This is a genomic window from Nodularia sp. LEGE 04288 (assembly GCF_963896525.1).
GTDB lineage: Bacteria > Cyanobacteriota > Cyanobacteriia > Cyanobacteriales > Nostocaceae > Nodularia.
The window spans coordinates 1-43224 of record NZ_CAWQOY010000123.1; the positions used below are offsets into that span (position 1 = coordinate 1).

39 protein-coding genes are annotated in these 43224 nt (G+C 42.9%); 23 read left to right on the top strand and 16 right to left on the bottom strand.

Annotated elements, in window-relative coordinates; genetic code table 11:
- Nucleotides 1–176 precede the first annotated feature (176 nt).
- From AACX33_RS15845 to AACX33_RS15855, 3 genes are all read right to left on the bottom strand, one after another.
- Nucleotides 177–1874 (bottom strand): alpha-keto acid decarboxylase family protein, encoded by a 1698-nt coding sequence (locus AACX33_RS15845; protein ID WP_339406803.1) that lies wholly within the window; start codon nt 1872–1874, stop codon nt 177–179.
- Nucleotides 1875–2088: 214 nt separating this feature from the next.
- The gene (locus AACX33_RS15850; protein WP_193998450.1) at nt 2089–2811 is read right to left on the bottom strand and encodes an SDR family NAD(P)-dependent oxidoreductase; all 723 of its coding nucleotides are present in this window, start codon (nt 2809–2811) and stop codon (nt 2089–2091) included.
- 58 nt (nt 2812–2869) lie between these two features.
- On the bottom strand, nt 2870–3625 hold the full coding sequence (locus AACX33_RS15855) for a glucose 1-dehydrogenase (protein WP_193998451.1): 756 nt from the start codon (nt 3623–3625) through the stop codon (nt 2870–2872).
- A gap of 90 nt (nt 3626–3715) precedes the next feature.
- On the opposite strand from AACX33_RS15855, the gene AACX33_RS15860 reads away from it, so the two are divergent.
- A complete protein-coding gene (locus AACX33_RS15860) occupies nt 3716–4087 on the top strand; it encodes a winged helix-turn-helix transcriptional regulator (RefSeq protein WP_193998452.1) in 372 nt (123 codons plus the stop codon).
- On the opposite strand, the gene AACX33_RS15865 is transcribed toward AACX33_RS15860, so the two are convergent.
- Nucleotides 4084–4527: a DUF2267 domain-containing protein gene (locus AACX33_RS15865; RefSeq protein WP_193998732.1), complete on the bottom strand. Its 444-nt coding sequence runs from the start codon at nt 4525–4527 to the stop codon at nt 4084–4086. The two genes, AACX33_RS15860 and AACX33_RS15865, sit on opposite strands and share 4 nt — an antisense overlap.
- A gap of 280 nt (nt 4528–4807) precedes the next feature.
- Between AACX33_RS15865 and thrC the strand changes: the two genes are divergently transcribed.
- Complete coding sequence (gene thrC, locus AACX33_RS15870; protein WP_193998733.1) at nt 4808–6112, top strand: threonine synthase; 1305 nt, start codon at nt 4808–4810, stop codon at nt 6110–6112.
- 91 nt (nt 6113–6203) lie between these two features.
- Nucleotides 6204–6479, top strand: coding sequence for a MoaD/ThiS family protein (locus tag AACX33_RS15875; protein ID WP_089093423.1), 276 nt, complete (start codon nt 6204–6206; stop codon nt 6477–6479).
- Nucleotides 6480–6524: 45 nt separating this feature from the next.
- Here the strand turns inward: AACX33_RS15875 and AACX33_RS15880 are convergent, their stop codons facing one another.
- Complete coding sequence (locus AACX33_RS15880; RefSeq protein ID WP_193998453.1) at nt 6525–6734, bottom strand: type II toxin-antitoxin system HicB family antitoxin; 210 nt, start codon at nt 6732–6734, stop codon at nt 6525–6527.
- Between the two features lie 110 nt (nt 6735–6844).
- Here AACX33_RS15880 and AACX33_RS15885 point away from each other — a divergent pair, with 110 nt between their 5' ends.
- The 4 genes from AACX33_RS15885 to AACX33_RS15900 all read left to right on the top strand — a co-directional run bounded on the left by AACX33_RS15885 (nt 6845) and on the right by AACX33_RS15900 (nt 10843).
- Nucleotides 6845–7474, top strand: a complete 630-nt coding sequence (locus AACX33_RS15885) for a DUF2996 domain-containing protein (RefSeq protein ID WP_193998454.1) — start codon at nt 6845–6847, stop codon at nt 7472–7474.
- 241 nt (nt 7475–7715) lie between these two features.
- Nucleotides 7716–8927, top strand: a complete 1212-nt coding sequence (gene tnpB, locus AACX33_RS15890) for an IS200/IS605 family element RNA-guided endonuclease TnpB (protein WP_193998455.1) — start codon at nt 7716–7718, stop codon at nt 8925–8927.
- Between the two features lie 294 nt (nt 8928–9221).
- Nucleotides 9222–10298, top strand: coding sequence for a magnesium-protoporphyrin IX monomethyl ester (oxidative) cyclase (gene acsF, locus AACX33_RS15895; protein WP_193998456.1), 1077 nt, complete (start codon nt 9222–9224; stop codon nt 10296–10298).
- 146 nt (nt 10299–10444) lie between these two features.
- Nucleotides 10445–10843, top strand: a complete 399-nt coding sequence (locus AACX33_RS15900; protein WP_193998457.1) for a hypothetical protein — start codon at nt 10445–10447, stop codon at nt 10841–10843.
- A gap of 93 nt (nt 10844–10936) precedes the next feature.
- On the opposite strand, the gene AACX33_RS15905 is transcribed toward AACX33_RS15900, so the two are convergent.
- Both AACX33_RS15905 and AACX33_RS15910 read right to left on the bottom strand, forming a co-directional pair.
- Nucleotides 10937–11512 carry an ABC transporter permease gene (locus tag AACX33_RS15905; protein ID WP_193998458.1) on the bottom strand — a complete coding sequence of 192 codons (576 nt, stop codon included), beginning with the start codon at nt 11510–11512 and terminating at the stop codon, nt 10937–10939.
- Nucleotides 11513–11762: 250 nt separating this feature from the next.
- Nucleotides 11763–12338, bottom strand: coding sequence for a TIGR04376 family protein (locus AACX33_RS15910; RefSeq protein ID WP_193998459.1), 576 nt, complete (start codon nt 12336–12338; stop codon nt 11763–11765).
- A gap of 232 nt (nt 12339–12570) precedes the next feature.
- On the opposite strand from AACX33_RS15910, the gene mnmG reads away from it, so the two are divergent.
- Nucleotides 12571–14493 carry a tRNA uridine-5-carboxymethylaminomethyl(34) synthesis enzyme MnmG gene (gene mnmG / locus AACX33_RS15915; RefSeq protein ID WP_193998460.1) on the top strand — a complete coding sequence of 641 codons (1923 nt, stop codon included), beginning with the start codon at nt 12571–12573 and terminating at the stop codon, nt 14491–14493.
- A gap of 232 nt (nt 14494–14725) precedes the next feature.
- Nucleotides 14726–15994, top strand: coding sequence for a hypothetical protein (locus AACX33_RS15920; RefSeq protein WP_193998461.1), 1269 nt, complete (start codon nt 14726–14728; stop codon nt 15992–15994).
- A 122-nt stretch (nt 15995–16116) separates the two neighbouring features.
- Here AACX33_RS15920 and AACX33_RS15925 read toward each other — a convergent pair whose 3' ends face one another.
- Together AACX33_RS15925 and AACX33_RS15930 are read right to left on the bottom strand one after the other, a co-directional pair.
- The gene (locus tag AACX33_RS15925; protein ID WP_193998462.1) at nt 16117–16926 is read right to left on the bottom strand and encodes a glucosaminidase domain-containing protein; all 810 of its coding nucleotides are present in this window, start codon (nt 16924–16926) and stop codon (nt 16117–16119) included.
- A 72-nt stretch (nt 16927–16998) separates the two neighbouring features.
- Nucleotides 16999–19113, bottom strand: coding sequence for a pentapeptide repeat-containing protein (locus AACX33_RS15930; RefSeq protein ID WP_193998463.1), 2115 nt, complete (start codon nt 19111–19113; stop codon nt 16999–17001).
- A 297-nt stretch (nt 19114–19410) separates the two neighbouring features.
- Between AACX33_RS15930 and pap the strand changes: the two genes are divergently transcribed.
- The 5 genes from pap (at nt 19411) to AACX33_RS15955 (ending at nt 24796) form a co-directional block, all read left to right on the top strand.
- The gene (gene pap, locus AACX33_RS15935; RefSeq protein ID WP_193998464.1) at nt 19411–20922 is read left to right on the top strand and encodes a polyphosphate:AMP phosphotransferase; all 1512 of its coding nucleotides are present in this window, start codon (nt 19411–19413) and stop codon (nt 20920–20922) included.
- A gap of 8 nt (nt 20923–20930) precedes the next feature.
- Nucleotides 20931–21875: a GNAT family N-acetyltransferase gene (locus tag AACX33_RS15940; RefSeq protein WP_227789146.1), complete on the top strand. Its 945-nt coding sequence runs from the start codon at nt 20931–20933 to the stop codon at nt 21873–21875.
- Between the two features lie 454 nt (nt 21876–22329).
- Nucleotides 22330–23067 carry a Crp/Fnr family transcriptional regulator gene (locus AACX33_RS15945; protein ID WP_193998465.1) on the top strand — a complete coding sequence of 246 codons (738 nt, stop codon included), beginning with the start codon at nt 22330–22332 and terminating at the stop codon, nt 23065–23067.
- Nucleotides 23068–23195: 128 nt separating this feature from the next.
- On the top strand, nt 23196–23639 hold the full coding sequence (locus AACX33_RS15950; protein WP_193998466.1) for a response regulator: 444 nt from the start codon (nt 23196–23198) through the stop codon (nt 23637–23639).
- Between the two features lie 920 nt (nt 23640–24559).
- On the top strand, nt 24560–24796 hold the full coding sequence (locus AACX33_RS15955; protein WP_193998735.1) for a hypothetical protein: 237 nt from the start codon (nt 24560–24562) through the stop codon (nt 24794–24796).
- Between the two features lie 76 nt (nt 24797–24872).
- Here the strand turns inward: AACX33_RS15955 and AACX33_RS15960 are convergent, their stop codons facing one another.
- Together AACX33_RS15960 and AACX33_RS15965 are read right to left on the bottom strand one after the other, a co-directional pair.
- A complete protein-coding gene (locus tag AACX33_RS15960; RefSeq protein ID WP_193998467.1) occupies nt 24873–25073 on the bottom strand; it encodes a hypothetical protein in 201 nt (66 codons plus the stop codon).
- Nucleotides 25074–25239: 166 nt separating this feature from the next.
- Nucleotides 25240–26049, bottom strand: a complete 810-nt coding sequence (locus AACX33_RS15965; RefSeq protein ID WP_193998468.1) for a creatininase family protein — start codon at nt 26047–26049, stop codon at nt 25240–25242.
- A gap of 206 nt (nt 26050–26255) precedes the next feature.
- Between AACX33_RS15965 and AACX33_RS15970 the strand changes: the two genes are divergently transcribed.
- From AACX33_RS15970 to purH, 5 genes are all read left to right on the top strand, one after another.
- A complete protein-coding gene (locus AACX33_RS15970) occupies nt 26256–27017 on the top strand; it encodes an ROK family protein (protein WP_193998469.1) in 762 nt (253 codons plus the stop codon).
- 170 nt (nt 27018–27187) lie between these two features.
- A complete protein-coding gene (locus AACX33_RS15975) occupies nt 27188–28207 on the top strand; it encodes an SDR family oxidoreductase (RefSeq protein ID WP_193998470.1) in 1020 nt (339 codons plus the stop codon).
- Between the two features lie 207 nt (nt 28208–28414).
- On the top strand, nt 28415–28732 hold the full coding sequence (locus AACX33_RS15980) for a type II toxin-antitoxin system MqsR family toxin (protein WP_193998471.1): 318 nt from the start codon (nt 28415–28417) through the stop codon (nt 28730–28732).
- Complete coding sequence (locus tag AACX33_RS15985) at nt 28725–29150, top strand: type II toxin-antitoxin system MqsA family antitoxin (protein WP_193998472.1); 426 nt, start codon at nt 28725–28727, stop codon at nt 29148–29150. Before AACX33_RS15980 ends, AACX33_RS15985 begins: the two co-directional genes overlap by 8 nt.
- 214 nt (nt 29151–29364) lie before the next feature.
- Nucleotides 29365–30888 carry a bifunctional phosphoribosylaminoimidazolecarboxamide formyltransferase/IMP cyclohydrolase gene (purH, locus tag AACX33_RS15990; protein ID WP_193998473.1) on the top strand — a complete coding sequence of 508 codons (1524 nt, stop codon included), beginning with the start codon at nt 29365–29367 and terminating at the stop codon, nt 30886–30888.
- A 269-nt stretch (nt 30889–31157) separates the two neighbouring features.
- Here purH and AACX33_RS15995 read toward each other — a convergent pair whose 3' ends face one another.
- The 3 genes from AACX33_RS15995 to hemN form a co-directional block, all read right to left on the bottom strand.
- Nucleotides 31158–31850 carry a manganese catalase family protein gene (locus tag AACX33_RS15995; RefSeq protein ID WP_193998474.1) on the bottom strand — a complete coding sequence of 231 codons (693 nt, stop codon included), beginning with the start codon at nt 31848–31850 and terminating at the stop codon, nt 31158–31160.
- Nucleotides 31851–32126: 276 nt separating this feature from the next.
- Nucleotides 32127–32399: a GlsB/YeaQ/YmgE family stress response membrane protein gene (locus AACX33_RS16000; protein ID WP_193998475.1), complete on the bottom strand. Its 273-nt coding sequence runs from the start codon at nt 32397–32399 to the stop codon at nt 32127–32129.
- Nucleotides 32400–32619: 220 nt separating this feature from the next.
- The gene (hemN, locus tag AACX33_RS16005) at nt 32620–34002 is read right to left on the bottom strand and encodes an oxygen-independent coproporphyrinogen III oxidase (RefSeq protein ID WP_193998476.1); all 1383 of its coding nucleotides are present in this window, start codon (nt 34000–34002) and stop codon (nt 32620–32622) included.
- A gap of 567 nt (nt 34003–34569) precedes the next feature.
- Between hemN and AACX33_RS16010 the strand changes: the two genes are divergently transcribed.
- The 3 genes from AACX33_RS16010 to AACX33_RS16020 all read left to right on the top strand — a co-directional run bounded on the left by AACX33_RS16010 (nt 34570) and on the right by AACX33_RS16020 (nt 40854).
- Nucleotides 34570–36924 (top strand): arylsulfatase, encoded by a 2355-nt coding sequence (locus AACX33_RS16010; protein ID WP_193998477.1) that lies wholly within the window; start codon nt 34570–34572, stop codon nt 36922–36924.
- A 419-nt stretch (nt 36925–37343) separates the two neighbouring features.
- Nucleotides 37344–38420 carry a magnesium-protoporphyrin IX monomethyl ester (oxidative) cyclase gene (gene acsF / locus AACX33_RS16015; RefSeq protein ID WP_193998478.1) on the top strand — a complete coding sequence of 359 codons (1077 nt, stop codon included), beginning with the start codon at nt 37344–37346 and terminating at the stop codon, nt 38418–38420.
- A gap of 160 nt (nt 38421–38580) precedes the next feature.
- Nucleotides 38581–40854, top strand: a complete 2274-nt coding sequence (locus tag AACX33_RS16020; protein WP_193998479.1) for a cation:proton antiporter domain-containing protein — start codon at nt 38581–38583, stop codon at nt 40852–40854.
- A gap of 7 nt (nt 40855–40861) precedes the next feature.
- Here the strand turns inward: AACX33_RS16020 and AACX33_RS16025 are convergent, their stop codons facing one another.
- Nucleotides 40862–41077 (bottom strand): Hfq-related RNA-binding protein, encoded by a 216-nt coding sequence (locus AACX33_RS16025; RefSeq protein ID WP_193998480.1) that lies wholly within the window; start codon nt 41075–41077, stop codon nt 40862–40864.
- A 138-nt stretch (nt 41078–41215) separates the two neighbouring features.
- Here AACX33_RS16025 and dapF point away from each other — a divergent pair, with 138 nt between their 5' ends.
- Entirely contained in the window at nt 41216–42055 is an 840-nt protein-coding gene (gene dapF / locus AACX33_RS16030; protein ID WP_193998481.1) for a diaminopimelate epimerase, read from the top strand.
- Here dapF and AACX33_RS16035 read toward each other — a convergent pair.
- On the bottom strand, nt 42039–42719 hold the full coding sequence (locus AACX33_RS16035) for a DNA-3-methyladenine glycosylase family protein (RefSeq protein WP_193998482.1): 681 nt from the start codon (nt 42717–42719) through the stop codon (nt 42039–42041). The two genes, dapF and AACX33_RS16035, sit on opposite strands and share 17 nt — an antisense overlap.
- Nucleotides 42720–43224: the final 505 nt, after the last annotated feature.

Genomic DNA, 43224 nt, shown 5'->3' on the forward strand with positions numbered 1-43224 from the left:
TCGTAATTCGTAATTCGTAATTCGTAATTCGTAATTCGTAATTCGTAATTCGTAATTCGTAATTCGTAATTCGTAATTCGTAATTCGTAATTCGTAATTCGTAATTCGTAATTCGTAATTCGTAATTAAGAAAGTCCAACTGCATCTGAGTTTCTCGTTTGGTTTATTGGTATAATCTAAGCCTTTTTACTTACAGCTTTACCTAGACGAGTTAAACCTTGAGAACAATCAAACCTATCAAGGTGAATTTCAATAAAAGAAACACAGTTAGTATTGGCTTTAGCTTGGGATAAAGCTGCTTCTAATTCGCCTTCTGTGGCCACTTCACAACTCCAACTTTCGCCGAAAATTTGCGGCATTTGGTGATATTTCCAAGGTTGGATATCATTATAAGGGCCATCTTGAATTACGCGCTCAATGGTATAACCATCATTATTAATCAGGAAAATAATCGGGTTGATTTGATATCTAATAATCGTGGATAATTCTTGAGCAGTCATTTGAAAAGCTCCATCTCCCACAAAAACCATCGGGCGGCGATGGGGGTCTGCCATAGCTGCACCCAAACAGGCGGGAATCGAATAACCAATGGATAAATAAAAGGCTTGTCCAATAAAATCTGTTTCTTGAGGCATTAATAAATCCATTGTCGAGATAATTGCATCTCCCGTATCAGCAATTACAATAAAACCATCTTCTAGAAAATGGTTCATGCGTTCATAAAAACGCCGATTTGTCAGTTTGTTTTCAGGTTGGGCAATAAAAGTTTTGAAAAGTACATCTGAAGCTGGCGTAATTTCCAAAGTTGCAGCGTCTTTTTTCTGAAGCTTGGCAATTAAACCATCAATGAAATCTCCTAAATAAACAGGTTGATAAAAATGATGTTTAATTTTGACTTTCTCTGAATTGGCATTAATTAACTTGCGCTCATCCAGGTTAGCAGTATATACTCCCAAATTCATATCAGACATAATCGCTCCCAGACACAATACACAGTCAGCCGTTTCGATACGTTGACTGACATCATCTCGACTCAAAGCCCCTACATAGTTACCAATAAATTGCGGGTGCATCTCGGAAATACAAGATTTACCCAGCATAGTTGTAGCTAGGGGATAACCAGTAGTTTCTAAAAGTTGCAGCAGTTTATTTTCTAAACGAAACCGATTAAATTCAACCCCGGCTAAAATGACGGGACGCTGTGCTTTTTCTAATAAGTCAACTGCCTCTTCTACGGCTTCTTCTAAGGCTTCTGGTAATGTTTCGGGATTTGTTAATTTGAATGGCGAAGGTAATTGAGTTTCAGGCAGAGTGCAAGGTTGATGAACTAAATCTAAGGGAATTTCAATATAAACAGGTCGTTTGTAATGAAGACAAGCCGCCAGAGTTTGATCAATTTGACTCGCTGCTTGACTGGCTTTCGTCAGGTTGACGGCAGCAACTGTGATTTTTTCCATAATAGAAAGCTGGAGGTTATAGTCTCCTGTGGTGTGGTGCAGCAGCAAGTTACTTTTTCTCACAGAACTGTTAGGCGCACCACTAATTACTACCAGGGGAACTCGTTCCGCATAAGCACCAACCACGGCATTAACTAAGCTAAAAGCACCAACACCGTAGGTAACACAAACTGCACCTAAACCTTTTACCCGTGCATAAGCATCTGCGGCATAGCCAGCATTCAATTCATTACAATTACAAATTAAATTAATGGGAGTTTGATTCAAGACATCCATTAAATCTAGTACATAGTCTCCGGGTACACCAAAGATATGTTGGACACCTAAGCTTTCTAATCGATGGAATAAATATTCGCTAACTGTAGTCATGACAGCAAGGGGTAAGTGGAGAAAATTTATCCATAATTTTAGCGACATTAAAAAGCAGTTGGTTCAATATGCCAACCGCTTTTTTTTACTAAGACCAATTCTGTATGAGGATGCGCTGAATTATAGGAGGAACGAACCACATTGGCGCTAGCCTCTCCCTTTGGGAGAAGGGCGCAAAGGACACAAAGAAAGAAAAAAAGAAAGGAAGAAATTCAGCGCAGCTTTACACAGAAATGGTATAACTTAGACATAAGTATTCAGCCTAAGTCGCAGGCTTTTCATACAAGCGTAGAAGACTACTATTCACCATAGATGCTGCGTCAGAAGCCAGCCAAGCTGTAAATTCGCCAATATCATCAGCACTAATCCAGGTAGGTTGACTGCGCTCTTTGCTGGTGCGAGTCGCTACCCAGCTATGAACAATAACTTCGTTAATCCGCACAGCTTGACCTTTGTTTTCCTCCATCAATACCTGAGCTAGCATCAGCTGTCCAGCCGCAGGAATGCTCACAGGGCTGACATTGGGAATCGGGACTTCGGCTGCGGCTCCTCCAATGAAGGTGTAGCTAGCTCCCTGATGTCCTTGAAGCATAGGCAGAAATGTTCGGGCGGCGATGAAGTGACTGGTTAAATTACTATCTAAATATTGTTGCCATTCTGTGATTGAGACTTCAGTGATGGGTTTGTTGCCAAACCACCAACCACCAAGGGAAGCAACTACAGCATCAATCTGTCCAAATTGTTTGAGGAGTTGGTCGCGAATGCTCTCGGCACTATCAATTTGTCCAATTTCTCCGACAATGGGAATAAAGCGATCGCCATCAGCCAGTTTACCTAAATAAGTGCGTAGTTCTTCTAGTTTTTCGGCTTGGCGCGACGGTACAGCTACTATGGCTCCTGCTTTGAGAAATGCCCTCACAATGCCTTCTCCCACATTGCCTGCACCACCAATAATTAATGCAACTTTGTTTTCTAGTTGATTCATGATTGCTCCCGGATTAATTTTTTGTTCGACAACCCACATTGAGAAAGTCAAGCCGTGATTACGCCGCTAGTACCCCACCATCCACAGCTAGGGTATGTCCGTTGACAAAATCGGTAGCATCAGAACACAACCAGATCACAGCATTAGCAATGTCCTCTGGTTTACCCAAACGTCCGGCGGGAACAAAATTTTCAAAAGCTTTGGTATTACCGCCAGTTGCTTGACTGAGCATTTCAGTTTCAATTGGCCCTGGTGCGATCGCATTTATCCGAATTTTTTGGGAAGCATATTCTAGTGCGGCGGCTTTTGTCAGCATCACTACAGCAGTTTTAGAGGCATCGTAAATCGATAAGCCGGGTGCTAAAGGACGAAAACCATTGATGGAAGATGTGTTGACAATTGCGCCTCCATTGCCTTGAGCTAACATCTGGGAAATTTCGTGCTTCATACAGAGAAAAACTCCCTTGACATTGACTCCAAAAACTCGGTCATAAGTTTGCTCTGTTTGCTCTGCCAGCAAGGCATTTTCACCCAGCAACCCGGCATTATTAAAGGCGATATCCAGCCTACCAAACTTATTGACAACGGCGGCAATGGTTGCTGCTATGTCTGCTTCTTGAGAGACATCGGCTTTCACAAATAAACCTTCACTTCCCACCTGGTGAATTAAGTTGACGGTTTCACTACCTTCTTCTTCCCTCCGTCCGACTACCACAACTTTGGCACCAGCATGAGCTAAAGCGATCGCAGTAGTACGCCCAATGCCAGAAGTACCACCAGTCACCAGGGCAACTTTGTTTTCTAACGGTTTCATCCAAATCGCTCCATTTTCAGTAACTACAGCAGTGTGCCTGATTTGGATTCTTCTTTACAAGAAGGAACTTCCAGGTGATATAGTTACCTCATGGTTCCTAACAATCGGCAAATACTCTTAAGCGCAGACTGCCCTGTGCGGCAAATGCTCGATTTAGTCGGAGATAAATGGACACCGCCAGTACTGTATCTCCTATCTTCTGGTACTAAGCGATATACTGAGTTTCAACGTCAAATTCCTAAGATATCCAAAAAAATGCTGACACAAACCCTGAGAAGGTTGGAGTCAGCTGGTGTTGTTAATCGCACCGTATACCCGATTGTGCCGCCCAAGGTGGAATATGACCTCACGCCCTTTGGGGAAAAATTGATTGAACCAATTGCTGGGTTGGCAGCATGGGCTTGGCAGCACCAAGAAGAATTAAAACTGGTATCCGAACGTCAGCAGAAATCAGAAGTTTAAGCTCGGACTTCTTCAGGCCAGAGTTCTCGCAACGCCGGCGGTAACATATTAATCACATCATCAATTTCTCCTCTGGTAACCCGTTCCGCCAGTAGTTGGAATACCGCACGCACTACCCGCTCGGCATCAACTTCGGGGTCAATGTTGCGAAAATAATCACGAATATGCTGTAAAAATGCTTCTTTATTCCTTTCTTTAGTGGGAGTTGCGCCAGGTCGCCAGTTTTCGTAATAAAACCCTCCTAAGAGAATGGGTAACTGCGCTCCTAAATGTGCCGCTTCTGCTACCGTCAGGCGATCGCGCAAGGCGTGTAATGTGGCGCGTAATGCCTGAAATACTTGATGCTTACTTTCCCAGCCCAGCTTATTACACAAGTCATTTACCCAAGGAATTGTCGTCTGAACTGTCGTATCAAAAATATCCAGTCCTGTCATTGTCATAGCGATCGCTCCTGTCTCTATGCTTTGAGTTGCCTGTTTTTCCAATCCTTTCATCTTCTCCAGTCCATCCTAAGAACTCAGAAGTCGCTTCTCCTCTGACGAATGGTGTGTGATACCTAATTTACTCCTCTGTCTCAGGGATTGAGTCACTGTTAAACCTGAATGTGAGATGAATTACACAGCAATACCCGATAAAAATAGTCGGGTATGTTTGACGGGTATTTTGACTCGTGTTAGTATCAGGCGACAGTTGAGCGACAAAACAGGGAAGGCTTCATTTATGACTCAAGCAATCACCAAAGATACCCAATCAACAACTTCGACTTTAAAAGCTTTAAAGTGTAAAGAATGTGGTGCGGAATACGAACTTAAAGCCAGTCATGTCTGTGAGTTATGCTTTGGTCCATTGGAAGTCAAGTATGATTTCAGTGAGTTACGTCTGACGATCACTCGTGAAAAAATTGCCGCCGGTCCAAATTCAATTTGGCGCTACCGTCCCTTTTTGCCCGTTGCAACTGACAATGTAATTGATGTGGGAACAGGAATGACTCCCCTGGTCCGTTCCCACCGCCTGGCTCGTCGCCTGGGTTTAAATAAGCTTTATATTAAAAATGATGCTGTGAATATGCCCACCTTGAGCTTTAAGGATCGGGTGGTGTCAGTGGCTCTCAGCCGAGCGCGTGAGTTGGGTTTCACTACCGTTTCCTGTGCTAGCACTGGTAACTTGGCTAATTCTACAGCTGCGATCGCAGCTCATGCTGGTTTAGATTGTTGTGTATTCATCCCCGCAGACTTAGAAGCTGGTAAAATCCTGGGTAGCTTAATCTACAGTCCCACGCTGATGGCAGTCAAGGGCAACTACGACCAGGTAAATCGTCTCTGCTCGGAAGTTGCAAATACACACGGCTGGGGTTTTGTCAATATTAATTTGCGCCCTTATTATTCTGAAGGTTCTAAAACTTTAGGTTTTGAAGTTGCAGAACAACTCGGTTGGGAACTACCAGATCATGTAGTTGCTCCCCTGGCCTCTGGTTCACTATTCACCAAAATTTATAAAGGTTTCCAAGAATTTGTGGAAGTCGGTTTAGTAGAAGCTAAAGATGTCCGCTTCAGTGGCGCTCAACCCGAAGGTTGTTCACCCATCGCCCAAGCATTTAAAGAAGGGCGCGACTTTATTAAACCAGTGAAACCGAATACAATTGCTAAATCACTAGCCATTGGTAATCCCGCAGATGGTATTTATGCTGTTGAACTGGCTAAGAAAACTGGCGGTAATATTGAATCAGTCAATGATGCCGAAATTATTGAAGGCATCAAGCTACTAGCAGAAACCGAAGGCATTTTCACAGAAACAGCAGGTGGTACAACCATTGCTGTGCTGAAAAAATTAGTCGAAGCCGGCAAGATTGACCCAGATGAAACTACAGTAGTTTACATCACTGGTAATGGTTTGAAAACTCAAGAAGCAGTCCAAGGCTACGTCGGCGAACCTTTGACAATTGATGCTAAACTAGATAGTTTTGAACGTGCCTTAGAGCGCTCTCGCACACTTGACCGCTTGGAATGGCAACAAGTCCTCGTTTAGTTACGAGTTGTGAGTTAAGAGTTTTCTTCCTAACTTTCAACTGCTAACTTGACTCTTAACTCTCCCCTTTCACTCTTAAATTTCTACTTCTATGGCTGTTAAAGTTTTAGTTCCCACTGCCCTGCAAAAATTCACAAATAACCAAGCTACCCTGACCTGTAGTGGTAGTAATGTTTCTGAACTGTTCGATTCTCTAGAGCAAAACTGCCCTGGTATTAAAGCCCGGTTATGTGACGAAAAAGGACAGGCGCGGCGATTTTTAAATTTCTATGTGAATAGTGAAGATATCCGCTTTTTAGATGGGATAGAGACACCACTCAAAGATGGTGATGAAGTAAGTATTGTCCCAGCTGTGGCTGGTGGTTGATACAGAACACGGGTTTCGTAGCCCGAAGCAGTTTTGACTTGAGATTCAAACGATTGCACTCTTTGATTTAGGGGTGCGATCGCATTGTTCTTTGTATTCTTCCTGAATCATGTCAAACACATAAACGAGTTCGACACGAGCTTCATTTGGTGTTTCTCCCCAAGCGTGACAACCAACAATCGCTGGGACATAAGCCACAAATGTGCCATTGTCATCAGGACGAATCACAGTGGTGTAGTCTTGCAAAAGCTTCATGGCATGGAAGTTTTAGTTACACTTTATAGTTTACAGCGATCGCCAAGCTCTCCTATGTCAAAATGAAGATAAAATCGCTCCCGAAGCTAGACAAAGGATTGACCTGAGCAATGGCAGAAGAAAAAAATCACAATCAAGCGGGAGAAGTGGCTCCCAGCACTGTTGACAAACAGGCTCCCACTGTCGCTGAAGTAAATGTTCCCAGCACTGACGAACCAGTAGCAACAGATATCCCTACTGCCAACGCGCCAGACCCCAAAGCAGCGAACCCAGAAGTTAACCCCAACGCCGCTACGACAAAAACAGCACCACCCAAGGCAGAAAAGCCCCCTGCCGCAGCCAAAGCCGCAAAAAAGGAAAAACCTCCAGCGGTGGAAGATAAGCCCTTTGTAGAGTTTATGGAGCAACACTACTTGCCAACTTTGCAAAAAGCGATCGCCCAGGAAGGTGTAGAAGATTTGCAGCTGGCTTTTGCGAAACAGAAACTTCCCGTATCGGGGTTTCAGTCAGCCGAAGAATGCTGGCAAGTTGTTGGCAGTTGGCAAAATGGTCAACGTCAGTTTAACGTGTATTTCCCAGAGGAAAGTATTACCGGGAAAAAGGGATTTTCTTGCAACGAAGGGAAAAAACCTAGCACACTTGAGTCATTCTTAATTGATGAGCGCAAGATTACACTAGACCTTTTAGTATTTGGTATAGTCCAGCGTTTGAACGGTCAGAAGTGGCTAGGTAGAAATTAGTTAAGTTCATCGAAGTAGTAGGTAACGGCTCCAGTAATGGGGTCGTTATCAGTTGGTTGGTAGACTTGAGAAGCGATCGCTTGTTGATTTAGAGTGACACCCTCTGACTAGCAATTCTTGATTTCTGCAAGCCGCACACTCGTGACTTCTAGTCATGAGTTAGGCGTGACCTATTCCTATATTTACCATATTCTGATATGGAATATGATAAAATTGTTTCGGCGGTATATCAAAACTCAGAATGCAAAAAGCGTTTAAAGTAACACTTATTCCTAACCACAACCAACAAGTCTTAATTAATAAGACAATCGGTTGTGCTAGGTTTGTGTATAACCACTTTTTAGCATTGAAGCAGGAGCTATACACGACTGAGCAAAAAACTTTAAACTACAATGCTTGTAGTCAGCAGTTAACTCTATTCAAAAAAGAGATTGAATGGTTAAAAGAAGTAGATAAATTTGCCTTACAGAATTCACTCAAGAATTTAGAAGCAGCATACAAAAACTTTTTTGCTGACTTGAAAAAGTCTAAGAACAAGAAAGGTGTCGGATTCCCTAAGTTTAAGAAAAAAAATGGCTGCAAGCAATCTTACAAAACGAATCTTACCAACGGCAACATACAGATAATACAGAATCGTTTAAAGCTTCCTAAGCTAGGATGGGTCAAGTTTCACAAGTCACAAGATATTGCTGGGAAGCTTGTAAACGTTACGATAAACCGGACTGCTTCTGGTAAATATATTGCCAGTATCCTGTGTGAAACCGAGATAGAGAAATATCCCCAAGTAACACAAAATATCGGGTTAGATTTGGGAGTAAAGTCTTATCTTGTTACTAGTAACAGTGAAGTTGTAGACAATCCCAAATATTACCGGACTCAAAAAAGGAAATTACGTAAAGCACACAAGAAATTATCTCGCACTGTAAAAGGTAGTAGTAATCGAGTCAAAGCGAAAGTCAAGCTGGCTCGTACCTACGAACGGATTACCAATTTGAGAGATGACTTTTTGCACAAGTTGTCAACCCGCTTAATCAAAGAAAACAGCATTATCTGTATTGAAGATTTGCGAGTTGCTAACATGGTCAAGAACCATAAATTAGCATTGAGTATTTCAGATGCTAGTTGGTCTAAATTCATTACCATGTTGGAATACAAAGCTTTGTGGCATGACAGAGTTGTCCAAAAAGTTGACACGTTTTATCCCTCATCCCAGACTTGCAACCATTGTGGTTTTATCAACCCATTAGTTAAAGATTTAAAGTTGCGTGAATGGTCTTGTCCTAGTTGCAATAATTACAACTTAAGGGATAAAAATGCAGCGCTTAATATATTAAGTGAGGGTTTGAGATTACTAACCGCCGTCGGTACGCCGGAGGTTATAAAAAACGCCTGTGGAGAACTTGTAAGTCCTGAATTATTTCAGGCAGAGATCTTTGAAGCAGGAATCGCGTGACTTCTAGTCATGCGAGGTTCAATCTGGGTTCCTTCAGCGTTGAGATATTGTTGCAACTCTTAACTTTTTCTATACTAAATTCTAGGCTGCATCTTGGTAGACTGAGTTTTATACAAATCAATTATTCTCGTCTCCTGCGCCTTGTGAGAGCATTACCCCAAAGATTAATTGGGAAACAGGATGCCACAGATACAATCATGGGGAAACCCTGATGCAGTCTGACTTTCTGAATTACGAATTGGGATGAGCTTTCTGGTGTACTCAAGATAATAAAGACAAAAGAGCAATTAAGACATGGTAGATTCCCTCAAAAAACCAGGCTTTGAAGAAATGCGGCCAGGAGTGAAAACCCCGGCCAAAGAAACCCTGTTAACACCCAGGTTTTACACCACCGATTTTGATGAAATGGAACGGATGGACATCTCCGTCAACGAAGACGAGTTACAAGCCATCCTCGAAGAGTTCCGTGTTGACTATAACCGCCATCACTTCGTTCGAGATACCGAGTTTGAGCAATCCTGGGATCACATTGACGGAGAAACTCGCCAATTGTTTGTAGAATTTCTCGAACGTTCTTGCACGGCAGAGTTTTCGGGATTTTTGCTGTATAAAGAACTCGGCCGCCGTTTGAAGGGAAAAAGCCCAGTATTAGCTGAGTGCTTCAACCTGATGTCACGAGATGAAGCTCGTCATGCAGGCTTTTTGAACAAAGCGATGTCAGACTTCAATCTGTCGCTAGATTTAGGCTTTTTGACCAAGAGTCGCTCCTATACCTTCTTTAAGCCAAAATTCATATTCTACGCGACTTATCTTTCAGAAAAAATTGGTTATTGGCGCTACATCACCATTTATCGTCATTTAGAAGCACATCCTGAAGATAGAATTTACCCAATTTTCCGGTTCTTTGAAAACTGGTGTCAGGATGAAAACCGTCATGGAGATTTCTTTGACGCGATGATGAGATCCCAGCCACAAATGTTGAATGATTGGAAGGCAAAACTTTGGAGTCGCTTCTTCCTGCTGTCAGTGTTTGGGACAATGTATCTCAATGACATCCAGCGTAAAGATTTTTATGCTTCCCTGGGATTAGATGCACGAGAATACGACATCCACGTCATTAAAAAGACCAACGAAAATGCGGGTCGAGTCTTTCCGCTGATGCTGGATGTAGAAAATCCCGAATTTTATCAGCGTTTGGATGTGTGTATTCAGAATAACGAAAAATTGGCTGCGATCGCCAATTCTCAAACTCCTAAATTCTTCCAATTCTTCCAAAAAGCGCCAATTTATCTCTCTCATGCTTGGCAGTTCCTGCGTTTGTACCTCATGAAACCCATTGATACGGTTTCTACTCATGGAGCAGTGCGCTAGGTTAGAAAACTAATTTTTATCAACTTGAGTGGTTCTGTGATGTCCAGAGCCACTTTTTTTCTTCATCCGGAGCCACTTGAACTCTAGGAGAAATGAGCCAGATGAAGGATGTAATTTTGATTTAATCAATCTTGATGAGCAAGCTAATGCAACGAAAACAAGCTCTGGCTTTAGTAGCACTAATTGTCTGGTTAATTTTAGGAATTACCCTAAGTCTGATTGGGGCTGCAATGATTAAATACAGTCAGCTAAATAACACTGTAGCTTACGGAGCAATTTTCGGAATATGTTTAGGATCAGTTCTGGGATTGGTGGAACTGCTTGCAGCATCTCATCTCAATACTAGTCGGATTATGCTTTGGATGACAGGAAGCACTGTAGCAGGAGGAATAATTGGATTCTTCAGCATTGTTGCGTGGGGTCGATTTCCTCAAGGGAATCAGGCAGATTTAATGTTTGTCGTCTTTGCTCCTGTGGCAGTTGTCATAGGCTTTTTGCTAGGGTGCTTGCTGAGTCTTATCTTATGGAAATTTACCAGAAAATAGTGGCGTGAGATATCAAGATGTGGTTCAATTAGCTGAAAATCGCTGTAATTGGCGCAGTGCTATCCCCAATGCTAGATAATATCTACCAAAAGTTTAAGAAGGTTTTTTGCCATCGGAAACAATCTGCGACAGTAGATTTCCGGTAAAATCTAGCAACTGATCGAGTAACAAGCCAATAATACCAATGTACAGTCCCGCCTCAATGATGTCATTAGCGTTGCCAGTTTTATAAGCATTCCAAATGAGAAATCCCAGCCCTTTTGGTCCAATCAACATTTCAGTCGCGATTACTGTAAACCATGCTATCCAAATGCCAACTTTCAAAGCATGAAATAGATGAAATATAGCTACGCGAAAATTATTTTTCTGTCTACGAAAATGTTGCATACCTATGGCAGTATTAATAATCATAGACCAGAGAGTACCAAGAAAAACGATGACCACGGTGGCTGGTTCACTGTTATCGCCAAAGACTACGAGCGCAATCGGTAGCAAAGCTATAGGAGGGATACTATGGGGTATTTGAAATAACCGCTTGAATATTTGATGAATTGGGGCATTTATACCTATTAAATATCCCACAACACTACCTAAAACAGCAGCTGGAATATAACCGACGAACAACTTTTGCAAGCTAGCTAAAACATCTAAAAATATACTAGTTTCCATGCCTCAGTACTCATTTGTAACCTTTGGCAAATACTGCGGCAATCACAAAAAATAGCGAATAGACAAACAGTAAGAAGGTATTAAAGTCTGCTTATATCAAAGCTACCAGTAAACATCCTCTTAGTTCACAAATTAAATAAAATTTCCAGAATTCACATTCTGGATTCTCATGTCAATAAATATAATTCAATACTATTTTCCCAGAGAGCATCAGTGAACCGATTAATGTTCACTGATAACTGAAACCAGATCATTTCCCCAAATTACGCTTCATTTGTTCCAACTCATCTTGAGTTTCCCAACGGCGAAATTTTTCTTCTAAATCGTCCAATCCACTGGTGTAACTGCTGGTGGGATTCCACCAGCCTTCTGTTTCGATGCGCTGCTGAGTTTGAGCTTGAGTGCGGGCTGTTTGGGCTTCTGTGGCTTTGGTTTGCACTTCCTGTCGCCGCACTTGAATTTTCCGTAGTAGTTCTTGAGATTGGGCTATGCGTTCTTTTAACCCCTGCATTTGTCCCCAGCGCTTGTTTCCTTCCCGCAATAGGGCGGCTTCTCTATCCTGTGCGGCGGCGGCTAAATCCTGTCTACCAGCATTTTTGGCCTTTTCCACTCGGATATGCCAAAGCTGAATTTCTTGGGCGGTGGAGAGAATTTCGTCTTGCGATCGCTTTTCCTGTAATTTTAACTCTGCAATCAACTTTAAAGTATCTTCCTCTTGCTGCCGCAGCTGTTCTAACAGTGCTTCTAACTCCAAATGTGGATTGTTACGCAAAAATTCTTCTAAACGATTTTCTAGAAATTTACTTAAATCATCAAATAAGCCCACAAACAGAACTCCAGAAATTTAATAAGTGACTATTGTATTCTAGTGATTATTATCTTATGCCGAAAGTGAGTCGTGGCAGTATCTCTCTGAAGGTAGTTTAGTAAAACTAAAGTCTATGAACATAAATGTGCGGTTGGGTAAAATCTGGTAATTTTTATCACTTATGTCCAATAATTAAACCAGTGAATCGGTTAAAATAATTAATAACTCTAAACTTGCTTGTCTTGTAAGTATGACCATGCACAATTCCGTTGAATTTCAAGACGCTTTTGATGTCATTGTCGTCGGTGCAGGTCACTCCGGTTGCGAAGCTGCCCTTGCTGCTGCCCGTCTCGGCTGCCGGACTCTGCTACTGACACTCAACTTAGATAAAATCGCTTGGCAACCCTGTAATCCCGCAGTGGGTGGCCCGGCTAAATCTCAGTTGACTCATGAAGTGGATGCACTGGGTGGGGAAATTGGCAAAGTTGCAGACCGGACTTACCTGCAAAAGCGCATCCTCAACTCTTCACGAGGGCCTGCGGTGTGGGCATTACGCGCCCAAAGTGATAAGCGCGAATATGCCGCAGTCATGAAAACGATTGTGGAAAACCAAGAAAATTTGACCATTCGCGAAGCCATGGCCACAGACTTGGTGCTGGATGCTAATGATCAAGTGATTGGTGTTGAGACTTACTTTGGTGTGGCTTTTGGCTGTCAAGCGGTAATTTTGACAACTGGCACCTTTTTGGGTGGCAAAATTTGGGTAGGTAACAAATCTATGCCAGCCGGACGGGCTGGGGAATTTGCGGCTGAAGGTTTGACACAAACTTTAAATCGCTTGGGCTTTGAAACCGGAAGACTCAAAACCGGTACGCCAGCACGGGTAGATAAGCGGTCTGTTGATTACAGCAAAATGATTATCCAGCCAGGAGATGAAGAAGTCCGCTGGTTTAGCTTTGACCCGGAGGTCTGGGTAGAAAAGGAACAAATTCCTTGCTACATCACCCGCACCACTGCGGAAACTCATCGTCTGATTCGGGAAAATTTACATTTATCACCAGTTTATGGTGGTTGGGTGGAGGCGAAAGGACCCCGCTATTGTCCCAGCATTGAAGATAAAATTGTTCGCTTTGCTGATAAAGAAAGCCACCAAATATTTATTGAACCAGAAGGACGAGATATTCCGGAATTATATATCCAAGGATTTTCTACAGGGTTGCCGGAAAATTTGCAATTGCAAATGCTACGCAGTCTCCCCGGTTTAGAAAAATGTAGTATGCTGCGTCCAGCCTATGCTGTGGAATATGACTATTTACCAGCCACTCAGTGTTATCCCACGCTGATGACGAAGAAAATTTCTGGTTTATTCTGTGCTGGACAAATTAACGGCACAACTGGCTATGAAGAAGCCGCAGCGCAGGGAATTGTGGCGGGAATTAATGCGGCGCGGTTGGTTCGTGGTGAAGAGATGATTGTTTTCCCCCGTGAACACAGTTATATTGGCACGCTGGTTGATGATTTGTGTACCAAAGATTTACGGGAACCTTATCGAATGCTGACCAGCCGGTCTGAATATAGGTTACTGCTGCGTTCTGATAATGCTGACCAACGGATGACTCCTCTGGGAAGAGAAATCGGCTTAATTGATGACCGGCGATGGAATTTGTTTACCTCAAAACAAGCACAGATTACTGAGGAAAAACAACGCCTATCTGCCACGAGAATCAAAGAACATGATGAAGTAGGTCAGGCGATCGCTTCTGTATCCCAACAAACAATCAAAGGTTCAATTACTCTAGCAGAATTGCTGCGCCGTCCGGGATTTCATTATGTTGACCTGGATAGCTACGGACTGGGAAACCCCAACCTCAAGCCAGCGGAAAAAGAAGGCGCAGAAATTGACATCAAGTATTCTGGGTATCTCGCTAGACAACAAAATCAGATTGAACAAATTGCTCGTCAAGCGCACCGCCAGCTACCTGCGGACTTGGATTACACCACAATTGATACCCTTTCTAAAGAAGCACGGGAAAAACTCACGAAGGTAAAACCCCTGACTCTTGGTCAAGCAGCACGCACTGGCGGCGTAAATCCGGCAGATATTAACGCTTTGTTAATATATTTAGAATTGCGTAAAACTAAGAGCCAGTCAGAATTTCCGGCATTAGCTTAAGTTAAAGTTCATGAAGGTTGAGTATAGTAGAAGTGAAGGAAGTAGTATGATAGATGACATTAATTAAGTAATGGCATCATCAGCAGTTTCCGGATTAATGCTTAATTTTATATTACCAAGCAATCAGTTCGTCTCATTTTGACGAGGGCTTGGAAGCTTCTACAAAAATCTTGATTACCAGGGAATAGGGGCGGCGTTGCCCCTTCCTGGCAGCCACAACCCAAAATGCCTTATGTTACAAGCAGCCAGAACTCATCTCATTATCCCAGAACCATCAGAAGAGTTAATCACCAACGAGCCGTCGGCGATAGAATTTTATGCTGATGGCTTGATGGAAGAACTTTTTGCCGATATTGACGAAATTTTGGATGTTAGTGGGAATCTGCCTGACCAGACTTTAAGGCATGGCAGTGTGACACCACGTTCTATAGAACAAACTTCCACAGACGATTGGTTTGATCTTGGGGGTGAATCGGCCACACCAGAGGTTTCAACATATGAGCATCTGCAAACAATTAATGTGCCGCAGATTGTTTTATCACACACCCTGACTCGCAGTGAAAATACAGATTATCAACTGAGGAATCAGGAAGTTGGTACAGTTGTAGTTAATCCACCTGGGGCAATTACTAAGCACCAGAAAACTCGGCTGAATCTGGGACAACTGCTGATTGCCGGTGCAGCGATCGCAGGCACAATATATATAGTGCAGTCTGGATTGCTGACTCTGATCACTTCCAGATTGACTCAACCAGATATCTATCTACCCCAGACGCAGTTATCTACCAAAGTAGATGTTCAGGGAGAATTGGTTAACTATATGCTGGGAGCGCTGGCGATTATCGACAAGCAAGAAAAAACCAGTAATCGCACATCTGCTGTTCCCGAAATCGCCAATCGGGGAGTTTCTAACTCTTCATCTGTGGCTGGTGATTTAGCACCACCTCTAGCCGCTAACAATACACAACCAGTTATTAACCGTTCTACAGGTGTTGTCGAGCGGATTTACATTCCTGTTTATCAAGCGCCGTCACCAATGCGCTATGCACCACCACCAACTCCCGTAGCTCCCTTACCTCAACCACAGGTAGCAACTAATTCTCCGAAGCCTCAACCGCAGGCTGTCAAGACAGAGATGAAAGCTGTGCAACCAGCCAAGGCGGGGAATGGCAATGTGGTAGCGGCTGTGCGCCCAGAACTCAAACCTGTACCCGTGCAGAGCGCTCCACTTAACGTGCGGCCACCATCACCGCCAGAAGCCCCACAGCAAGCATATTTACAAACGTCCCCGGCAATAACTGTTACCCATACCTTAGCGGGACTACTAGAGTTAGGGGATAAATCTGCTGCTTTATTTGAATTTGAAGGGGTAACTCGCCGGATTAATATGGGAGAAAGCATCGGTGCGAGTGGCTGGACTTTAGTAGATGTAGCCAACGGTGAAGCGATCATTCGTCGCAATGGCGAAGTGCGATCGATTGTTGCGGGACAGAAGTTGTAAAACTGCTAATGCTTTCGTGCTAGCTCGATTTATACCAAAGTGCTAAGTATTAACCCCATAAGAGTCCAAATTTAACCTGCTTAAGCGGGTTAATTATTTTGGGGATATATTTTTTTCAAGACTCAGATGGACATGGTTAGCTTAGTAAAATTTGGAGTCATAGGAACAACCTTAATTGGGATATCTACGATTTGATCATCAATTGTAATCCGCATTTGGCGATCGCCTGCTTGGAAAAACACAAAATTCAGTTGCCATTTACCATCCTGATTGATTCTAATACCCCCGGCTGGGAATCGCTCATCGATAATCACAGCCAAAAATCTTCCCGCGTCGGCTGGTTTCGCTACACCTTCAATTCTCAAACTCTGTCCCACTTCCACCTCTTGAGGAGCGCTGATTAACTCAAGCTGTGTCGGTAAAGTAGGAACAATCACAATTTGGGCGACATCAGCCAATAATTTTTGAGCTTCTGGCAGCAAATTTAAAATCTTAGTAACATAATTTGGATCTGCGGCATAGCCTCTTTCTCGGAGAAAACCCAGAAAATCTTCTGGTGTGTTGGTATATGCTTCTAAACCTTTATAGGGAGAACGAGTTAAGAACTTCCAATAACCCAAAATAAAAGCATTCACATCTAAAAAGCTACAAAATTCTACTGGTTGTGCTTCAGAAGGAACCTTGATTTTTAAAGGTTCAGCAAAGCCTGACATATCGGGAAATCGCCATTTCAATCCAGCAAAGTTATTAGCTTGGATAGCCAGTTGACTTGTACCTCTACCAGATTCCAGTAGCCATTGTGCCAGAGTAACTTCTTTTAAATTTTGCCAACTTAGATCATTTATTTTTGCAGATTCCAGTCCAACTTTTGCAAAAGTATCCCGTAAATTTGTGTAAAAGTAACTATTAATTAAATCGTCTATTAATGCCATAGATTTATTTTCCTTTTGGTGAGAGTTTCAGATCCCCGACTTCTTAAAGAAGTCGGGGATCTTTTTCTTGGATTATCCCAACAAGTTCAACCCAGCAGCGCCTAACCAACCTAAAAGTTTCACAAAAATCGGCTTGGCTGTTGTCCAAAGTTGCCGACTAGCATCTACAGTCTTAGTGGTTTTTTCAATCGTTGTTGCCACACTTGTTAAACGCTCCAATGCTCGTTGTTTATTTGGTTCTTCTTTATCTGTGGCTTTCTTCGCGGCATTCAAATCTTCTATTACTTCTTCTTTAGTATCTGCGGGTAATTCTGAACCTTTAATCAAAGTTTCCAGTTCTGCCATCAACTTGACAACATCATCTTTAGTTAATGATGATTCACCATCTGCACCTGTGTGGTTTTTTTGTGTGACTTGATTACCATCACCAAAGACAGCTTGATTATTATCACCTTGCAAGTTATTGACATTACCGCCAACAGAACCACCAATTGAAAACCCACCGGGATTATTATTCATAGCACTTACCTCTTGTATTTGTGTACTGGAATAAAAATGAGGACGCTCTAGCGCCGTCATCACCATATTCTCTAACCTACTAATTTGATTATCTTTTTCTGCTAATAGTAATTTAATTTGTGCCTCTGGCAAACCTTTAAGCTGATTGTAAGTGTCAAAATATTCTGCACTCAATTCGGATTTATCAGCAGTAGGGGCAGTTTTAGTCCGCAGCAAAAACTTATCCTGTCCTCGTTTTTCCATGGACACAATTTCTAATTCGGCTTCTGGATGATTCTCAGCTAATTGCTTAAAAGAAATTGCCACAGCACGGGGGTCAACACCTTGGTTATGATAGAGGTCGAGGGTGTCGAAGATGGGTTGAATGAAATCAGCAAATTCTCCATCTGCAAAAACCTCTTTGTTATTATCTGGTTTGCGGAGGGGGTTAGGCTTTTCTTTGGTAGGAAGATGCATATAAACGTATTCACATCTCACACCATCAAACTTGGTATTGTTGGTAATCCCCCAATCTTGAATGTATGCTCCGGTGAGAGTAGCGCCAGTAAAATCAGTTCCATCCAGTTGGCTTTGGACTAATTTGGCTCTGGATAAATCTGCATCCTGTAAGTTAGCTCCACTTAAATTTGCGCCGATAAAGTTGGCATCTGTTAAAATGAACCCTTTTAAATTGACACCCCGCAAATCTTGACGCTCAAAGTTCATCTCTTGTCCTGCACCTGTAAATAACAATTGTTGTAGTTGTGCATTATCAAGGTAAGTGAAACCAGGGCGTACACGGTTGAGTTTTTTTGTTTTTTGGAAACAGGTACGAATCAGAGTTGCTTTTCTGAAATCTGTACTTTTGAGTGTGGCTGCTGTGAAGTTAGCATCAGTTAAATCAGCACGACGAAAGCTTGTACCACCAAAAGCAGCAAACGCAACAGCATTTTTTTGAATCAAAGAAAACTTTTCATCGCCTTTCATGGCTCGCCAAGCAATGTAGGCACTAAATAAAGTTCCACCAACGGCTGCGGCTCCGGCGATGGCTGCGGCTCCGGCGAAGGCTGCGGCTGCGGCGATGGCTCCGGCGAAGGCTGCGGCGATGGCTCCGGCGAAGGCTGCGGCGATGGCTCCGGCGAAGGCTCCGACGATGGCGATGGCTGCGGCTCCGACGATGGCTGCGGCGATGGCTGCGGCGATGGCGATGGCTCCGACTCCGGCGATGACTCCGGCTGCGGCTTCGGCGAAGGCTCCGACGATGGCTGCGGCTGCGGCTGCGGCGATGATGGCTCCGGCGAAGGCGAAGGCGAAGGCGATGGCGATGGCGATGGCGGAGTTTAATCCTTGGACAAGGATAACTATGAAAACAATAATGACTACTATTAAGGCAGTCCAACCTCCAATCTGATTTTCTATGTCTGAACTGTCAAATATCAAAGATATTAAGTATCCAGTGAAGGCTGAGAAAAATCCAGAAATTGCAGATAACAACCACGAAACAGCAACTAGAAAAATCGCCCAACGTTTTTGTAGTCCGCATTGAGCATGGCTGAAGTTGGCATTTTTGAGATTAGCCCCAGTGAAATTTGCTCCTCTGATATCTGCATAGCTAAAATCTGCACCCTCAAGTTTTTGACCTTTAAAGGAGCGCCCACGGAGATTTTTACCGGAGTAATCCTGGTGCATAGATTAATTCGTAATTTGTATTTGAAGGAGCGCCCACGGCGATTTAACAGGTGATCGATATTCTGATACACCTTTAGTATGTATTTTTTCGGTTTTTAGGGCAATATTTTGTTTTTTATCCGAGAAATCCTCGTTTCCAGTTTCTACCTGCAAAGACTCTACAGGTGCAAACATTGAGAGGCTCAGATCCCCGACTTCTTCAAGAAGTCGGGGATCTTTATTTGTTGTTTGTGTTCTTAAAACCAGAAATATGAGTATGATGCCATAATTCAGCAATACGGAGATAAAAAAGTTCCTATGCTGGATACACTCGATTTAACACTTTCCTTAGATAAAGCCACCTATAAGTCAGAAATTGATCGGCTGATGCATCAACTGCGAGAACTGCAAAATGCCTGTAGGGATAAAAAATTACCTGTAGTCGTGGTCTTGGAAGGGTGGGCTGCTTCTGGTAAGGGTGCGTTGGTGAAGCAAATGGTTTCTTACATGGACCCCCGTGGATTTAAAGTACATCCTATCTGGCCACCGAGTGAAGAAGAACGCAAATATCCCTTCCTGTGGAGATTCTGGGAAAAATTACCCGCCCAAGGTAATATCAGTTTTTTCTATCACAGTTGGTATACTCATGTTTTAGAAGAACGCTTATTTGAGCGCGTAGGAATAGATCAAGTTCCCACTGTGATCAAATTAATGGGGCAAATTAATTCCTTTGAGCGTCAAATGGTGGATGATGGAGCTGCGATCGCTAAATTTTGGTTGCATCTAAGTCGTAAAGAATTGAAAAGTCGTTTAAAAGACTACGCCAAAGATGAATTAACCGCTTGGCGAGTGCGAAAAGAAGACTGGAAGCAAGCAAAACACTATGACCGCTACGCCACCTTTGCGGAAGAAATGCTCGTGCAAACTAGTACTGGGGTTGCACCTTGGACTTTAGTCGAGGCTGACTCTGAACGGTGGGTGCAGGTGAAGGTACTCACCCATCTGACTACTACCTTGACTGCTGCTTTAGATAGGCTGAAAATTCAGCTTCCCGCTCCCGCTTTACCTGCACAGACGCAATTAGAAACCACCGAGTCAGACTTACTAGCGCAAGTTGATTTGAGCTTAAGCCTTTCAGAAACCGAATACGAAGAGCAATTAGCCAACGAACAGGTAAAACTACGCAAGTTACAATTAAGCATCCACAAGCATCAAATTCCTGTCCTGGTGATGTTTGAAGGCTGGGATGCAGCAGGTAAAGGCGGGGCGATTAAGCGGCTAACCGATATTCTCGATCCTCGGAGTTACTTTGTGCATCCCTTTGCTGCGCCCACAGATGAAGAAAAAGTTCATCATTACCTCTGGCGATTTTGGCGCAGATTACCCACATCTGGGATAATTGGGATTTTTGACCGTTCCTGGTATGGAAGGGTGTTAGTGGAGCGTGTGGAAGGCTTTGCTTCGGAAATCGAGTGGCGCAGAGCCTACCGCGAAATTAATGAATTTGAGTCTCAGTTAACCAGTGCAGGCTATGTTTTAGTCAAGTTTTGGCTACACATTAGCCCAGAGGAACAACTTCAACGTTTTACAGACCGTCAAAATGATCCTTTTAAGCAGTATAAGCTGACCGATGAAGACTGGCGCAATCGGGAAAAGTGGAGTCATTACGATGTCGCCGTAAATCAGGCAATTCAGCGCACCACCACCGCCACGTCTCCTTGGACAATTGTTCCTGCTAATGACAAATATTATGCCAGAGTCAAGGTCATTGAAACTGTTGTGGAAGCCATTGAGGCGGAATTAAAACGTCGTAAGCAGAGTGATAACTAAAATCCAGGATGATGAATACTTCAATTCGCCTACTACAAGCTAATGATTTAGCCACAGCTGACCATATATTTCGGCTGGCTTTTGGTACTTTTGTCGGACTACCTGAACCAACTGAGTTTTACGGGGATGCAACTTTTTTTTCTCACCGTTGGAAAACTAATCCCAATGCTGCTTTCGCTGCTGAGGTGGATGGTAAATTAGTTGGGTCTAATTTAGTGATTAATTGGGGTAGCTTTGGCTATTTTGGACCTTTAAGCATTCATCCTGACCTTTGGAACCAAGGCTTAGGCCAACGTCTGATTGAACCTGCGATCGCTTGCTTTACTGATTGGAATACTCAACTATCAGGACTCTTTACTTTTGCTCAAAGTCCTAAGCATCATGCACTATACCAGAAATTTGGGTATCGGTTGCGTTTTCTGACTGTGATTTTGGCAAAGTCAGTACAGTCATCTCAGCCATTACCCCCAGGTGCAAGATTCTCCCAAATGACGGCAGATGAACGTAGGGAATGTATCAAAGCAAGTTGTCAACTCACTGATTCCATCTATCAGGGGTTAGATGTATCACAAGAAATTCAGATAGTTCAAGACCAAGAACTAGGAGATACCATCTTTTTATGGGATGATTCAGGCTTGCTAGGATTTGCGGTCTGTCATGCTGGGGCAGGTACGGAAGCAGGTAGTAATACTTGCTTTGTCAAATTTGGTGCAGTGCGATCTGGAATTAATGCCGGACAATGTTTTGAGCAATTATTGAATTTGTGTGAAGCATTGACTGTAACTCTGGGGATGTCTCGCTTAGTTGCAGGAATTAATACTAGTCGAGAGTCAGCTTACTTGAAAATGTTGGCTTGTGGTTTTCGTAGTGACATCATTGGAGTGGCAATGCATAAACCCAATGACCCTGGATATAATCGCCCAGATGTTTTTGCTCTCGATGATTGGCGCTAGTACCTCGGTGCAGAAGTCATATTAAGTCCGGTGAATTAGTTACGATCACCACAGTAGTTTCGATGTTTTACTATTAGACATCTAGTGATAAAGAATATAGAGACGTGAGATATCACGTCTCTACAAGAGTTTTATCAAAAGCATATTTAAATTCGGGCGGTATCTATTGATGAACGCAGATATTCTGGACTCTGATGGCACATTTTTTATATAGCTGCACCACGCCAGCTATCACAATGCATATAGGATTGCGATAACTATGCTAATAATTTCCCAACCGCGTGAATTTTCCCATCCAGTTATCTATAATAGAGATATATTTAGATAAAATATTGCTTCAAAAAAAATCTTCTTTAGAAAATACATCTGTTTGACGTTAGGAATATATTCCTTAATTGCTCTCCTTATGAATTGAGTTGCCTTTTCTAAAGTGCCTATATAAAGGATACTCCTAATGTCAATAGATAATCATGCCCTGGAGTCGAGAACAAATCGTTTGCTTGCTGCTCTGCCTGATGTTGAATATGAGCGCCTGATTCCTCACTTAAATCCTGTGTCACTACCATTTGGTAAGGTTCTGATAGAGTCAGAAGAACTGATTACAGATGTTTATTTCCCTCATAAGGCAGTAGTTTCTTTATTAACAATTATGGAAAGCGGGTCTTCTGTGGAAGTCGGTATAGTGAGCAACGAAGGTATGGTGGGTATCCCGATAATTTTGGGAAGCAACCAATCAACCACCAAAGCAATTGTGCAAGTCCCCGACGGTGGTTTGCAGATGAAAGCAGATGTATTGAAAAGTGAGTTTGATCGGGGTGGTGTACTGCAAAATATCCTACTGCGCTACTTCCAAACTCTATATACTCAAGTTTCACAAGGAGCCGGCTGCAATCGCCTCCATACCCTGGAGCAACGCCTCGCCCGTTGGCTATTAACTGTCTCTGACCGCATGGAATCAGATGATTTTCCACTCACGCAAGAATTCATTGCCCAGATGCTAGGTGTACGCCGTTCTGGTGTGACGGTGGCTGCTAAAACTTTGAGCCAAGAGGGAATTATTCACTATAGCCGTGGTAATATTAGCATCCAGAATCGAAAGGCTTTAGAAGCTACTTCTTGTGAATGTTATCAGGTAATGAAAGACGAGTTTGATCGACTTTTGGGCAAAGGATCTGATCGCCGGGACAAATAAATATTTTGCGGTTGTTATGTGCGAAACCGGACAGACACCCAATGTTCAGTTTGTGTAACCTATAAATTGTTGTGCAATTGAATGCCGTTGCTACTCAGGGTGTGATAACTACACGAGGGTAATATTTAATGTATACTCAATCCATCTCAGTTGAAGGTTTACGCTTGCTGGTTGTTGATGATGATGCTGACACAAGACAAATTTTAAATATCCTATTTGAATTAGAAGGAGCGAAGGTGATAGCTGTAGCTTCGGCAAGTGAAGCTCTAGAAGTAATATCTCAATTTCAGCCTGACATTTTAATTAGTGACATCTATCTATCTGATGAAGATGCCTACTCCTTGCTACCAAAAGTTAGAGATTTGATGGCAGCTGAAGGAAAAGTGATTCCCGCTATTGCGGTAACAGGATCTGCGCGGGAAGAAGACCGCATATATGCATTTTCTTCCGGTTTTCAAACACACTTATGCAAACCGATAAACTTAGATGAATTAGTCAATGAGGTTGCTAGTCTGACTAGATGCAAGCCAGCTATTTGTTTGGCAGGCGAACTGACTTGTCATTCCTGGTAATATTTAGCCAAATTATCATTTTTCTCTGTTATTTTGTGGGGTAGGCATCTTCTTCTTGCCGGAATGTATGAAGCGTGTTAGCGTCACGGCGAGCAGAGTGATTCCCATCCCACGAGTCAATTTGGCATTTTTCTTGATTGGTCTGTCCCTGATCAGTAGATTCAGCGTTGTATTTTGATTGCAGTAAAAAACACTTTCGTAATTTCAATATTTATGAGTTATGGTAAAAAAATAAAAAATACAGGTTTGAAATAGTTCCACAAATTGGAAAATAATAATTAATTGAGATTAATTATATTGCTCTTATGAAATACCAATATGATACTAAAGAAATTAATGGTATGATAAATATCATAAGTAGTTTTTCTAGTTTGTCAGGTATGGATTCATCTGCGTCTATGTTCTTCTATGGGCGGTTAATTTTTGCTGATTACTGACAAATGTCGAAATAGCTATACAAGTAGGTGGTTCAATTGAATATCAGATGTAGTGCGGACATTTTTCCCGCAAGTGAGATATTGGCACTACGGTTATCTAGGAATTAATTACATCCTGCTACTGAGATTTAATCGAAACAGATTAGTTCCTATATGAAACTGCAAAAGGATTAGTATTTTTTGAGACAAACCTTAACTGTAACTATGTTTACTTGTCCGACTTGTATGTGGTGATAGAAGTCGCAAAAATCTAACTCTTGTCATATATTCAGTTTTATCCTTTGCATAGTTGCAAATTAAAGCTTTGAGGTTCCTAGCGCCTAAAAAATTTCAACTTAGCTGGTCTAAAATGTAGCGCACAGTATTGACAATCTAAAAATAATCGAATAACAAGGTGGCAGCACATAAAAAAATGCATTAGCTCACCCCTGCCACAAAACTCAGCAAAGCTCTTAACAAAAAATCACGTAATTAAGATAAATGATGCCACAAAATACTGACCACAAAGCTGCCAATTCAGCAGAGCAAGCCATCGCCTACAAAGCACGTCTGAATTCTTGGGCGATCGCTCGTTTACTTCCTAATGCACAACGGGAGATTGTGGCTCATTTCCGGACTCGTTCTGATGCAGATGGTTATATGCAACATTTAATGCAAACAACGCCTCATGCTTCGTTCATGGTGGTTTTTGATTGTCAACGCGAAGAAGCTGTGATTTAAGGTTCTGATTCAGGCGATCGCACTTGCAGGGTAATTAATTAGGCGATCGCCTTTCTCATGGCACAATTAGGAGAACTTAACGGGATTCAGTTCCCTGGTTGGGGCTACCGGCAACAGTATCTTCTCCTGGTGCTTCAGGTTTAGCACTGTCTTTAGCATCACTTTGAGCAGCATTGCCAGTCTTGCGAATTTCCGGTTCAATAGGAGTTTGATAACCACCAGAAGCTCTGGGAGTAGTTTCTTGACTATCAGATTTATTCTTTTGTTTTTCCGACATAATTGCAGTCCTATCATTTAATCTTGCAGCTATTTTAAGCAACTCATAAGTATAAATTTATCTATCTACAATGTGATTATGGCTGATTGATTCCTCTGTCGTAAGGATTGTTCAGTTCTACCCACACCAGCTTTCAAGCTAAATTAAATAAAACAGACAGGAAACGTCAATGATTATCCGGTTTGGGTAGTTCATAAGCGTAAATATCTTGAATAGCTTGTACCCAACCATTAGAAACAGATTCGAGGATGCGATCGCCTTTTTCCTTCGTTGCGGTGGTTGCGTCGCCAATTACGCCACTTTTACTGACATCTCGCGTCGCCCAAGACACAGGTAACTTCCCCTCTAAACTTAGTAAAGTGCTTTGGGTTGGTTCTGGGGGATACTCCGCCACAGCTTGCTCCATTTTTACCTGTTCTGGCAAAATCGCCAACATAATGCTAGTTTCAGCATCTCCGGCGTGCATTCCTTGGGCTGCTTCCTTGGGTGTCAATAATTCTTTAGTAATATGAGGCACACGCCAAGTAAACAAAGGAAACACCAAAAAGTCATCATATTGAATGTGCAAATCCCGCGCCACCATTTGCATAACTTGGGGTTGTCCACCGTGGGAATTCATTAACACCAATTTTCTAAACCCAGCCCGGTAGATACTTTCACCCATTTCCATCATGATTGCTGTCAGGGTTTGAGTACTTAAAGTTATCGTTCCAGGAAAATGCCAATGCTCATTTGATTTACCATAATAGAGGGTGGGTAAAGCATAGGCGGGAATACTAGAATCCAGCTTTTTCAGGGCGGCTCCCAGAACTCCTACACCAATAGCAGCATCAACAATCAGTGGTAAATGAGGGCCATGTTGTTCAATCGCCCCGACTGGTTGAATGATGACCACATTTTCCTTATTCGGCATAGCCTGAATATCAGTCCAAGTTAGGTAGGGAAAAAATCGTTCTGGGGGAATAAAGCTGTGCATTTTACTACTCTCGCGTCATTGTTATGTTAACGAGATTTGAAGAAGTAGGGGAGAAGAGGAACGGGGGCAGGGTGCAGAGGAGAAGAGGAATGGTTGTTAAGTAACCGGAAGTTTAAAGTAATTTCTTACTCCCCCCTGCTCCCTGCTCCCTGCACCCCTGCCTCTTCACTCCCCAGTACACCAAGCAGTAGGAAGGACAAAACTCAATGGTTGAAGATCATCAATCTATTCGTACCCTATCAGTTGATATTGGAGGTAGTGGTGTCAAAGCACTGGTTTTAGATATCACCGGAAATCCCGTAACCAAAAGGATGCGTTTAGAGACACCCCAACCGTCTAAACCAGAGATGATCATTGATGCGATCGCAGTATTAGCAGCAGATCAAGGTGAATTTCATCGCGTTTCCGTGGGTTTTCCCGGTGTAGTGCGTCAGGGAGTCACAGAAACAGCAGTTAACTTATATCAAGATTGGATTGGATTTGACTTGGAAACAGCATTATCACAACGTCTCAGCAAGCCTGTACGAGTGATTAATGATGCCGATATGCAAGGCTTTGGGGCAGTATCAGGTAAAGGTTTGGAATTGGTAATTACCTTGGGTACAGGTTTTGGTTCGGCTTTATTTATCGATGGCAAACTTGTGCCAAATATGGAAATGGGACATCATCAGTTTCGCAAGGGTAAGACCTATGAAGAACAACTGGGACGCGCCGAGTTAGAAAAAATTGGTGATAAAAGATGGAACAGGCGTTTAGAAAAAGCGATCGCATCTTTACAAAGTTTGTTCAATTATGATTACCTTTACATTGGCGGCGGTGAAGCTGTCAGGGTAAATATTGAGCTACCCTTAAACGTCAAACTCATCCCGAATATCACTGGTTTATTAGGTGGAATTGCTTTGTGGCGAGATGAGCTAGAAGCTAGGGACACCGGGACTGGTGACAATAAAAAAACCTCTCTTTCTTAACTCTCTGTGTTCTCTGCGTCTGGTGTGGTATGGCTAACGCCACGCTCCGCGAACGTTAATTTATTTCTTAAAAATCCCCTCCTGAAATCTACCTGCTGCGTAAGTCCCACGAAAGATGTCCAAATTAATTATCCAACTTATCCATAAAGGAAAGGTAGGGATAATTAACCATGCAATTAAAGCCCATTAATCAGCAAGTAGTAGCCGTCGTGGGGGCTTCTAGCGGTATCGGCAGAGAAACAGCGCTCAAGTTTGCCCAACGTGGTGCAAAGGTTGTAGTTTCAGCACGCAGCGAACCGGGACTGAAGTCTTTGGTGGAAGAAATTCGCGGCTTAGGCGGTGAAGCCATATATACTATTGCCGATGTCAGTGATTTTCAGCAAGTTAAGGCGATCGCCGATCAAACTGTGGCAGAATATGGACGCTTGGATACTTGGGTTCATGCTGCGGCTACAGGTATCATCGCGCCTTTTGAGCAAATTACACCAGAAGAATTTGAGCGAGTTGTGGATGTCACTCTGATGGGACAAGTTTATGGTGCGATGGCTGCACTACCTTATCTCAAACAACAGGGACGCGGATCATTAATTCATATTTCCTCAATGGAGGGTAGGCGCAGTTTGCCGCTACAAAGCCCCTATTCGGCTGCTAAACATGGTTTAGAAGGTTTCTTAGAAGCCTTGCGTGTGGAATTGCAACATGAAAAATTGCCGATTAATGTCACCTCAATATTACCTTCCACAATCAACACACCCTATTACAATAAAATTCGCACCAAGTTAGGGGTAAAGCCTACGGGGATACCGCCTTATTACGAACCCAAAATTGTCACTGATGCCATTCTCTATGTTGCGGAACACCCCATGCGGGATTTTATCGTGGGAGATGCAGGCAAAGTATTAGATTTACTGCAACGGGTTTCACCGGAATTAGTCGATGCAATTCTACTAGCGATCGCCTTTCCCGGTCAACGTACTAATGAGCCAAAATCAGAGGATGCACCGGATAATGTTTTTACCGCCATTCCTGGTTATGACAGAATAGAGGGCGATTTTAGAAACCTGTCAATACCCAGTTTTTTAGATTGGTGGGATATGAATCCGACATTGAAATGGGGCGCTGTAGCCCTTGGAGTAGTGAGTGTTGCAGTTTTTCTGGGTGGGTGGCGTAAGAGTTCGGATTTGTCTTAGCTCGACTTGATCCAAAATTAACAACTCCGTTTCTTTCTCTGGCAAAAACCCTGGCTTTTTGGCAAAGACTTAAACCTATTAGATAACACATACCCTTGGTATCACCCTTGACACCAGGGGTATTATAATTACTGACCTAAATAGGGTTAAAAAATTCCTGACTTTTACACCTTAATGGTGTATCATATAAATATATGATGGAAATGTATGACGGATAAGCGCAAGCCAACCTATGACCTTGAAGCATTTAAAGCTGTCGCAGGCACTTTGAATGGACTCAATGCGACCGGCAGTGCCATTAAGGGAGCTGCAAGCATAGGATTTGGGCGAACAGAAATTGTAGCGACTATTCAAACAATGAAAAAGTCACATTTCTACAAGTCAATGACAAGCTATGCCGATCATCGCATCTGGCAGGATGTGTACCATGTTCCATCCGAGATTGGAGTTCTATATATCAAATTTACAGCAGATGCAGTGACAGAGTTTCTGTTGCTATCATTCAAGGAGAAAGAGAATGACTGACATCACACCACTTTGCCCAGTGACTGGAGCGTCCATGCGCCGCGATGTACGTCCTATGACATTAAGCTATCGCACGCAGAATATTACATTTGATATGCCTGGCTGGTATTGTGATCAGTCTGACGAGAGTATCCATACAAGTGAAGATATGAAGGTATCTGACCGGATGCTGAACCTTCTGAAAGCGCGGGTTGATGGTTTACTTGAGCCGAAGGAAATTCGCCGTGTCCGTAAAAAGTTGAAGCTGACACAGATTCAAGCAGGAACACTGATTGGCGGTGGAACACGAGCATTTCAAAAATACGAGGCTGGGGACTTATTGCCCAGTCGCGGCATTACCAGTGCGCTGATGCTACTTGATCATGACCCATCTGCCATTGCTATCCTCAAGAACAGGCAGGACAATTCCACGACGTAGCGCGCGTTCTCCCCAGAAGCCAAAATTACCTTTATCTTTCTTCTTAACCTTTGCGCCTTTGCGCCTTTGCGTGAGCCTAATTCATATTTGAAATCAGCACAGCCTTTTTTTGTTTGTCACTCCCTTAGTTCTGGAATCTGGTCTTGAAGTGAACCCAGCCTTATGTAAAACTGATGATCTTTCGCTTCACAGCCTACATCAGAGGAACTAAAACATGGCGCGTCTAGCACTGCTGAGTGTATCTAACAAAACTGGTATAGTTGACCTAGCCCGGCGCTTGGTCGAAGAATTTAACTTTGATTTAATCAGCAGTGGGGGAACCGCCCAAACCCTCAAGGATGCGGGGCTACCTGTGACCAAGGTTTCTGATTACACGGGTTCACCTGAAATTTTAGGTGGTCGAGTTAAAACCTTACATCCTCGCATTCATGGCGGAATTTTGGCGCGGCGAGATATTCCCCAACATTTAACAGATTTAAAAAATAACCAAATTCGCCCCATTGATTTAGTAGTAGTCAATCTTTATCCCTTTGAGGAAACTATTGCTAAACCTGGAGTGACGTTATCTGAGGCTGTGGAACAAATTGATATCGGTGGACCGGCGATGTTACGGGCTGCATCGAAAAATTTTGCCCATCTGACGGTATTATGTGACCCAGCACAGTATGAAGAATATTTGCAGGAATTGCGGCAAAATCAAGGCACTGCATCTCTAGAGTTTCGCCAAAAATGTGCTTTAAAAGGTTTTTCTCATACGGCTAGTTATGATCAAGCGATCGCAGCTTATCTTAGCCAATCATCTCAGGAATACAGTATTTCTGGGCAGCAATTGCAATCTCTGCGTTACGGCGAAAACCCCCATCAAGCTGCGGCTTGGTATCAAACCGGGACTACTCCCACGGGTTGGGCTGCGGCGACAAAATTACAAGGTAAGGAACTGAGTTATAACAACTTAGTGGATTTAGAAGCCGCCCGCCGCATTATTGCTGAGTTTACTGATACTCCCGCCGCTACGGTGATTAAACACACGAATCCCTGTGGTGTAGCCGTGGGAAGCACTCTTGTGGAAGCATATCAAAAAGCTTTTAATGCTGATTCGGTTTCGGCTTTTGGGGGAATTGTGGCACTTAATCGCCCCATTGATGCGGCGACAGCGAATGAGTTAACGAAGACATTTTTAGAATGTGTGGTTGCGCCGAGTTGTGAACCAGAAGCCCAAGAAATTTTGGCGGCGAAATCTAAACTGCGGATTTTGACATTAGCTGATTTGAGTAGTGGTCCCCAGGATACCGTGAAAGCGATCGCAGGTGGTTTTTTAGTCCAAGCTGCTGATGATGCCATAGCTGATTCTAGTAAATGGGAAGTAGTCACCGAACGTCAACCCACCGCTGACGAGTTAGCCGAATTACTGTTTGCTTGGAAGGTCTGTAAACACGTTAAATCTAATGCCATTGTCATTACAAGCGATCGCACTACACTAGGCGTGGGTGCTGGTCAAATGAATCGCGTTGGTTCAGTTAAAATAGCCTTAGAACAAGCTGGCGCAAAAGCCCAAGGCGCAATTCTCGCCAGTGATGGATTTTTCCCCTTCGATGATTCTGTGAAAACAGCCGCAGCAGCCGGAATTACTGCCATTGTCCAACCAGGCGGCAGTTTGCGCGATCAAGATTCCATCAAGGCTGCAAATGAACTGGGTTTAGTCATGGTGTTAACTGGTGTCCGCCACTTCTTACATTAAGTCTCTGTGGAGGTCAGCTTGTGCCAGTTCCTAAACTGTCACATATTACACTTGTCTTTTTAGCAAGCAGCAGTATTATCTAGTTGTGTGTGAGGAGCAAGTTAAAAATAAAAAGCGTTTGGGGTGGAAACACGGCAACACTCCCAGACGCTTTTTAATTTGTTTCATTTGTAATTCTGAATTTCAACTCATGGCAAACGTCTATCTAGCAGCTTAATTGGAACTGGCTGGATAGCTTGAGTGAGTTCGGCATTAATCACTGAATTGATTTAAGATTTACTTTCAAGCGGGTTCGCAATGTATTTGAATGCTGGTTCGGAATTCCAAGGGCCACGCTCATCTTTACCGTTGCCATTTGTAGATAGATTGTAATAAAGATCAACCGTTTCATCAGGCTGAATATTACCAAAGAATGGATCGGTCAATTTACCCAATGAATCGAGAGCTTTCATAAACATTTGAGTATGAGAAATTTCTCGTGTTAATAGATGAACCAAAGTATTTTTAGTGCCTTCATCTGTCGCTAGCTTAATCAGTGATTCGTAAGTCTGACGTGCGCCAGCTTCAGCTGCAATATTAGCTCTCAAATCCCGGACGACATCTCCACCTTCGTTCAAATAACTTGCCGTCCAAGCACTTCCTTGACTATCTAGAAAGTGCGGCCCCATACCTCTGACTGCAAACAGAGTGCTTTTGTATGCCTCTGTTTGATCCACATTTTTGGTATGACCTTCAATTAATTTACCAACCATTTCTAAGTGACCGAATTCCTCGATAGCAATGTCTTGGAGCATATCTCGAATTCCAGCATTTTCCACATGAAATGATTGTACCCAATATTGCAAAGCTGCTGAAAGTTCTCCCGTTGCTCCCCCAAACTGCTCAAGCAGTAATTGAGCAAAACGAGGGTTAGGTTCAGCAATATTTACAGCGTGAATAGGGTCTTTTTTGTGGTAAAACATAATGTACCTATTAAAGAGTTTTTAATGCAAAATAATAGTTGAGTATGATAAAATAGGGTGACTATTATAATATCTCTACCTCAAAAATTAAAAAGCGCTGGAGATACTACTCGACAGTAGTATCGGTGCGTTGAATTAAAGAAATTAACATTTAGCCTGAGAGAACGTCGCAATTCCCGTGAGTTATATCCTTGATATCAACCTAACTAAATTAGTGTGTGAGAAGATTTAGCAGGCGCGTTCCTCATCTATTAATCAGCTATTTGCTAATTCAAATTAGACGCTACGGCGACTGGTAAACAGTCCCCACAGATAAATAGCAATGATTGAGCCAATAACGGCGACAAACAGACCAGGAATACTTAAACTAGCAGCCGTTAATTGCAGCGTTCCCGTTTGTAGGAGAGTAAATACACTACCTCCGACAAACGCACCAATAATACCTAAAATCATTGTTGAGAGAATACCACCACCTTGAGAACCGGGATAAATTGCTTTACCGATTGCACCAGCTAAAAGTCCTAAGATTGCCCAAGCAATAAGATTCATAATTTTCCTCTAAAATCTCAACTGTGTTTATCATAGCAATTGTTATTTACAATTGATTCAGCCAGAGGAAATAGTTATTAAAATCAAAAGGTAGAGAAATACTTATATGAGGTTATACTACCTGAAGTTAATCAGGATAATTGGTAATAGTTGATCAGCATAATTACCAATTACCAATTTTGTTGAGCAATCAGATTTAAAAATTAGCTGCAATTTTAGCTCAAATTGCCCGCGAAAATTGTTTATCTCTGGTTTGATTATAATTATCAAATATGACAGCGATATTTCTCACCAGTAACCTACCGATATCTGTAATCTCTATTTGCTTGGTTGATATTTTGACGAGTTCATCGGCTGCTAGTGTTTCTAATGCCTTTAACTCATGGCTAAAATACTCATCGAAGCTGATGTGATATTTATCGGCAATATCTTGCTTATTCAGATGAAAATGAGACATAATGCACATGATCACATCTCGTCTAATTATGTCATCTTGACTAAGTTTAATTCCTTTACTAATGGGTAAAATATCTGCGGATATCGCGCGATAATAATCCTTTAATTGCTTGTGGTTCTGCACATAAGCATCATTAAGCATACTGATTGATGTGGCACCAAAGCCTAAGAGTTCTGTTCCGGCGTGGGTGGTGTATCCCTGAAAGTTGCGCTGGAGGGTGTGATTTTGTTGTGCGATCGCTAATTCATCATGATCTTTGGCAAAATGATCCATGCCAATAAATAGATACTTATTACTCGTCAGTTCCTCAATAGTCATCTTAAGAATTTCTAACTTTTCCTGTGGTTGAGGCAATGCTTCTTGAGGAATATTTTTTTGCGCTGGCTTCATCCACGGGACATAGGCGAAGTTAAACACAACAATGCGGTTAGGATCTAATTCAATCGTCTTTTTGACTGTTTCTTGAAATGTCTGGAGAGTTTGATGAGGTAAACCATAAATTAGGTCTACATTCACACTGTCAAACTTGGCGGCTTTAATCCAATCCATAACATTAAACAGCAGTTCTTCTGGCTGGACGCGATTCACTGCTAATTGTACTTGGGGATTAAAGTCCTGAATGCCAAAACTAATGCGGTTAAAACCCACTTCGCGGAGAAAGAAAATATAGTCTTGATCTACGTAAGCGGGATTAATTTCAATGGAAATTTCGGCTTGTGGATCAATATTAAAGTTTTCAGTGATGTGTTTCCATAAAAATTTGACTTGTTCGTGATCTAAATAGTTCGGTGTACCACCACCCCAGTGAATTTGTAGGACTTTTCGATCTGAATCAATCAAGTTTGCCATGTTCTTGATTTCTCGCACCAAATGTTCTAAGTAAGGTTTGGCAATATTCTTGTTTTTGGATATGACTGTATTACAGCCGCAGAAGTAGCAAGCTGTTTGACAAAAGGGAATATGGAAATATAAAGACAGAGGTGATTTTCGGTAGTTGGAGGCGGCGATCGCACCGTGAAAATCAGTTACAGTAAATTCGGCGCTTAACTCTGTAGCGGGTGGGTAACTCGTGTATCTGGGTGCAGGATTATCATACTTTTTGATCATCTCCAGATCAAATTTGACACTAGGCAAGACAAAAACCATCAAAACCTCCAAGAAACTGCGACCATCCCGCCTCATGCAGCGCGGCGGAAATCAAATTGCGAATAAAATCTGTATGCTCTCGCTGTTGTATAGTGTAGAGAGTCTCAGCAGTGGGTGATGTGTTGACTCCCACCAAACAGCCTCAATCATCTCAAATGATCGGATTTGTTGGCTTCGGCGATCATTTTTCTCCCACTAAATTATTTAACTATCAATATTTGTATAATTAGAAAGCTATTAAGTTTTCTTTATATTTTTCTGGTTAGGGATTTCCTAGCAATAATTTATCCAGATAAACGTTACTTTATTTGGTGCAGAGTTTTGCAACGTAGCCATCAGGTTTTCAGCCTTTAAAAATGGGGAGGGTTTAATTGGTACAGCCAAAAGAGAGTATTTTGGTGTGTCAAATGTCGTCGGCATCTCAAAACCGCAAAAAATTTTCCGAAATTATTATCCCTTAACGGTATGGTAATTCGGGCAATAAATTTATGAATTAACCCGTCCTAAAGAGGATATAGAATTTCGGGGCTTTTGTTAAAAATTAAATATTCTCAAGAAGTCAGATTTATGTCTCTGCGTGAATACAAACCCGGAAATACTTTCCCTGGTGTCATCGGCCGGACAGTTGATAAATCCAGTCCAGCTTGGCCAGAACCATTGCGGGCAAAAGAAGGTACATCAAACGTCCTATTTATCGTTTTCGATGATACAGGTTTTGGACAATTTGGCAGCTACGGAAGTCCCATCAAAACACCCAACCTAGACGCACTAGCCGCTAATGGCTTACGCTACAACAATTTACACACAACGGCCTTGTGTTCACCCACCCGTTCTTGTCTGCTGACTGGGCGCAATCACCATTCTAACGCCATGTCTTGCATTACAGAAGGTTCTACAGGTTATCCCGGTGGTAATGGAAACATTCCCTTTGAGAATGGGTTTCTTTCAGAGATATTACTCCAGAAGGGTTATAACACCTATGCGTTGGGAAAATGGCATTTAACCCCCTCAGACCAACTTTCAGCCGCAGGACCCTATGATCGCTGGCCTCTCGGTCGCGGTTTTGAACGTTTTTATGGCTTTTTGGGCGGAGAAACCCACCAGTATTATCCAGATTTGGTTTATGATAACCACACCGTCAAGCCAGACAAGACCCCCGCAGAAGGCTACCATTTGACGGAAGACTTAGCAGACAAGGCCATTAGCTTTATCGCTGATGCCAAGCAAATTGCCCCAAATAAGCCCTTTTTCATGTATTTTTGTCCGGGGGCAATGCACGCCCCCCATCATGTCCCCAAAGAATGGGCTGATGCCTACGCCGGACAATTTGATGATGGTTGGGAAGCTTACAGGGAGAAGGTTTTTGCTCGTCAGAGGGAAATGGGGATTGTTCCCGCTGATGCCGAACTTTCTCGTCATGATCCTGATGTCCCGCACTGGGATACTCTCTCAGCAGCAGAGAAACGGCTTTATGCCCGGATGATGGAAGTATATGCTGGTTTTTTAACCCATACTGACTACCATATCGGTCGTTTACTCGATTTCCTCAAATCTATCGGTGAGTTCGAGAATACTGTAATTATGGTGATCTCGGACAATGGCGCAAGTTCGGAAGGGGGACCAACTGGTTCAGTGAATGAGAACCTGTTTTTTAACAATGTCCCAGAATCCCTAGAGGAAAATCTCAAAGCCTTGGATAAACTAGGCAGTGCCGAAACCTTTAACCATTATGCTTGGGGCTGGACTTGGGCAGGAAATACGCCTTTCCGGCGTTGGAAACGGGAAACCTATCGGGGAGGAATCAGCGACCCTTTAATTGTGCATTGGAGTCAAGGTATTGAGGCAAAAGGAGAAATTCGGACTCAGTATGCTCATGCTATTGACCTTGTGCCGACGGTGCTGGAACTACTGGAAATTGCACCACCGAGAACGATTAAGGGTGTGACTCAATCTCCCATTGAAGGTGTCAGTTTTGCCCATACTTTTAATCATAGTACCGCACCTACTAAGCACCTGACTCAATATTTCGAGATGATGGGACATCGTTCTCTTTACTATGATGGTTGGCGGGCGGTTTGTCCTTGGCCGGGTCCTTCATTTACAGAAGCGGGGCAGTTTTTTGGTGAGGCGATTTCGGCGGAAACTCTGACAGATTTGGATACTCATCATTGGGAACTGTATCACGTTGCCTCAGATTTTGCGGAAAATCACAATATTGCGACTGATAATCGCCCTAAGCTAATTGAGATGATTGCCACTTGGTATGTAGAGGCTGGTAAGTATAATGTGTTGCCTGTGGATGGACGTGGCGTGCAACGACTGGCGGAAGAACGCCCGCAAATTACTGTCAATCGTAGCCGCTATGTTTACTATCCTCATACTCAAGCGATTCCAGCCAATAGTGCGGTGAGGGTGTTAAATCGTCCCCACAGTATTACGGCTGATGTGGAGATTCCCACAGGTGGCGCAGAAGGGGTATTACTGGCTCACGGGGGTAATGATAGCGGCTATTCTTTCTATGTCCAAAATGGCAAACTGCACTGGGTTCATAACTATGTGGGGCGATTCCTATATCATGTCGAATCTGGGTCATCAGTGTCGGTAGGTCGCCACCAGTTGCGCTTTGAATTTAAAGTCACGGGTCAACCAGATTTAGCCAAGGGAAAAGGAACGCCAGGACGCGCCCAACTTTATATTGATGAGAAATTGGTCGGGCAGATTGATGTGCCTGTAACTACTCCTTTAGCACTAGGTTTGACCAGTGGTGTCACCTGTGGAATTGCCCCTGGTGCGCCTGTAACACCGGATTATGAGCCGCCTTTTAAGTTTACGGGTAAGATTTTCTGTGTGATGGTGGATGTTAGTGGCGATTTGATTCAAGATCGGGAAGCTGAAATGCGGACTATTATGGCGCGACAGTAGGTGGATGTCTCTGTGACACTCCCTGCGATAAATCGACGGGGATTCTTGGTTCAACGAAACCACTTAACCTAGAGTCCTTGCGTCGTCTAAACCAGAGGGCGTAAGCCTACCGCTAGGCATAGGGCTTTAGCGTTAATTCGGGTATGCCCTACCCTATTTGCATTAGTGCAAGTCCTGTTTGGTTTGAAACAAATTGTCTCAAAATGCTGATTCGTGTTTCGACTTCGCTCAACACAAGTCTAGCCTCTATAAATCTTTTATGCGATTGCTCATTTACCCCCGAAACCAGAAGGAAGAACTCAGGACTAAGGACTAATGACTCCGCGCAGGGGGTTAACTTTTCCATAATTTAACTGATGTGTTGTTTATATAATTTATGCTTATATAACTATAAAAGGATAAAACATGAAAACAGTGTCATGGTTAAGTCTCTCGAAACTTCCGACCCTCAATTACTGAAGCCTGGTATTAAAGCCCCTGTTCAGGAAACGTTGTTAACACCCAGGTTTTACACCACTGACTTTGAGGCGGTGGCAAATTTGGATATTTCGGCGAATGAGACTGAGTTACAGGCGGTTGTGGAAGAGTTGCGGGCTGACTATAACCGCCATCACTTTGTGCGCGATGAAGAGTTTAAGCAATCGTGGGATCACGTTGATGGAGAAAAACGCCGCGCTTTTATTGACTTTTTGGAGCGTTCATGCACTTCTGAGTTTTCGGGGTTTCTGCTGTTTAAAGAATTATCCCGCCGACTCAAAACCAAAAATCCCCTCTTGGCGGATGCCTTTAATTATATGGCACGGGATGAAGCCCGCCATGCCGGATTTCTGAATAAATCGATGGCAGATTTTAATCTGTCTCTAGATTTAAGCTACTTAACGAAGCACCGCACATATACTTTTTTCCCGCCTGAGTGGGTAATTTACACAGTTTACCTATCGGAGAAAATTGGTTACTGGCGCTATATCTTAGTCCATCGCCATATGGAGGCAAATCCTGAATATCAATTTTATCCTCTGTTCCGTAAATTTGAAAGTTGGTGTCAGGACGAAAACAGACATGGGGATTTCTTTAAGGCGTTACTGCGATCGCAACCAAAATTATGGAACAATTGGCGATCGCGTTTGTGGGTGCGTTTCTTTTTGCTGACTGTATTTGTCACCCATACCATTACAGTATTTGAACGGGCGACATTTTATGAAGCCATTGGCATACATCCCCGCAAATACAATAATAGAGTTATTCAGGAGACAAATAATACCTCTGCACGGGCATTTCCTCTGATTTTGGATACTAATCACCCGCAGTTTTTCTGGCGGTTAGAACAGTGTTTCCTCAGTACTCAGAGATTAACGGAGATTAAAGAAAGTCCTCGTTCTCCATTTGTCAAGTTTTGGCAAAAAATCCCGCCCATGTTCTCGATTCTTTCTCATATGTTGCGGCTTTACTTGATTAAACCCATTGATGCGGAATCAACACGCGCGACAGTTCATTGAACATCAAATGCAGCAAATATCGAGAGGCTCCGATCCCCGACTTTTTGAAGAAATTGGGGATCTTTTTGTTTTGTGTGAAAATCATCGCCGCTAACCTCCCCTCAGATATCAAAACTTTGTATCCTAAATTCATAGGGCTTAATATTTCTTTGAAAAATTTGTGCAGGAAGATTTTAGACTAATTGTTGATTTAGTTACAGTTCTCGCCGTCGCCGCCTGTGGTGGGCTATTGGCTTCAGTTTTACGCCAACCTGTGCTGCTGGGCTATCTGATCGGCGGGATGATTGTGGGGCCAGCCGGTCTGGGAGTGATTAAAGAAGTTATTCAAGTAGAAACTCTGGCTCAGTTCGGTGTCGCCTTTTTATTATTTGCTTTGGGTGTAGAATTTTCCTTTTCTGAACTCAAAAAAGTCAAAGCGATCGCATTGGGAGGTGGTGGGCTACAAATTGTCTTAACGATTCTGTTCACGGTTATAGTCTGCGGGATCACCGGGGCTGGGGAAGAATTACCTGCTAAAGGTGTATTTTTGGGGTCAATTTTATCTTTATCTTCTACCGCAGTTGTCCTCAAGTGCTTAATGGAGCGCAATGAAACCGAAACGCCTCACGGACAAGTGATGCTGGGGATTTTGGTAGTGCAGGATTTAGCACTGGGACTAATGATTGCTGTATTACCAGCCTTGAATCAACCAGCAGAAACTATTGGAATTGCAGTGCTGACAGCATTACTGCGGCTGTCTTTATTTGCTGGAGGTGCAGTATTAGTGGGGATTTGGGTGATTCCGCGTTTGTTGCGAATCCTCGCCCGCACGGAAAGCCGAGAATTATTTTTATTAGGCGTAGTAACGCTGTGTTTAGGGATTGCGCTGCTGACTGAACATTTAGGACTCTCCATTGAAATGGGGGCGTTTGTCGCAGGTTTAATGATTTCCGAGGTGGAATACGCCGACCAAACTTTAACTTATGTCGAACCACTGCGAGATATTTGTGCTAGTTTATTTTTTGTCGCCATTGGGATGTTAATTGACCCGGTGTTTTTGTGGCAGAATCTAGAATTGATTTTGGTATTGGTAGCACTGGTATTCGTCGGTAAGTTTTTAATTATCACACCTTTGGTAAAACTGTTTCGCTATCCGTTAAAAACAGCTTTAATTGCGGGGTTAGGACTAGCGCAAATTGGGGAATTTTCCTTTGTGTTAGCCAGTGAAGGGCAAGCTTTGGGGTTAGTTTCTCGCCGCATATATTTGCTGATTTTAGGAACCACAGCAGTTACCCTGATGCTGACTCCCTTTGTGATGCGATTAGTGCCATTCTTATTTAACTTTGCCGAATCAATTCCTTGGTTGCAACCATATTTAGCAGAAATTTATCCGCGTGATGTTTCAGAAAATTTACCTTCAAAAAGTCATTTTGTCGTCTGCGGCTATGGGCGAGTGGGGAAGAATTTGGTGAGGTTGTTACAAAAGCACAATTTACCTGTGGTAGTTATCGACCAATCGGAAAGAAGAATCCAGCAATTACGGGAGGAGGGAGTGCCTTATGTCTATGGTAATTGTGTGAGTCTTCACGTTCTGGAAACTGCGGGGGTGAATAATGCCAAAGGAATGGCGATCGCACTTCCTGACCCCATGAGTACCAGGCTTTCCCTAAAACGAGCTTTGGAATTGTGTCCAGAATTAGATTTGGTTGTCCGCGCTACTCAAGATAAAAATATTGAAGTGCTGTATCAACTTGGGGCGAAGGAAGTAGTCCAACCAGAATTTGAAGCTAGCTTAGAAATGACCAGCCATTTATTAACAGGCTTAGGGTTTTCATCCTTCTTGGTACAGCAGGAAATGAAGCAAATTCGCAACGATCATTATTTAGCATTGCGACCAGAGCGATCGCCTTCACAAGTTTCCCGTGATTTGCAGCAAGCTACCCGTGATTTAAATCGCCGTTGGTATACCCTACCATCTGGGTCACCCCTGATTAATATGAGTTTAGGAGAAGCAGATATCCGCTACTTAACAGGGGCAAGTTTGATGGCTATTCGCCGGGCTAACGAAGCCGAAATAGATTATCCCGATGCTCAAACTAGATTAGAAGCAGGCGATCGCTTGTTGCTAGTGGGCGCAGCGGAGGAATTAGGCGCTTTAGAAGAATTTGCTCAGGGAAAGGTGGCGATTCCTGGGGAAAATAAAGCTTGTCAGTGGATTACAGTTCATGCTGATTCTCCCGTTTTCGGGATCACCATTGCAGATTTGGATCTTAACCCAGAATCAGGAGTCCAAGTGCAAGCGATCCGGCGAGATGGTAAATTTATCCGCAGTCCTGAGCAAAAAACAGATTTCCGAGTGGGTGATCAAGTGCTGTTATGTGGTAAATTGTCGAGTTTAAATCAACTACAACCATTTTTTGCTAGCACAACACCTTTAACTCAATCTTATTCTTAACTCAGTACTACTTAGATTTGTAGTAAGCGATCGCTTGTTTCCAAATCGTGAGTTGCTGATTACGATCATCCACAATACAAATACAGTTTTGATCTTGCCAGAAAATCTTACCTGTCACCAGATCACCCGTTAGCAGTTTCAACTCGATTTCTGCTTTCTGTTTAACTAGTTCTTGTAGTTGTCGAATGCTAGGTAGTGACGTATCAAATTCAGTTGTAGGCATTTTTAGTTATAAGGGAGTAGGGAGTAGGGAGTAGAAAGTAGAAAGTAGGAACTGGGAAAATTATTTGCTCTGATTTAAAACCCAATATCACATACCCAATACTCTATCCCTAATCATTGATAATTCATCATAGGAAAAATGGCAATCGAAATTACTAAGTATCACGGTCTGGGAAATGATTTTATTTTAGTTGACAATCGCGCGTCATCCTTACCATTAGTGACTCCTGAGCAAGCAATCAAATTGTGCGATCGCCACTTTGGTATCGGGGCTGATGGTGTAATTTTTGCTTTACCTGGAGAACACGGTGCTGATTACACCATGCGGATTTTTAATTCCGATGGTTCAGAACCGGAAATGTGTGGGAATGGGATTCGCTGTTTAGGCAGATTTATCGCCGATTTAGAAGGCGAATCTCGAAACAAAGACTCATATCGGATTCATACCTTAGCTGGCGTGATGACACCTCAACTCATGGCTGATGGTCAAGTTAAGGTGGATATGGGTTTACCGAGATTACTAGCTGAAGAAATTCCCACAACTCTGGGTTCCACCGATACAAAAGTGATTAATCAACCCCTAGAAGTAGCGGATCAAACTTGGGAAGTTACCTGTGTCAGTATGGGAAATCCCCACTGTATTACCTTTGTGTCAGATGTCGCCGCTATTCCTCTAGAAATTATCGGTCCTCAATTTGAACATCACCCAGCCTTTCCCCAACGCATAAATACTGAATTTATTCAAGTAGTCAGTCGAGACTATGTAAAAATGCGGGTATGGGAACGAGGCGCAGGTATAACATTAGCTTGTGGTACAGGTGCTTGTGCTGCCTTAGTCGCTGGTGTATTGACTGGAAATTGCGATCGCATCGCCACAGTCGAATTACCTGGTGGCTGCTTGCAAATTGAATGGTCAGAACTCGACCAACGAGTTTACATGACAGGGCCAGCCGAACGAGTATTTACAGGTCAACTGTAACTGATTTTTTCTTGGCATTACTGAGATAGTAATGCCATAAGATTCTGGTAGCAACTGCGCGCCACGGTCGCCAGTTTTGAGCCATGACTTCTATTTGTGCGGGTGTTGGACGTGTTGGCAATCCTTTGATATTCTGGAGAGCGATCGCAATTCCTAAATCGCCTTTAGGAAAGACATCAGGACGTTTCAGCGCCATCAGCAAGTAGATATCAACTGTCCAATCTCCAATACCTTTAATCAGCTTTAACTCAGTTCTAATCGCAGTTTCATCCATTGTCTCTAGCTGGGCGAGATCAAGCTGACCAGTGAGAATTGCATCTGCTAATTCACGACAATAGCGCATCTTTTGCCGACTAAAACCAATTTCTTGTAATTGAACATCGCCAAGTTTAATAAAATTTTCTGGTGTAAGCGAGATTACAACTCCAGCTAATCGATTAAATACAGCTTTCGCAGCCGCTAAGGAAACTTGCTGTTCCAGAATAATTCTCAACAACGTGGGAAAACCCGATTCTCTTTCCCATCTGGGTGGACTTCCTAGCGTCTCTAAAATCCGAGCCAAATCGCTGTCAATCTTAGCCAGCACTTCCAAACCATAGGTAAAACTTTCTGTAGTCAAAGATAATATTTCAGGTATTGGTGTTGCTGATTCTCTCAGTGTCATCTTTTTAACCTTTGATCAACGAAAATATTTAGGAGATTAAACCACAGATGTGTTTTCGCTGATTACCTTTTTGTCAAAAAACTATTCAGGATCAAATTATAGTGCGATCGCCTGAGTTTGGTATGATTGAGCATCTATGCACACAATTCTGAGAATATGCCGTTCTAATTACCGCAAAATTGAAGGGATATAACTCGTACCCATTATGGGGAGAAATTAAATCAGTTATCAGTTATCAAAGCATGAGGTGGGAGATTTATATTTGCTACCAACGCCTATGACTAATCAGCTTTGAGTGATAGCGGTATGCACTTGCGGTATGCACTTGAATGAATTACATCATAGTCCCCTCCTCGCTTGCGCTACGGTGTACACACAAGTTCTTCCTACCTGCGTTTGAGCCTGTTTCGCCCCCTAAATCCCCCAAGTTTGGGGGACTTTGAAAATTCTTGTTCCCCCATAATTGGGGGTTAGGGGGCGATTCGATCACTTGTGTGTACACGGT

Coding starts and splice junctions, on each gene's coding strand:
- AACX33_RS15845 (WP_339406803.1), bottom strand. CDS start 1,874: ATGTCGCTAAAATTATGGATAAATTTTCTCCACTTACCCCTTGCTGTC.
- AACX33_RS15850 (WP_193998450.1), bottom strand. CDS start 2,811: ATGAATCAACTAGAAAACAAAGTTGCATTAATTATTGGTGGTGCAGGC.
- AACX33_RS15855 (WP_193998451.1), bottom strand. CDS start 3,625: ATGAAACCGTTAGAAAACAAAGTTGCCCTGGTGACTGGTGGTACTTCT.
- AACX33_RS15860 (WP_193998452.1), top strand. CDS start 3,716: ATGGTTCCTAACAATCGGCAAATACTCTTAAGCGCAGACTGCCCTGTG.
- AACX33_RS15865 (WP_193998732.1), bottom strand. CDS start 4,527: ATGACAATGACAGGACTGGATATTTTTGATACGACAGTTCAGACGACA.
- thrC (WP_193998733.1), top strand. CDS start 4,808: ATGACTCAAGCAATCACCAAAGATACCCAATCAACAACTTCGACTTTA.
- AACX33_RS15875 (WP_089093423.1), top strand. CDS start 6,204: ATGGCTGTTAAAGTTTTAGTTCCCACTGCCCTGCAAAAATTCACAAAT.
- AACX33_RS15880 (WP_193998453.1), bottom strand. CDS start 6,734: ATGAAGCTTTTGCAAGACTACACCACTGTGATTCGTCCTGATGACAAT.
- AACX33_RS15885 (WP_193998454.1), top strand. CDS start 6,845: ATGGCAGAAGAAAAAAATCACAATCAAGCGGGAGAAGTGGCTCCCAGC.
- tnpB (WP_193998455.1), top strand. CDS start 7,716: ATGCAAAAAGCGTTTAAAGTAACACTTATTCCTAACCACAACCAACAA.
- acsF (WP_193998456.1), top strand. CDS start 9,222: ATGGTAGATTCCCTCAAAAAACCAGGCTTTGAAGAAATGCGGCCAGGA.
- AACX33_RS15900 (WP_193998457.1), top strand. CDS start 10,445: ATGCAACGAAAACAAGCTCTGGCTTTAGTAGCACTAATTGTCTGGTTA.
- AACX33_RS15905 (WP_193998458.1), bottom strand. CDS start 11,512: ATGGAAACTAGTATATTTTTAGATGTTTTAGCTAGCTTGCAAAAGTTG.
- mnmG (WP_193998460.1), top strand. CDS start 12,571: ATGACCATGCACAATTCCGTTGAATTTCAAGACGCTTTTGATGTCATT.
- AACX33_RS15920 (WP_193998461.1), top strand. CDS start 14,726: ATGTTACAAGCAGCCAGAACTCATCTCATTATCCCAGAACCATCAGAA.
- AACX33_RS15925 (WP_193998462.1), bottom strand. CDS start 16,926: ATGGCATTAATAGACGATTTAATTAATAGTTACTTTTACACAAATTTA.
- AACX33_RS15930 (WP_193998463.1), bottom strand. CDS start 19,113: ATGCACCAGGATTACTCCGGTAAAAATCTCCGTGGGCGCTCCTTTAAA.
- pap (WP_193998464.1), top strand. CDS start 19,411: ATGCTGGATACACTCGATTTAACACTTTCCTTAGATAAAGCCACCTAT.
- AACX33_RS15940 (WP_227789146.1), top strand. CDS start 20,931: ATGATGAATACTTCAATTCGCCTACTACAAGCTAATGATTTAGCCACA.
- AACX33_RS15945 (WP_193998465.1), top strand. CDS start 22,330: ATGTCAATAGATAATCATGCCCTGGAGTCGAGAACAAATCGTTTGCTT.
- AACX33_RS15950 (WP_193998466.1), top strand. CDS start 23,196: ATGTATACTCAATCCATCTCAGTTGAAGGTTTACGCTTGCTGGTTGTT.
- AACX33_RS15955 (WP_193998735.1), top strand. CDS start 24,560: ATGCCACAAAATACTGACCACAAAGCTGCCAATTCAGCAGAGCAAGCC.
- AACX33_RS15960 (WP_193998467.1), bottom strand. CDS start 25,073: ATGTCGGAAAAACAAAAGAATAAATCTGATAGTCAAGAAACTACTCCC.
- AACX33_RS15965 (WP_193998468.1), bottom strand. CDS start 26,049: ATGCACAGCTTTATTCCCCCAGAACGATTTTTTCCCTACCTAACTTGG.
- AACX33_RS15970 (WP_193998469.1), top strand. CDS start 26,256: ATGGTTGAAGATCATCAATCTATTCGTACCCTATCAGTTGATATTGGA.
- AACX33_RS15975 (WP_193998470.1), top strand. CDS start 27,188: ATGCAATTAAAGCCCATTAATCAGCAAGTAGTAGCCGTCGTGGGGGCT.
- AACX33_RS15980 (WP_193998471.1), top strand. CDS start 28,415: ATGACGGATAAGCGCAAGCCAACCTATGACCTTGAAGCATTTAAAGCT.
- AACX33_RS15985 (WP_193998472.1), top strand. CDS start 28,725: ATGACTGACATCACACCACTTTGCCCAGTGACTGGAGCGTCCATGCGC.
- purH (WP_193998473.1), top strand. CDS start 29,365: ATGGCGCGTCTAGCACTGCTGAGTGTATCTAACAAAACTGGTATAGTT.
- AACX33_RS15995 (WP_193998474.1), bottom strand. CDS start 31,850: ATGTTTTACCACAAAAAAGACCCTATTCACGCTGTAAATATTGCTGAA.
- AACX33_RS16000 (WP_193998475.1), bottom strand. CDS start 32,399: ATGAATCTTATTGCTTGGGCAATCTTAGGACTTTTAGCTGGTGCAATC.
- hemN (WP_193998476.1), bottom strand. CDS start 34,002: ATGGTTTTTGTCTTGCCTAGTGTCAAATTTGATCTGGAGATGATCAAA.
- AACX33_RS16010 (WP_193998477.1), top strand. CDS start 34,570: ATGTCTCTGCGTGAATACAAACCCGGAAATACTTTCCCTGGTGTCATC.
- acsF (WP_193998478.1), top strand. CDS start 37,344: ATGGTTAAGTCTCTCGAAACTTCCGACCCTCAATTACTGAAGCCTGGT.
- AACX33_RS16025 (WP_193998480.1), bottom strand. CDS start 41,077: ATGCCTACAACTGAATTTGATACGTCACTACCTAGCATTCGACAACTA.
- dapF (WP_193998481.1), top strand. CDS start 41,216: ATGGCAATCGAAATTACTAAGTATCACGGTCTGGGAAATGATTTTATT.
- AACX33_RS16035 (WP_193998482.1), bottom strand. CDS start 42,719: ATGACACTGAGAGAATCAGCAACACCAATACCTGAAATATTATCTTTG.